This window comes from Litoreibacter sp. (assembly GCF_058136045.1).
This window is the reverse complement of record NZ_JBYVDD010000002.1, coordinates 53,252-107,168: the sequence shown is the minus strand read 5'-3', so window position 1 is coordinate 107,168 and position 53,917 is coordinate 53,252. Positions and strand designations below refer to the sequence as shown.

Sequence of the window (53,917 nt, the reverse complement as noted above, 5' to 3'; positions counted from 1 at the left end):
ATGCACAAAGGCCGTATCCACGGTCAAGCAAAGGGCGGGACTGATCTGAACTTTGGCACTTATGGCCTGAAAGCGGTTGAGCCGGAGCGTATCACTGCGCGCCAGATCGAAGCTGCACGTCGTGCCATGACGCGTCACATGAAACGTCAAGGCCGTGTCTGGATCCGTATTTTCCCAGACTTGCCAGTGACCTCCAAACCTATCGAAGTTCGTATGGGTAAGGGTAAAGGGTCCGTGGACTTTTGGGCATGTAAGGTCAAACCTGGCCGTATGATGTTCGAAATTGACGGTGTGACAGAAGTCGTTGCCCGTGAGGCCCTGCGCCTTGCTGCAATGAAACTGCCGATCAAAACCCGGGTTGTCGTCCGCGAGGACTGGTAACCGGCGGCTTTGCCGCCGAGCGGAGGCAGCGTGTTTTCTAGAAAACACGCGTTCCGCCCCGGTTGAAATAGAAAAGCCCCCGCTGAGAAATCGGCGGGGGCTTTTTGTTTACTCACTTCCTAATTGAGGTAGGTTGATTCTGGCGCGAAGAGCTAACTAACCTTCAGAGGATTAATGTCATGGTGTTTACAGCACTTGGTAGGATTGTCGCAATATTGGCGTCGCTATTTGGATGCCTGAGAATCGGAATGGGGTTTGGTGGGGCAATTTCTGAAAATTCAGTTGCATTTGCCGCCAGATATCTTGGAACGGCAAATACTGGCGAAGCAATTACACAAGGTTTTTACTTACTTGTTTTTGGAATTTTAGTTGGAGTTCTGACGGATATAAGTCGATTGCTCTCGACGCCTGAATGAACAACGACGGTAGGGTGGGTTTCTAACCCACCGAGTCCCAACTCACCGAGTGCCGGCCCGCAGGTTTTCTGCGAAAACCCGCTACACCGCACCCAACTGGTCCTTTTAGGACCAGTTGTAATTAAAGCTCACCGAGATTCGATCATCCTCAGACATATTCATCGGCACCTCATGCCTTAGCCAGCTTTCCCACAGCAGCACGTCGCCGACCTCGGGGGCTACATAGATGAACTGGCGCATTTCCTCGCGGGCGTCTTTGGCTCGCGCAGGGGCGGCCATCATCATTTGCGACCGTGGGTCTTCCAGCTTCAATGCCGATGCGCCTTCGGGCATGGCGACATAGGTGGTGCCAGAGATCACGGAATGCGGGTGGATGTGGGAGGTGTGGATGCCGCCCTCGGGCAGGATGTTGATCCAGATATCCTCGAGTTTCAGCTTCCGGCCGTCTAGGTCGAACTGCAAATCTTTAGCGAACTCGGCCACGTGCTTATCCAGCACCTTGACCAAATCCTTGAAGATCGGCGAGCGCCACGGCAGGTCAGTCAGCGAGGCGTAGCTGGTGTAGCCCGCATAGCCGTTCTCCTCGCACCAATCTTGGCCGGCCTCGTCATCTTCGGCGATGCCAAGGCAATTGTCCTCTAACTCGTCGGTATTAATAGGCTTGCCCTGCTCAGAGAGGCGGGCGCGATAGAGGCGGGTCACGAAGAGGGAACTGATGTTGGTCATGGCGCGGTGATAGCGCACTGATCGCCGCAAGTAAGCCCCTATTTTTAAGGATAATCCATAGAGGGCTTGCATCGGCGGGGACTCAGGTCTAAAGCCACCTTTCATCATGAACTCCATTGGAATCAGGGTGACCTCTATATGGGGCCCTCCGATGTATGAAAAAGGAAATGGCAATGAACGCCAGCGAACTTCGCGAGAAGACTGCTGACCAGCTCAACGAAGAGCTTGTCGCACTGAAAAAGGAAGCGTTTAACTTCCGCTTTCAACAGGCCACCGGCCAACTAGAAAACACTGCACGCATGCGCGACGTTAAGCGTGGTGCTGCCCGTGTAAAAACAATTCTGAACGAAAAAGCGAAAGCTGCAGCTGGGGAGGCTAACTAATGCCTAAGCGTATCCTGAACGGTGTCGTCACCAGCAACCAAAACGAGCAAACTGTAACGGTTTCCGTTGAACGCCGCTTCCAACATCCTGTGATGAAGAAAATTATCCGTAAGTCCAAGAAATACCGGGCTCACGATGAGAAGAACACGTTTAACGTGGGTGACTTGGTTCGCATTCAAGAATGTGCGCCAAAATCTAAGACTAAGCGTTGGGAAGTTATCGTCTCTGAGGCGTAAACTTTTCTAATTAATTCGAAACCCTGGGGCCTAAGGTTAGGTCCCCAAAGGTCGGGAGACATCAAATGATCCAGATGCAGACCAACCTAGATGTGGCTGACAACAGCGGCGCTCGCCGTGTTCAGTGCATCAAGGTTTTGGGTGGTTCCAAGCGTAGATACGCATCCGTCGGCGACATTATTGTCGTGTCGGTTAAGGAAGCCATCCCACGCGGCCGTGTGAAAAAAGGCGACGTCCGTAAGGCTGTCGTTGTTCGCACCGCCAAAGAAGTTCGTCGCGCGGATGGTACTGCCATCCGCTTTGACAGCAACGCTGCTGTTATCTTGAACAACAATAACGAGCCAGTTGGCACCCGTATCTTTGGGCCAGTTGTTCGTGAGTTGCGTGGCAAGAACTTCATGAAAATCATTTCACTCGCCCCGGAGGTGCTGTGATATGGCCGCTAAACTGAAAAAAGGCGATAAAATCGTCGTGCTGACCGGCAAAGATAAGGGCAAAGAGGGCACTATTGCCTCCGTGAACCCGAAGACCGGTAAAGCGATTGTGGAAGGCGTCAATATTGCCATCCGCCACGTTAAGCAAAGCCAGACAACGCAAGGTGGCCGCGTGCCACAAGCGATGCCTATCCAATTGAGCAACCTGTCCTTGATCGACTCCAACGGCAAGCCTACCCGCGTAGGCTTTAAGATGGATGGCGAAAACAAGGTTCGGTTTGCTAAAACAACAGGGGACGTAATCTGATGCTTGACGATGCAACATACACCCCGCGGCTGAAGGCCCTTTATGTCAGCACGATCCGTGCTGCGATGAAAGAAGAGTTCGGCTATAAAAATGACATGCAGATCCCGCGTTTGGACAAAATTGTTCTGAATATTGGCGCTGGTTCGCAGGCCGTTAAAGACAGCAAGAAGCCTGCAAGTGCAGCAGCTGATCTGACTGCCATTGCAGGTCAAAAAGCTTTGGTTACACGCGCTAAAAAATCTATCGCTGGCTTTCGCGTTCGCGAAGACATGCCGATTGGCGCAAAAGTAACCTTGCGTGGCGAAAAGATGTACGAATTTCTTGACCGCCTGACCACGATCGCAATGCCTCGTATCCGTGACTTTCGCGGCATCTCTGGCAAGTCGTTTGATGGCCGTGGCAACTATGCCATGGGCATGAAGGAGCACATCGTGTTTCCTGAAATCGACTTTGACAAGATTGACGAGGCCTGGGGCCTGGATATCGTAATCTGCACCACCGCCGACAACGACGCTGAAGCAAAGAGCCTGTTGAAAGCTTTCAACATGCCTTTCAACAGTTGATCCGCGGGAAGGAATAGAACATGGCTAAAAAAGCAATGATCGAACGCGAGAAGAAGCGTGCAAAGCTGGTGAAGAAATTCGCCGCTAAACGCGCTGCTCTGCTCGTAATCGCCAATAACCGTGAACTGCCAATGGAAGAGCGTTTTAAAGCGCGTCTGACACTGGCCGCATTGCCGCGCAACAGCTCGGCAACCCGTTTACACAACCGCTGCCAACTGACCGGACGTCCGCACGCTTACTACCGTAAGTTTAAGATTTCCCGGATCATGTTGCGGGACCTAGGCTCTGCAGGCCTGATCCCCGGCATGGTAAAGTCGAGCTGGTAAGGAGGGCATAGATTATGAACGATCCAATCGCAGATATGCTCACACGTATCCGTAACTCGCAACTACGCGGCAAAGCCACTGTAGAGACACCAGCTTCCAAGCTTCGCGCTTGGGTTTTGGACGTCCTTGCAGATGAAGGCTACATCCGTGGTTATGAAGCGACAACGGGCAAAGACGGTCATCCGGCTTTGAACATTGAGCTGAAATATTACGAAGGTACCCCTGTTATTCGTGAGTTGAAGCGGGTTTCCAAACCCGGTCGCCGCGTTTACGTCGGTTCCAAAGACATCCCCGTTATCCGTCAGGGTCTCGGCGTGTCGATTGTCAGCACACCTCGTGGTGTGATGTCGGACGCAAATGCTCGCAGCCAAAACATCGGCGGCGAAGTGCTTTGCACAGTCTTCTAAGGAGCGCTTACTATGTCTCGTATTGGTAAAAAACCAGTCGATCTGCCCTCCGGCGTGACCGCGTCCGTTTCTGGCCAGACTATCGAAGTTAAGGGGCCGAAAGGCGTCCGCACTTTCAAAGCAACCGACGATGTGACCATGGCTGTTGAAGACAATGTTGTCTCCATCACGCCACGCGGCATGTCCAAGCGCGCGCGCCAGCAGTGGGGCATGAGCCGTACTCGGGTCGCAAACTTGGTTGTTGGCGTGACTGAGGGTTTCAAGAAAGAACTTGAAATCCAAGGCGTTGGTTATCGTGCTGCAATGGAAGGCAATCGCCTGAAGTTGAACCTTGGCCTGTCGCATGACGTTTATTGCGACATTCCTGATGGTATAACGGTTACGGCTCCTAAGCAGACCATAATCATTGTTGAAGGCATCGATGAGCAAGTCGTAGGTCAAGTGGCCGCAGACATTCGCGCATGGCGGAAACCAGAGCCCTATAAAGGCAAAGGCATCCGTTATAAAGGCGAGTTCGTCTTCCGCAAAGAAGGGAAGAAGAAATAATGGCTAATAGCAAACGCGATCTGTTCATCAAACGCCGCCTGCGCGTTCGGAACAAACTTCGCAAGGTAAACGCGGGGCGCATGCGCCTTTCCGTTCACCGCTCCAACAAAAACATCAGCGTGCAGCTGATTGACGATGTGAATGGCGTAACGGTAGCTTCTGCTTCTTCTCTTGAGAAGGATCTGGGCATCGTTGGCAAAAACAACGTTGAAGCTGCTACAAAAATTGGTGCTGCAATCGCAGAACGCGCCAAAAAAGCTGGCGTCTCTGAGGCCTATTTTGACCGTGGCGGTTTTCTGTTCCACGGCAAGGTAAAAGCCTTGGCCGAAGCTGCCCGTGAAGGCGGTTTGAAAATCTAAAATTTTGGGCGCGCCGATTTCGGAGCGCCCACTTTGCAGGCCTTAGGCCTCGATGATCGGGGGGCAATTGCCCACTACGATTGAATGAAAAAGCGCTGAAGCGCTGAATTTAAAGGATTTGCCCAATGGCAAGAGAACCAGGAAACCGCGGTCGCCGCGATCGGGACGAGAACCCCGAATTTTCAGATCGTTTGGTTGCGATCAACCGCGTCTCCAAGACGGTTAAAGGTGGTAAGCGCTTTGGCTTCGCCGCACTTGTCGTTGTTGGCGACCAAAAAGGCCGCGTAGGCTTCGGCAAAGGTAAAGCGAAAGAGGTCCCAGAGGCCATCCGCAAAGCCACCGAGCAAGCCAAGCGCCAAATGATCCGCGTGCCACTGCGCGAAGGTCGCACGTTGCACCATGATGTTGCCGGTCGCCACGGCGCCGGTAAAGTTGTGATGCGGACTGCACCACAAGGTACTGGTATCATTGCTGGTGGTCCTATGCGTGCTGTGTTCGAGATGCTGGGCGTGCAAGACGTTGTAGCAAAATCAATCGGTTCGCAGAATCCTTACAACATGATCCGTGCCACTTTGAACGGTCTTGTGAACGAGGCTTCGCCACGTATGGTTGCACAGCGTCGCGGCAAAAAAGTTGCTGACATTCTGCGCAGCAATGATTCAGCACCAGTTGAGGCCGCACCAGCAGCCGAAGCTGAAGCATAAGGAACTTAAATCATGGCTAAAACTATTGTTGTGAAACAAATCGGTTCACCGATCCGCCGCCCAGCCAAACAGCGTGCTACGCTGGTAGGCCTCGGCTTGAACAAGATGCACAAAACCCGCGAACTGGAAGATACTCCTTCCGTGCGCGGCATGGTCAACGCGATCTCACATATGGTCGAGATCATCGAAGAGCGCGGCTAAGATTTTGTACACCCTGTACAGGGTGTACGCTTAGTTGGACAAAACGTAAAAAACGCCTCGCTGAAAAGCGGGGCGTTTTTTATTGAACCTCACGTGGCTCAAAAAGGGATGGCTCTTTGTTGACCAGTTCAAATTTAGAGTAATCACCGATTATAGCTCGAACAGCGGCATCATCGAACGGTTTGGCAAGTACTTCACCATTGAATTCCAATACTCTTAGTACCCTACGGTTTTTTGGACGCCCGTCGAGGGACTGAAACGCCCACTGGACCTTAAGGCTGTCTAGTCCATTTACACGAAGGTCTCGATCTTTCGCATGCTGCCAGAATTCTTCATCCTCAATGATGAAGTAGCAGTCTTTTCTGATTGAGTCTTTTCCCTTCCATTTTCGCGTCTCTTGATCATCCTTGTCCCAATTCGGGGAACTAACATAGATACTTTCAACTGATACCTGCCAAGGTAACTGCATCTCGTCAGTGTCTTCGTCACGCCGAATTCTCCATGCACGTTCTGCAAATGTATTTCGAGGGATTGGGAAATGCTCATCGCGGTCAAACCCGACTCCATTTACATCTGGATCCGCCAAGCAGGCTTCATAGAAACTTCCTCGAGCATCAAGAGCTTCAATCAGTTGGCCGAACGGGAGCACTCGATTTACTGTATCTCTATCAGCTTCGAGGAGTTCTTTTGTCATATCAATAATAATGGTTGATCCGATTTGCTGCTTTTCTTCCTCAGTCAGCGCACCTTCACCCAACTTGGTTTTTTTCTGAATTCGTTCATAGAGGGATTTGTGCGCTTTTCCCAAGTCTTCAGCAAATGTAGCCGGTTCACTTCCAGTGAACCCTTTAATGTAAGCTTTCCCAATGTCGCTTTCTACAAATGCGAACACAGATGCCGCGCCAGCAAAAAGTATCACTCCAATTTTAGAAAGTAATGACCCTGATGCCGGGGCCAAAACTATCAGTTGGTATTCAAGATTTCCGTCAAAAAATTCTTGGTTGTAAGCTTCGATAATTGCTTTTGTACTTCTTGCAGTTTCAAGAAATGTTTCAAGTTTCACGAAATGGTGCTGTACGTCAAAGTGAATAAATAACTGGTTCGCGTCTTCAATAGTGGTCAACTTAAAGCCGTCGGTCATTTAGTATCCTTTGAAAACACCTATATTTAAGTATAGTTACTCGGTTCCGGGCTTGACGTGGCGTGAAATGGGATGCCGGTGCCGCAAAGATTTTTTTTGAGGCGGCCTCATCGCCCTGCTGGACTGACTACATGCACCAAACGGTGGCGAAGGGTTGAGGGCATCAATCGGTGGGGTGGAACCCCACCCTACGGATGCTTGTGACAGGATTTGTTCTGAAAATCGGAGAGGGTTTGTTTGGGCTATTCAAGCGCCAATGAGGTCGCCACTCGCGCCCATGCGTTCTGCGCATTCCGGCTATTCCATGATGTGCGTAGTGCGGTGCAATGTTGGGGCGTAGTCAGCGCGTCTACGTAATCCACATTGGACATTTCCCATGACTGCACTTTCCCTGCTCAAAGCCTTTGGGCCTCGTATCAAATCCATTTTGAAAACTGATCCGGTGCCATGCTGGACCGACTACATGCGCCAAACAGCGGTGAAGGGCTGAATGCATCCGTAGGGCGGGGTTTTACCCCGCCGGTTGGCCGCATCATTCAACTGGCTTGCAACGGCGTTCACGAGAGCATATACGCCCCCAGTGGCCTACTACAGGTCCGACTCATAAACACGAAACGCCGCGTTTGGTCTACTTCGCTTCGAGGACCCTTCCGGCAATAGGAGAAGCGATATGAAACTGAACGAACTTCACGACAACCCCGGCGCGACTAAGTCTAAAAAGCGCGTGGGTCGTGGCCCTGGCTCTGGCAAAGGTAAAATGGCTGGCCGTGGTATTAAGGGTCAAAAGTCCCGCTCGGGCGTTGCAATCAACGGCTTTGAAGGCGGCCAAATGCCCCTTTACATGCGTTTGCCAAAACGTGGGTTTAACCCGCGCAATCGGAAATCATTCGCGGTTATCAACCTCGGCATGATTCAAAAATTCATCGACGCCAAGAAATTGGATGCCAAAGCAGAGATCACCGAAGAAGCCTTGCTGGCCTCTGGTCTGATCCGTCGCGTCCTCGACGGTGTACGTGTTCTTGCCAAGGGTGAAATCACCTCCAAGGTCACACTGAGCGTCACTGGTGCCTCCAAATCGGCTGTTGAAGCCGTGGAGAAAGCTGGCGGCAAGCTCACCACCTCCGCCGCGGCTGCTGAATAAGCCTACAACTTAGACTTGTGAGCGGCCCATGTGCCGCTTACATACTTCTCAAGTTTCCAGCGCCGCGACGGGAAGCCCCGTGCGCGGCGTTGTACATTCTAGACAGGGATACCCAAGCATATGGCTTCAGCTGCCGAGCAAATGGCTCAAAACATGAGCTGGTCCGCCTTCGGGAAGGCCACCGAGTTGCGCCAGCGCATACTCTTCACCATCGGTCTGCTGATCGTCTACCGTCTGGGTACCTACATCCCGATTCCCGGGATTGATGCTATCGCGCTGCGCACCTTTGTGGAGCAAGCCTCTGGCGGTATTGGCGGCATTTTGAACATGTTCACCGGCGGCGCGATTGGCCGCATGGGATTGTTCGCGCTTGGGATTATGCCTTATATTTCGGCCTCGATCATCGTGCAGTTGATGACTGCCATGGTTCCGCAGTTGGAAGCATTGAAGAAAGAGGGCGAGCAGGGCCGCAAGAAGATCAACCAATACACCCGCTACGGCACAGTGTTTTTGGCGACCTTGCAGGCTTACGGTTTGTCGGCTGGCCTGGAAGGCTCCGGGTTGGCGACTGACCCCGGTTTGTATTTCCGCGTCGGCGCGGTGATCACCCTTGTGGGCGGCACCATGTTCTTGATGTGGTTGGGCGAGCAGATCACCCAACGCGGCATCGGCAATGGCATCTCTTTGATTATTTTCGTCGGCATCATCGCCGAAATTCCCGCCGCATTGGCGCAGTTCTTTGCGCAGGGGCAGGCGGGCAACATCTCGCCAGTCGTGGTGATTGGCGTTTTGATCATGGTGGTTGCCACGATTATGTTCGTGGTGTTCATGGAGCGCGCGCTGCGCAAAATCCACATCCAGTACCCGCGCCGCCAAGTGGGGATGAAGGTCTATGACGGCGGCTCGTCGCACCTGCCGGTTAAAGTGAACCCCGCAGGCGTTATTCCGGCCATCTTCGCGTCGTCGCTGTTGTTGCTGCCGACCACGGTTTCGACCTTCTCTGGCAACCAGTCGAGCGATCTTATGGCGACCGTTTTGGCCTACTTTGGCCCCGGCCAGCCGCTGAACCTGCTGTTCTTCACGGCAATGATCGTGTTCTTTGCGTATTTCTACACCTTCAATGTGGCGTTTAAGCCGGATGAGGTGGCCGAGAACTTGAAGTCGCAAAACGGTTTCATCCCCGGCATTCGTCCCGGTGAGCGGACTGCCGAATATCTTGAGTATGTGGTGAACCGCATTTTGGTTGTGGGTGCTGCTTATTTGGCTGCTGTTTGTTTGCTGCCGGAAATTTTGCGCAGCCAGTTTTCCATCCCGTTTTACTTCGGGGGGACTTCGGTGCTGATTGTTGTGTCGGTGACCATGGATACCATTCAACAAGTGCAATCGCATATGCTGGCGCATCAGTATGAAGGTCTGATTGAGAAGTCTCAACTGCGCGGTAAAAAGCGCGGCGGGAAGAACAAATCCAAGGGACCATCGCGCCGATGAATATTATTCTGCTTGGGCCGCCTGGCGCGGGGAAGGGCACACAAGCCCGTAAGCTGGTCGCGGAGCGTGGCATGGTGCAACTGTCCACGGGGGACATGTTGCGCGAGGCGAAAAGCTCTGGCACCGAGATGGGCAACAAGGTTGCGGCGATCATGGACGCGGGCCAACTGGTCACCGACGAGATCGTGATCGGGTTGATTGAGGAGAAGCTTGAGGGCGATCACGCTGGCGGGTTTATCTTTGACGGCTTCCCGCGGACCCTGCCTCAGGCGGATGCTTTGGGCGTGTTGCTGACCAAGCATAGTGCCTCTTTGGATGCGGTGATCGAGATGCGGGTGGATGATGATGCGCTGGTGGCGCGGATCACGGCGCGCTCTACCTGCGGAAGTTGCGGCGAGGTTTACAATGACCAGATGAAGCCGATCCCCAGCGACGGCAAATGCTCCAACTGCGGCGGCACCGAGTTCAAGCGCCGTGCCGACGACAATGAGGAAAGCCTGCGCACGCGGTTGATGGAATACTATAAGAAGACATCGCCGCTGATTGGGTATTACTATGCCAAGGGCGATCTAAGCTCGATTGACGGGCTGGGCGAGATTGACGCGGTAGCCAGCGCGATTTCGGAAGTTCTCGGTGGTTGAAGCTGAGTGTTTGGCCACAGTTTGATCAGGGGCTATTGACCACCTGTTAAAAACCTCCTAAGCCGCACCATCCCTAATGGGAATCGCACCATTGGCTTAGCTAGCCGACGTGGAGCAAACGATATTGAAGCCAAGCCCGCAGGTTGTAAAAACCTTCGGGCTTACGTTGTGAAAAAAGGTTCCGGAGCTACGGAACCGCGACAAAAGAAGGAATTGCCACTTGGCACGTATTTCCGGCGTTAACCTGCCAGACGCGAAGCGCGTCCCCATCGCTCTCACCTACATCACCGGCATTGGCCACACCTCCGCGAAAGCGATCTGTGAAGCCACCGGTATCGACGCTGCGCGTCGTATGAACGACCTCTCGGATGCCGAGATTTTGAAGGTTCGTGAATACATCGACGCCAACTATGACGTTGAAGGCGACCTGCGCCGCGAGACCACCATGAACATCAAACGCTTGATGGATCTGGGTTGCTACCGTGGCTTGCGCCACCGTCGCGGCCTCCCTGTTCGCGGTCAACGGACCCACACGAACGCACGCACTCGCAAAGGCCCTGCACGGGCTATTGCTGGTAAGAAGAAGTAGAGGGAGATCTGATCCATGGCACGTGAAAAAGTACGTACAAAGAAGAAGATCCGCAAGAACATCGCCGCTGGCGTTGCGCATGTGAACTCTTCGTTCAATAACACTAAAATCCTGATCTCCGACGTTCAGGGCAATGCGATCGCATGGTCCTCTGCTGGCACTATGGGCTTTAAGGGGTCGCGTAAGTCGACACCTTATGCAGCTCAGATGGCGGCTGAAGATGTGGCACGCAAAGCCCAAGAGCACGGCGTGAAGACGCTGGAAGTTGAAGTTCAGGGTCCGGGTTCCGGTCGCGAGAGCGCGCTTCGTGCGTTGGCTGCTGCTGGCCTTCAAATCTCGTCTATCCGCGACGTGACCCCGATGGCACACAACGGGTGCCGTCCGCCGAAGCGCCGCCGCGTTTAAGCAATTTATTCTATCGCGCGGTCCCCGTTATATCGGCGGGGTCCGTGTTTGTCATTTCAACCTCGAGTGGCCCCGATATTGGACATGATCCGGGCCGAGCATGGAGGCGACACCTATGATCCATAAAAATTGGCAAGAGCTGATCAAACCAACGCAGCTGGAAATCAAACCTGGCAACGACCCGGCCCGCAAGGCGACTGTAATCGCTGAGCCGCTGGAGCGTGGCTTTGGCCTGACTATGGGCAACGCCCTACGTCGCGTTTTGATGAGCTCGCTGCAAGGCGCGGCCATCACGTCGGTTCAGATCGACAACGTTTTGCACGAGTTTTCCTCGATTGCAGGTGTGCGTGAAGACGTCACCGACGTGATTTTGAACCTCAAAGGCGTGGCCATCCGCATGGAAGTTGAAGGGCCTAAACGCCTGTCAGTTTCCGCCAAAGGCCCGGCCGTTGTGACCGCTGGTGATATTTCCGATAGCGCAGGCATCGAGATTTTGAACCGCGACCACGTGATCTGCCACCTCGATGACGGCGCTGAGCTGTTCATGGAATTGGCTGTGGCCACCGGCAATGGCTACGTTTCTGCTGAGAAAAACAAACCGGAAGATGCGCCGATTGGCCTGATCCCGATGGACGCCATTTTCTCGCCGGTTAAGAAAGTGTCCTATGACGTGCAACCGACCCGCGAAGGCCAGGTGCTGGATTATGACAAGCTGACGATGAAGGTAGAGACCGACGGCTCTCTGACGCCTGACGATGCTGTGGCTTATGCTGCGCGCATTTTGCAGGATCAGTTGAGCATCTTCGTGAACTTCGACGAGCCAGAATCTGCTCGTGCGCAAGACGACGAAGACGAGTTGGAGTTCAACCCGCTTCTGCTGAAGAAAGTGGACGAGCTGGAGCTGTCTGTACGTTCCGCCAACTGCCTGAAGAACGACAATATCGTCTATATTGGCGATCTGATCCAAAAGACCGAAGCCGAGATGCTCCGCACTCCAAACTTTGGTCGCAAGTCATTGAACGAGATCAAGGAAGTGCTGTCTGGCATGGGCTTGCATCTTGGGATGGACATCGTGGATTGGCCGCCTGAGAACATCGAAGATCTTGCTAAGAAATTCGAAGACGCGTTCTAAGAAATTTCGGGGAACCTTCGGGTTCCCCGGCAATGCCTGCAATAGCAGGGAATACATGGGCAATTCTGCCCCAACAGAGGCATCGACACGCATCGGTGACCCGTACAAAGTATAGATAGAAGGAACGACCAAATGCGTCACGCACGAGGCTACCGCCGCCTAAATCGCACACATGAGCACCGCAAAGCGCTGTTCATCAACATGTGTGGCTCGCTCATCGAGCACGAGCAAATCAAAACAACTCTGCCGAAAGCCAAAGAGCTTCGCCCGATCATCGAGAAGATGATTACGTTGGCAAAACGCGGCGATCTGCACGCCCGCCGTCAAGCTGCCAGCCGTTTGGTTCAAGACAAAGATGTCGCCAAGCTGTTTGAAGTTTTGGGCCCGCGCTACAAAGACCGCCAAGGTGGTTACGTGCGCGTTATGAAAGCCGGTTTCCGTTATGGTGACATGGCACCGATGGCGATCATCGAATTCGTTGACCGTGACGTTTCTGCCAAAGGCGCGGCTGACAAAGCCCGCGTTGAAGCAGAAGACGCCGCCGAATAAATTCACCACAATTGTGGTCGTTGAAGCCCCGCCTGTTTTGGCGGGGTTTTTGCGTTTTAGGTGCTTTCTATTTTCGGGTTGTGGTCATAGGATTTGGGCGAATTTTCGAAGCAGCGGGACTGATGAGTAACTTTACGAGACGCCTTTTCATTTTATCAGTTTTGGCTTTGCTTTTGAGCGGGTGCGTTCCTGCAAGCAGCGAAGGGCCAGCTCTTGCAAGCCGCTCTGACATTGACGGGTTGGCTGCGAGGATTGCGGCGCTTGGGGGCAACGTTGATCCTGTTGAGGCCGCACGCGCGGCACAGGTTGCTTATGAATACACCCGCGAGTTAGCCATTGCCTATGAGATCATCGACCCGCCGCTTGTGCACAATCGTAAGGTGAACCGTGGCGAGCGGCCGCGCGGGCTATGCTGGCACTGGGCCGAAGATATGGAGGCGCGCTTGAAGCGGGAAAACTTTCGAAGTCTAGATTTGCACCGCGCCATTGCCAACGGGAACAGCGCTATTTTGCTGGCGCATAGTACGGCGATAATCTCACTCAAAGGGGCGGATATGCGCAGCGGGATCGTGTTGGACCCGTGGCGCTTTGGGGGCAGGCTACATTGGCGTGCGGTTACCAAGGACAGCCGGTATGTCTGGCGGCCGCGCGAGGACGTGTTGGCGGAAAAGCGGGGGCGGCTTTTGGTCGGCCAGCCGTCAAATGATTTGTGATTTTGCGCGCGGGTCCCCATATCTTAGAGGTACATTAAACAGGGGATTCCCATGCGATTGATTTTGTCCACTTTGTTGAGCTTTGCACTGATGTTACCCGTGAGCGCGGAAGTGAAGGTGCCACAAAGCCAAATAGAGATCAGCTTGAGCTTTGCCCCTTTGGTCAAGCAGACGGCCCCGGCTGTGGTCAATATTTTTGCCAACCGCGTGGTGGAGCAATCGGAAAGCCCGTTCGCGGGCAACCCGATGTTCGAGGGCATGTTTCGCGGCATGTTCCAGTCGCGCCCGCGGGTGCAAAACTCGCTGGGGTCCGGGGTGATTTTGTCCGAGGATGGGATCGTGGTGTCGAATTATCATGTGGTGGGCATGGCGACGGAAATCCGTGTGGTTCTGGCGGATCGTCGCGAATTTGAGGCCGAGATTCTACTGGCGGATCAAGACAGTGATCTGGCGATTCTGAAGATCAATGCAGATGCGCCGTTGCCATATCTGAGCATCCGCGACAGCGACGAGGTTGAGGTGGGCGAGCTGGCGCTGGCCATCGGCAATCCGTTTGGCATCGGGCAGACTGTGACCTCGGGAATTATATCGGGGTTGGCGCGGTCCGGCACAGCGACGGGTAGCGCACGAGGATATTTCTTGCAAACGGATGCGGCGATTAATCCGGGCAACTCTGGCGGCGCGTTGATTGACGTGGCAGGGCGGTTGATCGGGGTTAATACGTCTATTTTGACCAGATCGGGCGGCTCCAACGGGGTCGGGTTTGCGATTCCGTCCAATCTGGTTGCGCGCTATGTGGAGCAGGCGCGCGCGGGCAACGGCGCATTCGTTCGGGCATGGGCTGGCATTTACGGGCAGGCAGTTGATTTCTCGTTGGCCGAAGGGTTCGGGTTGAGTGTGCCGGAGGGTGTGGTGATTTCTTCGATGCACGCCGTTAGCCCGTTTGCGGTCGCAGGCTTGGTGCTTGGCGATATCGTTTTGACGGTCGATGGGCAGCCAGTGAATACGCCCGCGGAGATGTTGTTTCGCATGTCGGTGCGCCCAGTCGGGGAAAGCATCATCGTGGAGTATTTGTCGGACGGGGAGATCAGGAAAACGGAAGTGGCCTTGATCGAGGCACCGGATACGCCAGCGCGCGATGCGCGGGTGATTGATGATGGGACATTGAGCGGTTTGGCCGTGTCCAACATCAACCCAGCGGTGCAGTCCGAGTTGAAACTGCCGACCTCGATCTCGGAGGGGGTGGTGATCACGGAGTTGACCGCAGGGTTGCGTCGCCTCGGGTTGCGGGTGGGCGATGTGTTGAGCGAGATCAACGGCCAAAAGATTAACACCACGGCAGATGTCGAGGACGCGGCGGCGGAGACCACGCGGCGCTGGCGCATTGACGGGGCGCGCGGCGGGCAGCGGTTCTCGTACCGGTTCCGCATCTGATGGCGGATTTATTTGACACTGGCGCAAAGGTTGCCTCCAAGACCCAGCCGCTTGCGGATCGCTTGCGGCCCAAGAGTTTGGACGAGGTGATCGGGCAAGAACAGGTACTTGGCGCGGACAGCCCTTTGGGGGTGATGCTGGCGTCGGGTGCGTTGTCGTCTTTGGTGTTTTGGGGGCCACCCGGCGTTGGAAAAACCACGATTGCGCGGCTGCTGGCGGATGAGACGGACCTGTATTTTGTGCAGATCAGCGCGATTTTCACCGGTGTGGCTGACCTGAAGAAAGTGTTCGAGGGCGCGCGGATACGGCGCCAAAACGGGCAGGGGACGTTGCTGTTCGTGGACGAAATCCACCGCTTTAATAAGGCGCAACAAGATGGGTTTTTGCCGTTCATGGAGGACGGCACGATCTTGCTGGTCGGAGCGACCACGGAGAACCCGTCGTTTGAGTTGAATGCGGCGTTGTTATCGCGCGCGCAGGTCTTGATTTTGTCGCGACTGTCGCTGAGCGATCTGGAGCGGTTGGCGCAACGCGCCGAGAAGGACTTTAACCGCGAGTTGCCTTTGGACCCAGAGGCGCGGGCGGCTTTGCTGGAAATGGCCGACGGGGACGGGCGGTCGTTGTTGAACCTGACCGAGCAGGTGATGGCGTGGAACGTTGACGGCAAGCTGGACCCGGCGGCGCTTGGCAAGCGATTGATGCGGCGCGCGGCGCAATACGACAAGTCGGGCGATAGCCATTACAATTTGATTTCGGCGTTGCATAAATCCGTGCGAGGCTCGGATCCGGATGCGGCGCTGTACTGGATGGCACGGATGCTGACGGGGGGGGAAGACCCGCGGTTTTTGGCGCGCCGGATCACCCGCATGGCAGTCGAGGATATTGGGCTGGCAGACACCCATGCGCACCGCGTTTGCCTAGATGCATGGGAAACCTACGAACGCCTGGGATCACCCGAAGGGGAGTTGGCGCTGGCGCAGGCGGTGACGTATTTGGCCTTGGCTCCGAAGTCGAATGCGGTTTATGCGGCGTTCAAGAATGCGATGGCAGCGGCAAAGAAAACCGGATCGGAACCGCCGCCAAATCATATTCTGAATGCGCCGACGACATTGATGAAAAAGCAGGGCTTCGGCGAGGGGTACGCCTATGACCACGACGCTGAGGATGCTTTTTCGGGGCAAAACTATTTCCCCGACACGATGAAGCGCGGGGTGTATTATACGCCGGTGCAGCGCGGGTTTGAGCGTGAGTTGAAAAAGCGTCTCGATTACTTCACCAAGCTGCGCGCGCAACGGCAAACTTGACTCTGCGCGCGGCAGGGTCGAGAGAACGGCAATGATGACAACTTTGATCTCTGTGGCCCTTGGCGGGGCGATTGGTGCTGTGATGCGCTACCTTGTCGGGCTGGCCGTGGCCTTTCCGTTTGGCACGCTCGCTGTCAATGCGGCGGGGTCGTTGGCGATTGGCGTGCTGTTTGTGGCGCTGTCGGCGGCACGGGCGGATTGGTCGGCCTTTTTGATGATCGGGGTGTTGGGGGGATTTACGACGTTCTCAAGCTTTTCGCTTGATACGATAAAGCTGGTGCTGGACGGGCGGATCGGATTTGCGGGGGGCTATGTTATGGCCTCTGTCGGCCTGTCCTTGATCGCCTGCTGGCTCGGCATAATTGCAGCAACAAAGGCAGGTCTATGAGCCGCGTTCAAACACTTCAAGTTGGCCCCGATGAGGCCGAGCAACGGCTGGACCGATGGTTCCGCCGCCAGTTTCCACATGTGCCACAAGGGCGGGTGGAAAAGTTGTGCCGCAAGGGCGAAATTCGCGTGGATGGCGGGCGGGTGAAAACCTCGACCCGTGTCGCGCCGGGGCAACTGATCCGGGTGCCGCCATTGCCGAGCGTGGAAGAGATGGAAGCACAGGTGCGGATGCCGCATGTGTCCAAGGCGGACGCGGAGATGATCCGCAATTGCGTACTATATAAGGACGATCATATCATTGTGCTGAACAAGCCCGCAGGCTTGGCAGTGCAGGGCGGGTCTAAGACGACGCGGCATGTGGATGGTATGGCACCCGCGCTGAGCTTTGATCGCCATGATACGCCGAAATTGGTGCACCGATTGGACAAGGACACGTCCGGTGTGTTGGTGCTGGCGCGCACGCCTGCGATGGCGACGGCGTTGACAGCGACATTCCGGCATCACGGCACGCGCAAGATTTATTGGGCGATGGTGGCGGGCGTTCCCTATCCAAAAATCGGCACGATTAAGTACGGGCTGGTGAAGGCGTCAGGGCACGGCAAGGGCGGCGAGGGCGAGAAGATGCACTGCATGCACCCAAGCGAAGTTGCCACGACCTATGGCGCGAAGCGGGCGCAAACTGATTACGCGACGCTGTGTTTCCTTGGGCAGCGGGCCGCTTGGATGGCACTGGTGCCTGTGACCGGGCGCACGCATCAGTTGCGCGCGCATATGGCTGAGATGGGTCACCCGATTGTGGGCGACGGAAAATATGGTGGCTCTGGCCAAGAAAACATGGGCGACGGTTGGGGTTCCCAATTGGGCGACGAGATCAGCAAGAAGATGCATCTTCATGCGCGCTCGTTAGAGTTTGAGCATCCGGTGACCGGGGCGATGATGTCGTTCACCGCGCCTTTGTCGCCACATATGAAAAAGACTTGGGATTTTCTGGGCTGGCACGAGCGTGATGTGCCGCGTGACCCGTTTGACGGGGACGAGAAATGGCAGAGCTGAGGCTCGTTGTCTTTGACGTAGACGGCACGCTGATTGATAGCCAAGACGATATCGTCGGTGCGATGAAGGCCACGTTCGAGGCGATTGGCGAACCGGTGCCAGCGCGCGCGGAGGTTTTGAGCATCGTGGGTTTGTCGCTGCATGCGGCGTTCGAGAAATTGTCGCCGGATTTATACGCTCGTCACGGTGAGGCGTTGGTCGAGGGCTATAAGACCTCGTTCATGACCTCGCGCAAGTTGAAAAACAGCACGCAAAGCAGCCCGCTATATGACGGGGCGCGCGCGGCGCTTGAGCGGCTTCATGCGCAAGACCACATTTTGCTAGGCATCGCGACGGGAAAGTCACGGCGGGGCTTGGACCATTTGCTGGATGCGCATGACCTGCGCCGCTTTTTCATCACCACGCAGGTGGCGGATGACCACCCGTCCAAGCCACATCCGTCAATGCTGGAGCGCTGCATGTTTGATGCGGGCGTGGAAGCGGCGCAGGCGGTGATGATCGGGGACACAAGCTACGATATGGACATGGCGACGAATGCTGGCATGGCCTCGGTTGGTGTGACCTGGGGCTATCATTCAGAGGCGGTTTTGCAGACGCGGGCCAGCGTGGTGATTGAAGAATACGCGGCGCTGGATGCGGCTTTGAGTGAACTATGGGGAGACGAGGCATGAGCCAATGGGCAGCAAAGCGGTTTTGGAAAAAGACGACTGCTGACGCCGTTGAAGGCGGGTTTTCGGTGCATTTAGATGGTCGTTCCGTGCGCACTCCGCTGAAGACATTGGTTGTGGTTCCAACATTGGCCATGGCCGAGGCGATGCGGCAGGAATGGGATGCGCAGGAAGGTAAGATTGACCCGCTGTCGATGCCCGTGACCCGCGCGGCAAATGCGGCCTTGGACAAGGTATCGACGCAGCACGCCGAGGTGGTCGATATGTTGGCGGCTTACGGCGACAGTGATTTGATTTGTTACCGTGCTGAGGGCCCTGAGGGATTGGTGGCAAAGCAGGCAGAAGAATGGGGCCCATTGGTTGACTGGGCTGCGACTGAATTGAGCGCGGCTTTGCAGGTTAGAGTTGGGATAATGCACATCCCGCAACAGCCCAAAGCACTGGCGGTTTTGCATGGGCATGTGGCGACTTTTGATGCGTTCCAACTAACGGCATTTCATGACCTAGTGGCGATCACCGGATCGTTGATCCTTGGGTTGGCAATTGCGCGCGGGCGGCTTGGGGCAGAGCAAGCTTGGGAGGTAAGCCGAATCGATGAAAACTGGCAAATTGCTCAATGGGGTGCCGATGAGGACGCTGAAATTCAGGCGGGACTCAAAAGGCGGGACCTGATCCGCGCCGAGGCATTTTTCCGGCTTTGTGCGTAAGATAGGTCCAATTCGGCCTTTTTACGGGGGCATTGTCGCGAATCTGGAAGAAGTGGGCTGTTTTATTAAGAAAATGAGGAGCATTCCCTAGGGTTAGGCACGCATATTACCTTGACGTTCTGGTGTCGATTTGGCCTTATTCAGGCTCACCGAGGGGAAGAACCTTTTCCCTCGTATCGCCCCCGGCCTTCACTCGGTCGGAAAACCATCCCAAAAGGGGTGGAAAATCAGGAAGAGGTAAATATGAAAAAATCCGTTTTTCTTGGCGCACTGACTGTAGCCAGCTTGATCGCTGGCGCATCGGCAGCAGCCACGCTTGACGAAGTCAAAGCACGCGGCAAACTAAACTGTGGTGTGACCACAGGCGTTCCAGGCTTCGCTGAGCCAGACGCAAATGGCGTATGGCAAGGCTTCGACGTGGCTGTATGCCGCGCGGTTGCTGCTGCGACGCTTGGCGACGGCAATGCCGTTGAGTTCATTCCAACAACCGGCAAAACACGCTTCACCGCGTTGGCTTCCGGCGAGATTGATCTGCTGGCACGTAACACCACATGGACATTCTCTCGTGACGTCGATCTGAAGTTCGAATTCACTGGCGTTAACTACTATGATGGCCAAGGCTTCATGGTTCCAAAAGACCTGGGCGTTGCATCGGCTAAAGATCTGGACGGCGCGACCGTTTGTATCCAAACTGGTACAACTACAGAGCTGAACTTGGCCGACTTCTTCCGTGCCAACAAAATCTCTTACGAGCCAGTTCCAATTGAAACCGGTGCAGAAGCTGTTCAGCAATACATCGCTGGCGCATGTGACGTGTACACAACTGACGCATCCGCATTGGCTGCTCAGCGTGCAAACTTCGCTGATCCAGCAGCACACGTTCTGCTGCCAGAAATCGTATCCAAAGAGCCACTCGGCCCGCTGGTACGTCACGGCGACAACGAATGGGCTGACATCGCTCGTTGGACATTGAACGCACTGATCACAGCTGAAGAGCTGGGTGTGACTTCTGTGAACCTCGAAGAGCTGTCTGCTGGTTCCGACAACCCAGAAATCAACCGTTTGCTGGGCACTGAAGGTGAGCTGGGCGCGATGCTGGGTCTAGACGCTGGTTGGGCAAAAGCTGCTCTGGGTGTCGCTGGTAACTACGGCGAAATCTTCGAGCAAAACATTGGCTCCGCGACCCCAATTGGTCTGGCCCGTGGCTTGAACGCACAATGGACCGACGGCGGCTTGATCTACTCGCCACCGTTCCGGTAGAAACTAATAGGTTAGGGGCGCGGTTCACACCGCGCCCTTTTCCGTTCTGACGATCACCGTCAAACTAAAAGAGCCGGCAGCCTGCACGCATTAATGACGTGCACCATAGAGCGCCAGCCATAACAGGGAACGTCCAAGATGACGACATTAGCCGACCCCCACACGGAGTCGTTCCGGCTGTCTATGCTGTTGAACGACACGCGCTACCGATCTCTTACATTTCAATTTATCGCATTGGTGGCCATCATCGCCACCATGGCCTTTATCGGTGGCAATTTGGTGCGCAATCTGGCGGCAGCCGGGTTGAACATCTCGTATGATTTCCTCGGCTCGCAAGCCGGGTATGACATCAACCAAAGACCGATATCGTATGACAGCCAAGACACTCACGGCCGCGCGGCCATGGTTGGGTTGTTGAACACGCTGATTGTCGCGGTTCTGGGCTGTATCACGGCGACCATCATCGGAGTTTTCGCGGGCGTGTTGCGCCTGTCGCCGAACTGGTTGGTGCGCAAGATCATGTCGTTCTACGTGGAGATTTTCCGCAACGTGCCAGTGCTGATCTGGATCCTGATCATCTTCTCGATCATGATTAACGCAGCCCCTGCGCCGCGGGCATTCAAAGGGGATGACCCAACCGCATCTATGTGGTTCTGGGACAGTCTGGCGGTTACCAACCGTGGTGTGTATTTGCCAAAACCGGAGTGGGGCGCTGGCTCCATGCTGGTTGCGGCGGTGTTCATTGCCTCGATCATTGGCATTTTCTTGTTCCGCCGTTATGCGCGCAAGCAATTGTATGACCACGGTAAAATGATAGGCACCCTGTGGCCAACTCTTGCCTTGTTCTTCATCCCAGCCATTTTGGCGCAACTGGTTTTGGGCTCGCCCATCACGCTTGAGTACCCAGAGTTGAAAGGCTTTAACTTTAAGGGCGGCCTGCAAATTCGTGGCTCGCTGATCGCCTTGTGGTTCGCGTTGTCGATCTACACAGGCGCCTTTATCGCCGAGAACGTGCGTGCGGGTATCTTGGCTATTTCCAAGGGCCAGTCCGAGGCTGCTGGGGCACTGGGGCTTCGCCCGGGGCGCATCATGAACCTTGTGGTTCTGCCGCAAGCGTTGCGGGTCATCATCCCGCCGTTGATCTCGAACTTCCTCAATATCACCAAGAACTCGTCACTGGCGATTGCGGTGGGTTACATGGATTTGACCGGCACGCTGGGCGGCATCACTTTGCTGCAAACCGGACGCGCCATTGAGGCCGTGCTGCTGTTGATGTTGTTCTACCTCATCATCTCGCTGTCGATCTCGTTCATCATGAACATTTACAATAACTCTATGAAGCTGAAGGAGCGCTGAGCATGTCAGACAAGTCCAACGTCGCCTTCGTGCGTACAGAGACAATTCCACCATCAGCCCCACCTGCGTCGCAGGCTGGTGCCATCAAATGGGTGCGGGAGAACTTGTTCTCTGGCATCTTCAATACAATCCTGACCTTGGTGGCGATTTACGTCGTCGCGCGGTTCGCGATCTTTGTGTTCCCGTGGTTTTCCAACGGGATCTGGGAAGCGAGCAGCCGTAAGGAATGCCTTGATATTCTTCAGGGCCAAACTGGCGCGTGCTTTGCGGTGCTGGTGGATCGCTGGGACCACTTGGTCTTTGGCTTTAAGTATCCACCTGACGGCTACTGGCGCATTGTTTTAGCATTCTTGTTGCTGATCGTCGCGGCACTTCCGGCGCTGTTCGCCTCCCTGCCACGCAAGATGTTGCTGTTCACAGCCTTCTATCCGTTCTTAGCCTTTTGGCTGGTGTGGGGTGGATCTTTGTGGATGCCGTTGACCATTCTTGGTCTGATCATCGCAACCATGTTGGTGTTCCGTCTGATTTCGTCACAGATAACGGTGGATGTTCGCAAAATTGTTGCCGCCGTTATCGGCGTGGTTTGCGGGATTGGCCTTGCTTACTTGCTGTTTATCGGCGCGAAAGAGTTGGTGTTTATCGCAGGCTCGATTGGGACCGAGAGCTTCTTCACAAGCGTTGCTTTTGGGCTGTTCTGGTTGCTGGCGATCTTTACCTTCATATTCTTCATACCAATGGGCATTTTCGTCGGCTACGCGATTTACAGCAGCTATGAGGACGGCGGGCTGGTCTCGATCGTGGCATCGCTGTTGTTCATCTATCTGGCGATGTCGTTCCTGTTGGGGCCGATCTGGATGGCGCTAAATTCGATCATCCCGATTGAATTGCAAGCAGTGGCGTCACGCGACATGGGGGGCTTCATGCTCAACATGCTGTTGGGGACAATCTGTGTGTCACTGTCGATCCCGCTGGGCATTGCATTGGCGCTTGGGCGTCAGTCACCAATGCCGCTGATCAAAGGCGTTTGTGTGGTGTTCATCGAGTTCATCCGTGGCGTGCCACTGATTACCTTGCTGTTCGTGGCGAATGTGATGCTGGCGTATTTCTTGCCGCCGGAATCCAACTTCGACTTGATCCTGCGCGTGATCATCATGATCACCATGTTCTCCTCGGCCTATATCGCCGAGGTGATCCGTGGTGGTTTGGCTGCTTTGCCAACTGGCCAGTATGAGGCGGCGGACAGTCTTGGGCTTAACTATTCCCAAGCGACCCGTTTGATCATCTTGCCACAGGCTTTGAAAATCTCCATCCCCGGCATCGTTAACGTCGCGGTGGGGCTGTTCAAGGATACCACGTTGGTGTCGATCATCTCGATGTTCGACCTTGTGGGCATGATCCGTGGCCCGATCCAGAACTCGACCGAGTGGACTAGCGTTTATTGGGAAGTTTATGGCTTTGGTGCCGCGCTTTTCTTTGTCGTTTGCTACTCGATCTCGCAATATTCTCAGTGGCTTGAGCGTCAGCTCAACACCAGCCACCATTAAGGAGACCTGAACAATGAATCAACAATCTCAAATGCAGGTCTCAGACGAGATCGCGATCGAAATCACCAATATGAACAAGTGGTACGGCACTTTCCATGTGCTGCGCGACATTGATCTGACGGTGCAACGTGGCGAGCGGATCGTAGTTTGCGGGCCTTCGGGCTCTGGCAAATCCACGCTCATTCGCTGCATCAACGCCTTGGAAGAGCACCAAAAAGGCCGCATCACGGTGGACGGCACGTTGCTGTCCTCTGACCTGAAGAACATCGACAAAATCCGGTCCGAAGTGGGAATGTGCTTTCAGCATTTCAACCTATTTCCGCATCTGACCATTTTGGAGAACTGTACTTTGGCCCCGATCTGGGTGCGTAAAACACCTAAGAAAGAAGCCGAAGAGATCGCGATGCACTTCCTTGAGAAGGTGAAGATCCCTGACCAAGCGTTGAAGTATCCGGGGCAACTTTCGGGTGGTCAGCAACAGCGTGTGGCAATTGCCCGCTCGCTATGCATGAAGCCGCGTATCATGCTGTTTGACGAGCCGACATCAGCGCTTGACCCAGAGATGATTAAAGAGGTGCTCGATACCATGATCGAGTTGGCCGAAGAGGGTATGACTATGATTTGCGTGACCCACGAGATGGGCTTTGCCCGCCAAGTGGCGAACCGGGTTATCTTTATGGATGCGGGTCAAATCGTGGAACAAAACGAGCCGGAAGAGTTCTTTAACAACCCGAAATCTGAACGGACACAGTTGTTCTTGAGCCAGATCTTAGGTCACTAAGGCGCGACCATATATTTAAAGACAAAGGCCCCGGCGCGTTACGCTCGGGGCCTTTGTCGTTTATGCGGTGCTGAGTTCTTTTAATTCCCGCGGGACGATGAACTGGATCACCCGGGCACCGCCGAATTTCAACTCGGACCAATCATCAACAGGCACCTCCGCGATCAGGGTTGCGGTGGTTGGATAGACGCCAAAGCGGTCATGGGCCGGAGGGGCATCAACAATCATTCGCGCGAAATCGCCCATGCCGGGGTTATGACCAACGACCATCAGGTCACCTTTCGGGGCGCCGTTGATGCGGGCCAGTAGGGCGTCGGCAGAGGCATGGTAGAGGCCGTCGTCTAGGGTCAGTTCTGGTGCACCGCCCATGGCGTCGATCATCAAACTGGCGGTCTCGGCCGCGCGGGCGGCGTCAGATGCGATGACCTGTGCTGGCAGGTGCCTGCGCCCTGCGATCCATTCTCCCATGCGCTGTGCTGCTGACTGGCCCCTCTCGTTGAGCGGTCTGTCATGATCGTCCAGCGTTAGGTCGTTCCAGCTGGATTTGGCGTGGCGGGTTAGGATGAGTTTCAAGCAGAGGCCCCCTTATGTGTGGAAGATCGACATGTGATACGCCGACTGTTCCTCTACCCTGCCATAGCTTTGTGACGTCGGGCAAGCGCGCCGGACATTGCAGCCGCGTGTTAGATGCGCGTCGCCGTCGGGTGTATCGAGATATTCGTGGCATTTTGGCAGGTCGTAACCTGCGCCCGTTAATGCGCCAGATGGGCAGGCGGTGCGGCACGGCTGAGCAGTACAGGTGGCGCAAGGCGCGGCCGCTGGTGGGGTGGGAAGGTCTAGGTGTTGCGAGAAGGCCAGCGCGCCGCGGTAGGAAACCATCAGCCCGGCTTGTGCGTGAACCAGCAAGGAAACCGGGCTTTGCCATGCGTGACCCGATGCCAGCGCCCAGCGGAAGAATGGCTGGAATGGCGCGCCGCCGAAGGGGAATAACGGCTGGGCGTTGGTGTCTTGTGCCAGTGCGCTAATTACGCGGGTTGACCAGCGGTCCATCGGGTCTGCCGCGCCGTCTTGCCACTCGGGGCTGCGGGTGAAGGTGGCCCAAAAATCCGGTTCGCGAGGGCCAAGGAGCACCAGAGTTTTGCATCCCCTTGGGGGAAGATCATCAGGTGACGGGTGGAACGCACCTAAAATGTCCAACTGCGCCGCGTGGGCCGCGGTTTGGATCGCGCTTAGGTTCACTTGTTGCGAAACGGCAGGAGCAGGTTCCACCCCAGTTTCGAGGGGCGGTCATCTTGCCAGCGCGTGCCTATTTTCATGTTGTCATGGCCCTCGGCAGGCTGGGCGATATAGGTGCGGAACATGTGGTCCCAAATGGACAGAGAGAAGCCGTAGTTGCTGTCATGCTCGGAGCGATGCACCGAGTGGTGGACCCGGTGCATGTCAGGAGTGACGAGAACCGTGCGCATGATGGCATCTAACTTGAGCGGCAATTTGATGTTGGCGTGGTTGAACATGGCAGTGCCGTTAAGGATGATTTCGAACAAGATCACGGCAAGGCCCGCTGGCCCCAACAGGTAGACCAGCGTGATTTTCAGTACCATGGAGAGCGCGATTTCAATGGGATGGAAGCGGATGGCCGTGGTCACGTCGATGTCTACATCTGCGTGGTGAACTTGATGTATGCGCCATAAAATGGGGATTTTATGGGTGATTAAATGCTGCGCCCAGATGGCAAAATCAAGGATCAAGATAGCGAGGGTGATCTCTAGCCATGCTGGCAGGTTGATCGCGTTAAACAGGCCCCAACCGTTGGCGTTGGCGTCGTAAGCGGCGCCGACAGCGAGTAGAGGCAGGAAAATTGCCAGCGCGCGGAGGGTCAAAGAGTCGATGATGATGATGGCCCAATTGGTGGTCCAGCGAGCCTTGCGAGTTTGACTTCGCACGCGGCGCGGGGCCAGCGCCTCTATCGTGGCAAAGAGGGTAAACAGGCCGATAAAGACCACGAGGCGGACAAGAGCTTCATTTTCCATAGGTGCTAAATTACGGAGCTAGCAGGTGCTGGCAAGGGGCGCGGTGCCGCAGGTGGGGCACAAGTTCGTGAAGTCAGCCGTCTTGGCGGATTAGGGAGCCTGCGCCATGTGGCGTGAACAGCTCTAGCAGGCAGGCATTGGGCGCGCGGCCATCGAGAATGACCACGGCGCGCACGCCGCCTTCAAGTGCTGTGAGGGCGGTCTCGGTCTTGGGAATCATGCCGCCCGCGATGATGCCATCGGTGGTTAACTGGCGGATGCGCGAGGCAGTAAGCTCAGTGACGACTTCGCCCGAGGCATCCTTGACGCCTGCCACATCGGTCAAAAGAAGCAAGCGATCCGCCTTGAGGGCCGCCGCGATTGCACCAGCAGCAGTGTCGCCGTTGATGTTGAATGTCTCGCCCGCGTCGCCGAAGCCCAAGGGGGCGATCACGGGAATTATTTGTGCGTCAAACAGCTGTGTCAGCACGTCTGGGGTGACCTCGACCGGATTGCCGACGAAACCCAGCTTCGGGTCGGCAACTTCGCAGCGGATCATGGCGGCATCCTTGCCAGAGAGGCCTACGCCGCGCCCGCCTTGGCGATTGATTGCTTGCACGATGCGCTTGTTCACCGAGCCGGACAGCACCATTTCGACGATCTCAACGGTGGCCGCATCGGTCACGCGTTTGCCGTCTACAAACTCAGTTTCCACCCCGAGGCGCGCCAGCATACCGTTGATCATCGGGCCACCGCCGTGGACGATAACAGGGTTAATGCCCACTTGCCGCATTAACACAACGTCGCGGGCAAACAGGTCCATGGCCTCGTCGCTGCCCATGGCATGACCGCCCAGCTTGATCACCACAACCGCACCGTCGTAGCGCTGCAAATAGGGCAGGGCTGCGGATAAGGTTTGAGCGGTTTCGATCCAGTTGCTGTTCATGGCGGTCTGCTTTTTCATATTCGGGCCAGATGAGTTGAAAGGGTTTCCGGGTTAGACCAAGGTGCCGATGATATGGCGCAGGGTCGGGATGCCGAGGCCTTTCTCGGACGAGGTTAAGACGATTTCGGGGAAGGCGGCAGGGTGCTTTTGCAACGCGGCGCTGACCTGCTCTATGACTTTTTCCAGCTCGCCCTTTTTCAGCTTATCAACCTTGGTGAGGACGACCTGAAATGTGACGGCAGACTTGTTGAGGAGTGACAGGATTTCCTCATCCACCGATTTGACGCCATGGCGCGAGTCGATGAGCACAAAAGTGCGGCGCAGGGTTTGCCTGCCAGACAAATAGGCCTTGAGCAGGCGTTGCCACTTTTGGACGATGGCCTTGGGGGCCTCGGCAAAGCCGTAGCCCGGCAAGTCAACGAGGTAACGGCTATCAGCGAGAGTGAAGAAGTTAATCTCTTGGGTCCGACCCGGTGTGTTCGAGGTTCGAGCCAAAGACTTGCGGCCAGTTATGGCGTTGATCAGGCTAGATTTCCCGACATTAGAGCGGCCTGCAAAGCAAACTTCGATACGGTCCGCATCGGGCATGCCGTCCATGGCAACCACGCCCTTGAGGAAGTCAGTCTCGCCTGCGAAAAGCACGCGGCCTTTCTCGGCCTCCTCGGGAGTGGGGTCTTCTGCGATGGTAAACGTAAAGCTGGTCATAGGATTTCCGCTGTGTCGCCGGCACGTATTGTACCGGGGGTTTTGACGACGCCGTAGACGCCGAAGTCCTTATGGCCCCAATGATTGAGCGCGCCGAGCGTGTCGGCATCACGCTCCCCTGTTTGTGGGTTTGCGGTAGTCGCTAGGCAACGTGTGATGCGTTCTTCAATGGAAAATTCGACCTCGCCAATGCGCAAAGTTTTCCCGATCCAAGTGAATTCGTCCCAAGCGTCTAGGCCATCGAGCCAGAGGTTGGCGCGCCACCGGTCCGGCGACAGTGGCTGACCGAGCTGGTCTTCGACAGCCTTCAAGCTCGCCAGATTGGCGATGGAAATAGAGGCAAAAGGCGTATCGGTAAAGCCACGATCTGTAATGCGGACAATGCGCGCAGATTGGGCGCGATCCTCGGGCATGAGGGGGCGAACCCAGTCTAGAAATTTCTGGGCGTCACGTTCGGGGTGCAGGGTTATGGTCTCGCAGGCGGGGTGAGACAGGGTTAATGCCTCACTTGCCTCGTCAAGTTTACTGGTGATCGCCATGAGCAGCGGAGCTTTTGCACCACGTGAAAAGTTGGCGCATGGGGCCCATTCGTCACCTGTCAGGCGCGCGCCCTCATGTGCGACGGCCCATGTGCGATCCCAAGGCATAGTCCTGCCTACCTGCAAGGTAACTTGCGTCAGCGGCTCCCGCCCATGAGCTTTGACGGGGTGCCGCCAGATATGGGCGAGAGTTACGGTCACTTTTTGTCACTTTCAGCTTTGGCGCCTTTTTTGAAGCCAGATTTAATGTTGCCGAAGATGTCGGGTTTATATCCTTGGCTGCGCATGATGGCGTATTGCTGAGTGAAGGTGATGATGTTGTTGGCGATCCAGTAGAGCACCAAGCCCGAGGCAAAGCTGCCGAGCATAAACATAAAGACCCATGGCATCCACGCGAAGATCATTTGTTGCGTGGGATCGCTGGGTGCTGGGTTTAGTTTTTGTTGCAGCCACATGGACAGGCCAAGGATAATTGGCAACACGCCGAGCGACAAAATGTAGAAGATGGAGCCGGGTTCGGGCGTTGCATAGGGAAGTGCGCCGAACAGGTTCAGGATTGACGACGGATCGGGTGCGGACAGATCGCGGATCCAACCTAGCCAAGGGGCATGACGGAGCTCAATGGTGTTAAAGATAACCTTGTAGAGCGAGAAAAAGATCGGGATTTGCAACAAGATCGGCAGGCAGCCCGCGGCGGGGTTAACCTTTTCTTTCTTGTAAAGCTCCATCATTTCTTTCTGAAGGCCTTGGCGATCGTCGCCTGCTTTTTCCTTGATGATTTCCATGCGGGGCTGAAGCTCTTTCATCTTCGCCATGGAGACGTAGGACTTGTACGCCAGCGGGAAGAGCAGGGCCTTGATGCACAGGGTCAGCACAAGGATCGACCAACCCATGTTGCCGATAATAGTATTCAGCCAGTGCAGCATGGTGAAGATTGGCTTGGTCAGGAAAAAGAACCAACCCCAATCGATGCTGTCGAGAAGCCGGTCCACGCCGTTTTCTTGGTAGTCGCGGATGGTGTCCCATTCCTTGGCACCAGCATAGAGGTGGGTCGTGACCTCTTCCGTGGCACCGATGGCCAGATCAACAGGGGCGAGGCGAGATTCGATTTGATAGATGTCCGCACTGGCCACGTATTTCACCACGGAGGTGAATGGCGTGGCGGTTTGTGGGATCAAAGTGGTCATCCAGTATTTGTCTGCGAAGCCGATCCAGCCGCCTTCGGTCACCTCGGTGACCTCGGCGTTGGCGTTTTCGCGCGCTATGACGGGGAAGTCGGGCATGTCGTCATAGTCGATCGGGGTCCGCTCGCCGTTGGCCATGCGAACGACACCCTCGTGGGCAATGAAAAATGGCTTGATGTCAGGCTCGCCGTGACGCGCAACGATGCCGTAAGGTTGCATGCGTTGTGCGGCCCCAGATGTGTTTTCGACCTTCTGGGTGACGGTGAACATGAAGTTTTGGTCCACCGCGAAAATGCGGCTGAACAACAGGCCCGCGCCGTTATCCCAAGTCAGCGTGACAGGGGCGGTTGGGGTGAGGGTGTTGCCTTCACTGAGGGACCAAACGGTGTTGGCACCGGGGACTTGATCATAGGTGAGCGTGCCAGCCGGGGCCCAGCCGTACAAGGCGTAATAGGCGTTGTCTGATCCATAGGGGGACAGCAATGTGACGGTTTTAGAATCCGCGTCCAATGTGTCGCGGTAGCTGGACAAGGACAGGTCATCTAGGCGGCCACCGGTGAGGGAGATGGAGCCGCTTAGATTGGGGGTTTCGATTTTTAGGCGTGTGTTGCCTGCAAGCGCAGTTGCGCGCGCCTCAACTGCGGAGACTGGGGCGGCCACGGGGGCTGCTGCTCCGGCAGAAGGCGGCAAAACTGCCGATCCGTCTGTTTGGGCCACTGCGTTTGGAGCGGCATTCGGGTCCACCACCGCCTGTGGCTGCGGAAAGAAGTACATCCAGCCAAGGATCACCAAAACGCTGAGCGCAGTTGCGAGGATTAGGTTCTTATTCTGATCGTCCATTGCCGGGTCGCCACCTGTCATTTTAAGTCAGGCTGGTTCAACAGGCTGGGGGCCAAAAGGTCAAGCGTTATTGGGGCTTTTGCTTAGCATGATGTAGGATGTGAATATGGCATTGCGGGGGTGGCCCTACCCGGCGCGGCGTGGGAACTGACGGGTCTTTGCCACATGTGTCGCGTGCTCTTTGAGCCATGGCAGGGTTTGGTCGAAGGGCATGGGGCGGCCGATTGCGTAGCCTTGCATATGTGTGCACCCCAATTGCGACAAAATGCTCTTCTCTCCGATGGTCTCGATGCCTTCTGCAACGGTGTCGATGCCGAGCTGCTCGGCCATGCTGATGATTGCGTTGACCATGCGTTGTTGCTCTGGATCTTCGTCGGCGCGCATGATGAAGGAGCGGTCAATTTTGATCCGGTCCACAGCGAAGCGTCGAATATTGGCTAGCGATGCGTGGCCCGTGCCAAAATCGTCGAGGTCGATACGGAAGCCTTGGGTTCCCAACGCGCGAATATTGCGGGTTATGATGTCGTCATCGGATTCGGACACCACGGTTTCAAGGATTTCGACGGTCAGGCGCGAAGGCTCCATCTCGAAGCGGTCAACGTCCCACTTGATGCGTTCTACCAAGCTGGGATTTCGCAAGTCTTGAGTGGCGAAGTTCACGGCAACTGAGGGAACCTTATGGCCCGCTACGTCCCAAGCTCGCATGGCGCGTAGCGCGTGCTGGAGCATGGTTTCGCTCAGCAATTCCATGCCATTGGCGGCTTCTAGTGCGGGTAGAAATTCGTAGGGCGTGATGATGCCACGCTCTGGATGGTCCCAGCGCGCCAAGGCCTCAAAGCCGGTGACCAAACCCGTATCGGTTGAAATCTGTGGCTGAAACCAAGCGATGATCTGCCCGTCTTGCAATGCGCTTAAGACCTCTTGGGCCTGTGTGTCTGGCTCTTCTGGATGCGCAGGCGTATTGCGTGAATAGCCGCGCAGGCTCTCAACCCCTTGGGATTTGGCGTCGATCAGGGCCAGCAACGCAGCCCCGCGCATGGATTGCCCGTTTTGCATTGGCGCACGGCTTTCCAAGCAAAAACCTGCGCTAATCGTGACATGGGCGGAGGTGTTATCAATCGAGATTGGGTCATGGGTGGCCTTCTGGAGGCGCTCGATCAGGGAAATAACGGCCCCAAGTTCCGGGATGCGGATGCATGGCAAGGCGATGGCGAAGCGGTTGCTGCCCAATTGCACGACGATATCGCCACTGCGCAGGGTGGAGCAAAGGCGGTCGGTCAAGGCGGACATAATGACCTCGACGCCTTCCGGCCCCCAAGCTTCCAGCAGTTTATCGTATTCGTCGAGCTCTAGCATAACTGCGGCGCAGCGCTGTTGTGCGTTGGACTGGCTGAGTGCCTGTTCCAATGCGTCATCAATGTCGGCCTTGCCGCCGGAGCGCAGTTGGAGCCGGTAGGGGCGTGCTTGAACCGGGCGAATGCCCAAAAGGACCACGGGGATTAGGAAGCTGGTGAAAACCAACAGTTTCCAACTGTCCAACGCGTAGGCAACCCCTGACAGAAGTGGCAGGCTCGCAAGCCCAAAGCGGGTCAAAGTTCCCGAATTAAAAATCTGTGTCGCCCACACCTTCAGCCGTCCCATGTCTTGCCCTTTCGCAATCGAACAGCTTGAAACTAGGAAAGCATACTTTTCAGCCTATTAATTGCTGTCGGTTAAATCTGGTGGATTTTGTTCTAATTTTATCGGGTCACGGGTCAGCCCGGCGAAATCGAACAGGTTTGGGTCCAGCAAGTGGGAGGGGCTAGTATTGGTTAATGCGCGAAACATAGTTTGGCGGCGGCCAGGGGATTTTTTCTCCCAAATATCTAGCATTTGTTTAATGTTTTGGCGCTGCAAGCCGTCTTGGCTGCCGCAGAGGTCACAGGGAATGATCGGGTAGTTCATATCCCGGGCGAATTTCTCGCAATCCGCCTCGGAAATATAGGCCAGCGGGCGGTAAACAAAGACATCACCATCCTCGTTCAGCAGCTTTGGCGGCATGGCAGACAGGCGGCCACCGTGGAACAGGTTAAGAAAGAAAGTTTCCAAAATATCGTCGCGATGGTGCCCAAGGACCACGGCGGTACAGCCTTCCTCGCGGGCGATTCGGTATAGGTTTCCGCGACGCAGGCGCGAGCAGAGGGCGCAATAAGTACGCCCGGCAGGCACCTTATCTTTGACGATGGAATAGGTGTCTTTATACTCGATGCGGTGGGGGACGCCCATTTTTTCAAGGAATTCGGGCAAGACCGTCGCGGGAAAGTTGGGCTGGCCTTGATCTAGGTTGCAGGCGAGGATCTCAACCGGCAACAGGCCGCGCCATTGCAACTCGATCAGGGCCGCAAGCAAGGTGTAGCTGTCTTTGCCGCCGGATAGGCAGACAAGCCATTTTGCACCGCGCTCTATCATGCCAAAATCGTCGATGGCTTGGCGGGTGTCGCGGATGATGCGTTTGCGCAGTTTTTTGAACCCCGTCGTAGACGGAGCGCCTTCGAATAACGGGTGAATATCTGTGGATTTTGCTAACATATGGCCCCGTATAGGGCCGCGCGCTGGGTGTGGGAAGCGGGATTTAGGCCCTAATCAGGCACGTCATCCACGCCCATGCCACCCCAAGGATTGCATCGCGCGACACGTTTGGCGGCAAGCCATGAGCCTTTGATGCCGCCGTGTTTTTGCAAAGCCTGAAGGGCGTAGGCGGAGCAAGTGGGGTCATAGCGGCAACTATGGCCGACCCAAGAGCTGAAGGTTTTGCGGTAGGCATGCACAGGCAGGGACAAGACCCAAGCGAGCGGGGTCATGCGTGCACCTTTTTGAGGGCGCGTTGCAGGTCGCGGGTGAGCTGGTCGAAGGGGCGCGATACGGTCTCGGCGGGGCGACCCACAAGGACGTAATCCCATCCAGAGCGGGCATCGGGGCCTAAGACAAGGCGTGCTACTTCGCGCAGGCGGCGCTTGGCGCGATTGCGAGTCACAGCGTTGCCGATTTTCTTGGAACAGGTGAAGCCGACGCGCGCCGGGGCATTGTCGCCGCGCGGGCGGGCTTGCAAAAGAAACCCCGGCTGGCCCGAGCGTTTGGCACGGGCGGCACGCAGGAAATCGGCGCGCTTGGAGATGACTTCTAGGCGAACGAAAACCGCCGGTGGCGCACCTGTAACGGGAACAACTTGTCCTGTCACATGGGCCTCCGGCGGCATCAAGATCAACGGGTGAAGACGGGCGCTTACGCGCTCAGCTTCGTCCGGCCTTTTGCGCGACGCGCGTTCAGAATTTTGCGGCCAGCTTTAGTGGCCATGCGCGAACGGAAACCGTGGCGGTGTTTGCGAACTAGGTTCGACGGTTGGAATGTGCGTTTAGTCATGAGCGAGGCTCCTGCGGATCGGGGGCAAATCCTGCACGGATTCGAACCCTTATGTGTTCAGAACCCGCTGCATAGACAGGCAGGGCGGCTGCGTCAACGGTCAATTGGCTGGAAACGGGGCTGTTTTTTGCAACAATTCACCTCCGCTTTGTTACGAACGCGGGGGGATTGCGTCAACCGAGGGGTGATTCCATCACCTGTGATCAAGCGCCCGTGAGCGGCGGTATCAAATGGTAATGTTTTCGGCTCATAACGGGGCACCTTAGCATTCAGGACACCCGAACCTTATGGCGGACACTATACCTAACGCTTCAAAGTCAGCGTTTCGACAAAAATTGCCTATCATCCTTATTGTGGTGGTGGCCTTGATCGGTGCGTTTACCCTGCGCGACTATCTTGGCTTTGACGCCCTGCGTGACAACCGTGAGGCATTGATTGCGTTTCGCGACGCCAATTATCTGGTCGCAGTGTTGGGGTTTATCGCCATCTATATCGTGATCGTTGGGTTTTCACTGCCGGGGGCGGCGATTGCGACGCTAACTGGCGGCTTCCTTTTCGCGACCTTTCCGGGCTTTCTATATAACATCATTGGCGCGACTATCGGGGCCACGGCGATTTTTTCGGCGGCGCGCATGGGGTTTGGCGACAAGCTGGCGGCTAGAATGGAGAACAGCGACGGCATGGTCAAAATGATCAAGGACGGTATCGACGAGAACCAGTGGTCGGTTTTGTTTTTGATCCGGCTGGTCCCCGCGGTGCCGTTCTTCGTGGCCAATTTGGTGCCTGCTATGGTGGATGTGCCGCTACGCCGGTTTGTGATCTCGACCTTCTTTGGGATCATCCCCGGCTCGGTCGTGTACACATCAGTGGGCGCGGGGCTGGGCGAGGTTTTTGCCCGTGGCGAGACGCCTGATCTGGGCATTATCTTTGAGCCACATATTTTGCTGCCGATTCTTGGGTTATGCGCGTTGGCGCTGTTGCCGATTGTGATTAAGGCCCTACGCGGCCGCGAGGGTATTTGAGCATGGAAAAGATCAAAACGGATTTGCTGGTTATCGGGGCTGGTTCTGGCGGGCTGTCGGTGGCGGCGGGGGCTACGCAGATGGGGGCCAAGGTCGTGCTGTTGGAAGACCACAAAATGGGCGGTGATTGTCTGAATTATGGCTGCATACCGTCCAAGGCGCTGATTGCGGCAGGCAAGCAGGCCCATGCGCTGCGTCATGGGGCGATGTTTGGGGTGGCCGATGTGGTGCCCAAGATCGACTATGCTGCGGCGAAGGATCATGTGAATAAGGTGATCGCCACGATTGAGCCTGTTGATAGTCAGGAACGCTTTGAAGGTCTCGGGGTGCATGTGATACGCCAGCGTGGGCGCTTCACGGGGGCGAATACCGTGCAAGCTGGCGAGGCCGAGATTACCGCGCGTCGGATTGTCATTGCGACCGGATCGTCACCGTTTGTGCCGCCTATTCCGGGGCTGGAAAAGGTGCCTTACCTGACCAATGAGAGCCTGTGGGATTTGCGCAAGTTGCCTAAACATCTGCTGGTGATTGGCGGCGGTCCGATTGGCATCGAGATGGCGCAGGCGCATTTGCGGCTTGGCTCCAAGGTGACGGTGATTGAGGGCATGAAGGCCATGGGCAAAGATGACCCTGAGATGGCCGCCGTGGTGCTGGAGCGGATGCGCGACGAGGGTATGGTGATTGAAGAAGACGCGTTGGCCGAGGAGATTTCGGGCAAGGCAGGTGACATTACGGTAAAGGCTAAAGATGGCCGTGTGTTCAAGGGCACACATTTGCTGATGGCGGTGGGGCGCGCGGCGAATGTGGCTGATCTGGACCTAGAGGCGGCGGGGATTGAGTATTCGCGCCGCGGTATCGCGGTGGATGCCTCGCTGCGGAGCACAAATAAGAAGGTCTATGCGATTGGGGATGTGGCGGGTCAGCTGCAATTCACCCATGTGGCGGGATATCATGCGGGTGTTGTGATCCGCTCGATCTTGTTCGGGCTGCCGTCAAAAGCCAAGCAGGGCCATATTCCATGGGCGACATATACCGACCCGGAGCTGGCGCAGGTGGGGCTGACAGAGGCACAAGCGCGCGAGCAACATGGTGCGCGCGCGGAAGTGTACCGCTTCCCGTTCAGCGAGAATGACCGCGCGATTGCCGAGGGCAAGACCACCGGGTTGATCAAGGTGATGGTGGTCAAGGGACGCCCTGTGGGCGCGTCGATTGTGGGTGCAAGCGCGGGCGATTTAATCGGCGTCTGGGCGCTGGCCATCGCGAATAACATGAAGATGAGCCAGATCGCGGCCATGGTCGCGCCCTATCCGACGCTGGGTGAGGTGAATAAGCGCGCGGCCGGTGCCTATTTCTCGCCAAGGTTGTTTGAAAGCGATAAGGTTAAAATGATTGTCGGGTTCGTGCAGAAATACCTGCCGTAACGTCTATACTCAGGAGATGATCGGTTGATTAGTTCGCTCTCAGGTCGATTTTTGTTGCTAACGATCATCTTCGTGATGCTCGCGGAGGTGCTGATATTTGTGCCGTCGGTCGCGCGGTTTCGCGAAGATTACCTTCTGGCGCGCCTTGAGAAGTCGCAAATTGCGTCCCTGTCGGTTCTGGCCAGTCAGGACCAGAGCATTCCGGCAGGTCTGGCGCAGGAATTGCTGGATAATGCAGGCGTTTATAACGTGGTGCTTCGTCGCGATGCGACGAGCCAGCTGGTGTTGTCTTCCCCGGTGCCGGGGCCGGTAACCACGATGGTTGATCTTCGTGACCCGACGCCAATGTACCTTATCATCGGGGCGATGAAGCAGCTGTTCAATGCGCCTGATGGGGTTGTTCGCGTCATTGGGGAACCCACTCAAGCGGCTGGTACATTGATTGAGGTTGTCATGCCGCAAGCGCCTTTGCGTGAAGCGATGATTGATTACGGGTTACGGGTGCTGGCGCTGTCGGCGGTCATTTCCATTTTTTCTGCTGCGTTGCTGTTTTTCGCTGTGCGTTATTTCATGGTGCGCCCGATTACGCGGGTGGTAAACTCGATGCAGGCCTATGCTCTGGCGCCAGAAGATGCGCGTAGGGTTATTACCCCAACCTCGAATATCACGGAGTTGCGCGGGGCAGAGGATACATTGGCGGAGTTGCAAACACGTTTGACGGGATCGTTGAAACAAAAAGAGCGCCTTGCGCAACTCGGCGGGGCGGTCGCCAAAATTAGCCATGATCTGCGCAATATATTGACCACAGCGACGCTACTGGCCGACCGAATGGAGATGTCCGAGGATGCGGCGGTGCAACGTACCGCGCCGAAACTGGTGAACTCGCTTAGTCGGGCGGTTAACTTGTGTGAGGCGACGCTGGCCTTTGGGCGTGTTGATGAAGCCCCGCCAAAGCTTGCTATGACTGCGGTAGAGGAAATCGTGGATGACGTGCTGCAAAACGAGCAGCTTTCAGTCGTGGGTGAGGTTACGTTTAGCCAAGATGTGCCTGCGCAGATGATGGTGCGTTGTGACGGCGAACAACTATACCGGATTTTAGGTAATTTAGTGCGCAATGCGCGTCAGGCATTGGAGGCAACGGGCAAACCCGGTGAGATTAAAATTAGCGGTGCGGAGGCTGCTGACAGTTGGGTGATTAACGTGTCAGATACCGGGCCGGGCCTGCCACTTAGGGCGCGCGAAAACCTATTCACGGCTTTTGAAGGGGGCGTGCGTAAAGGGGGCAGCGGGCTTGGCCTGGCTATCGCTGCTGAGTTGGCGCGTGGGCATGGCGGGAGCCTAACACTGGTGCGATCGGATGAGACGGGAACCGAATTCCAGCTTCACCTGCCCAAAGAAAATGCCCTGTTTGATCTGGCGCTGAAGTAGGTGTGACCGAAGGTCTAAGGGGTATTTGTTTGGGCACCTTTTAGGTGATTTATTTGCCGCGAGGCGCGATGCATTTAGGGCTGAGATGAGCTGAAAGTAGGCCAGCGTGACACCTGAACTTGACGAAGTTCGGCTGTGCAGCGGTGTTCTTTTCGAAAGTTCCTAAAATGCGCTTGCATTGCCCGTGGGGCGGGGTTACATCGCCAACAGCCCGTGCGCTGGTAGCTCAGTTGGATAGAGTACTTGACTACGAATCAAGGGGTCGGGGGTTCGAATCCTCCCCAGCGCACCAATCTACTCCTCTTATATAATACGCCGCTAACGCCTTGAATGGTAAGGGTATTTTGGCGGTTCTAGCGCCATACCACGTAGGGTGACTTGGCCGCTTTCCCATAGTTTTGAAGTGTAAAAGAACTTTGCCTCGTGGCATCGCCATCAATTCCGCAGCAGACATCTGGCGTTGCCTGATCGGGCTGAGGTTGGTTTGCAGTTTTGGATTGCCATTGCTGCCACCAATCGCCGTCGCCACGGCATGTTACTCGCCCATCGCTTTAGAGACACGTTCGGCCTCTTCAAAATTAGAGAGGCCAAAGCACTGCTTGGGGATGCTGTTGCCCTCAATAGTGCGGGTTTCATTGCGGCCCAGCTTGGGCTGGATCACGGATCGCCTTTGCTCCAGTACTGATACTTCGACTTGGTAGGCGCGTAGCGTTGTTAGTGCCTCCACCAGCTTTTGACCGGGGCGTTGTAAATTCGTCTGTCTCAACCCAAAGCGGCCCGGCTCGAAAAAGTTCATGAGAACCAAGCCATAATGCGCGCCCATTGAGCCAGTATTGCCTGACTACCACCAAGAAACATAACCGTTTTTGTCGCAACCAGATCGGCAGGACTGGCTGTGGCTTTGTGGCCTGTAAGGTGCAAACGGGTGCCAACACCATAGGGTCTGGCCCATGTGAGTTTGTGGGCTGCCGACGGGGCGCGACGTACCATACTACCGAGGCCGAAATGACGGTTCCGGCGACTTCCCGTCCAAGGGCGAAGGGGCGTGGTGGTTTGATTTGGTGTGCGACACGGACCATCAAGATGTCGGAAAATTGATTGCCGCAGCCGCAACACAGATCACCACGTCACCATGCGGCGTGGGCTGGTCGCTCAGCACCAGGTCGTCGATATTTGCGCTTTTTCTACATCACGGTGCTTTCATCTCGTTTGTCCTTCCCGTCTTTCTATTCCGCTGCTGCGAAATCTATTTGTATGAGTTTCCCATGTCCGCGCAGAGTCGTTTCCGGTATATCCGGGGTCAGGACAACACAGTCCCACGCGCAAAGTGCCACTGTTTCCCCATTTTGTGTCAGCTCGACCCCGCGCTCTAGGAAAAACAGCGCCACTGTCCCTTTTTCAGCGCGGAACTGGGCGAGACCATCAAACGTAACCGTATGCGCCTGATGCGTAACCTTGCCGCGTCGGGTCATGATGTTCAGATCAGTAATCGGTCCGTCTGTCAGGCGGGCCTCGACTGGCGTATCGGCGGCAAAATACGGTAACACGTCGCCGAGGCCAAGATGCACCTGCCTGTCGTCGTCAAACCCAAGGGTCATCCCAGCACCGTCTAGAACGAACAAGGTGCGCTCGACCCCTTCGAAGCAAGAGAACGGGCCATCTTGCTCTACGGTTGCCATGCTGATGCGCCAGTCGAAATCCTGCATTCCCGCGCTGGGGGGCGAGACGAGGATTTCCCGCGTCTGGCCGCCGCCGTTCTTCCACGGCATGACAGGATAATCTGCGGCCCGCAGCAGCATCTACTGCCTCACGTTTTCAGTATACCGGGCAGATCCAACCCGTTTTCATGCGCACAATCCAGTGCGATATCATAGCCCGCATCCGCGTGGCGCATGACACCTGTTGCCGGATCATTCCATAGCACATTAGCGATGCGACGGTCGGCGTCCTCGGTGCCGTCACAGCAGATCACCATGCCCGAATGCTGGGAAAAACCCATGCCAACGCCGCCGCCATGATGCACAGACACCCATGTTGCACCGCTTGCAGTGTTCAGCAACGCATTCAGCAGTGGCCAGTCCGAGACGGCATCCGAACCATCCTTCATTGCTTCGGTTTCGCGGTTCGGCGAGGCGACAGAGCCGCTGTCCAAATGGTCACGGCCGATGACCACAGGCGCGCTCAATTCGCCGGTTCGGACCATTTCGTTAAAGGCGAGGCCCAGCTTGTGGCGCACACCCAGACCGACCCAACAGATCCGTGCGGGCAGGCCCTGAAACGCGATGCGCTCGCGCGCCATATCGAGCCAATTATGTAGATGTGGATCGTTGATCAGTTCTTTGACCTTTTGGTCGGTCTTGTAGATGTCTTCGGGATCACCCGACAAAGCCACCCAACGGAACGGGCCGATACCTCGACAGAACAGCGGGCGGATATATGCAGGGACAAAGCCCGGGAAGGCAAAGGCGTTTTCCAGCCCCTCCTCAAGTGCCACTTGGCGGATGTTGTTGCCATAATCCAGTGTCGGCACGCCAGCCTTGTGGAAGTCGACCATGGCGCTAACGTGAACTTTCATGCTGGCGCGTGCGGCCTTTTCGACGCCCTTGGGGTCGGTTTCCTGTTTCGCCTGCCATTCGGCGACGCTCCAGCCTTGGGGCAGGTAGCCGTGGATTGGGTCATGTGCACTGGTTTGGTCGGTGACGATATCGGGGCGCACGCCGCGATGGACAAGTTCGGGGAAGACATCGGCAGCATTGCCGATCAGTGCGACAGATTTGGCCTCGCCCGCCTTGGTCCATCGGTTGATTATCGCCAGCGCCTCGTCAAGATCGTGGGTCTTTTCGTCAACATAACGGGTGCGCAAGCGGAAATCGGCGTGGCTCTCATCGCATTCGACCGCTAGGCAGCAGGCCCCGGCCATCACAGCCGCCAATGGTTGTGCACCACCCATTCCGCCAAGGCCAGCGGTCAGAATCCACTTGCCGGTTAGATCTCCGCCATAGTGTTGGCGACCAGCTTCTACAAAGGTTTCATAGGTGCCCTGTACGATGCCTTGCGAGCCGATATAGATCCACGATCCGGCGGTCATCTGGCCGTACATGGCCAGACCTTTCTTATCCAGCTCATTGAAATGGTCCCAATTGGCCCAATGTGGCACCAAGTTGGAATTGGCGATCAACACGCGTGGCGCGTCTTTGTGGGTGCGGAACACGCCCACAGGTTTACCAGACTGCACGAGTAGGGTCTGATCGTTCTCCAGTTCTTTTAGGCTGGCAACGATCTGGTCGAAATCTTTCCATGTCCGTGCCGCACGACCAATGCCACCATAGACAACAAGTTCATGCGGCTTCTCAGCGACATCAGGGTGTAGGTTGTTCATCAACATCCGCATAGGGGCTTCGGTTAGCCAGCTTTTGGCGGTAATTTCGGACCCGGTTGGAGGGAAAACGTCACGGCTATTGTTACGATCAGGCATTGTTAGTCCTTTCTAGTCTGTCAGCGCGCCTGACAGCGCGAGCTGAGAAATGCGTTCAAGAATGTTTCTAAGATGGGGACGCAACCTGTCGGCTCGGTCGGGGCGATAGGCCCATGACGCAGCCTCGTCCATATAGGTGCGTTGCGCCAGTTCCACCTGGATGGCGTGGAAGTTCTTGTCGGGTTGGCCGTAGTGGCGTGTTGTCCAGCCACCTTTGAAGCGTCCGTTCAGGACGTGATCGTACTCGTTGGCAGTGCGAACGACGGCCATGGTTTCGTATTCCACAGCCGCGGCGCAGGTTGCGCTTTCGTTTGTGCCGATGCTGATGGCAGGAAGTGTGCCGTCGAACAGGAATGGTATGTCAGAACGGATAGAATGGCAGTCATAAAGGATCGCCACCCCATGTCTCGCACGGACTCTTTCCAGCTGTTCAATCAGCGCTGTATGATAGGGGGCGTGCCACGCCAGCCGCCGTGTCTCTACCTCGTCCGCGTCAGGGGCTTGCCCGTATGCCCAGATCGGTGCGCTGTCAAAATCGGTCTTGGGACACAATGTCGTGGTGTTCTGACCGGGATAGAGCGAGACGCCCGTCGGGTCACGGTTAGCGTCAATCACATAGCGGTGGAAATTGGCCTGCACCACTGTCGCGCCGGGCAATAGCCCATCATATAGGCGGTTAATGTGCCAGTCGGTATCGCCTAGGCTACGGCCGTGAGCGCTCAGCCGCCCCATGATGTCGCTGGGCACAAAGGTTCCACCGTGGGGCTGGCCCAGAATGACGGGGCTGTCCCCTTCTGAAACCGTAAAAGGCGTCATTGCGCAAGCTCCGGCAGGGCAACCTTGGCAGTTTCCGTGATCACGCCTGCGCGCACAAGATCAGTGGCGCGTTCTAGGTCCGGCGCGATAAACCGATCATCGCCTAGGGTTTCAACATCCTGTCGCAGACGGGACAGCACGCGGGCCAACGGCGCCGAGGTGGTCATGGGGGCGCGGAACTCGACGCCTTGCGCTGAGCAGACCAGCTCGATCCCGAGGATCTTGTTCAGGTTTTCAACCATCTGTCCAAGACGCCGCGCGCCATGGGCAGCCATGGAAACGTGGTCCTCCTGATTGGCCGAGGTAGGAGTGCTGTCGGTCACACAGGGGTTGGCAAGATGTTTATTTTCGCTCATCAGCGCCGCTGAAGTCACCTCTGCGATCATGAGGCCAGAATTCAAACCGGGCTTCGGCGTCAGGAAGGCGGGCAAGTTGAACGACAGAACCGGATCGACGATCAATGCGACACGGCGCTGCGCTATAGCACCGATCTCGGCCACCGCTAGGGCGATCATGTCAGCAGCAAAGCCAACAGGTTCGGCGTGGAAATTGCCGCCTGATACGATGACATCCGCCTCGAGCAGCACCAGCGGGTTATCAGTCGCGGCATTTGCTTCGATCTCAAGCGTCGCTGCGGCTTGCCGCAAAACACCAAGGGCCGCGCCAGTCACTTGGGGCTGGCACCGGATGCAATATGGGTCCTGAACGCGGGCATCATCAGTAACATGGCTTTCGCGAATTTCTGATCCGTCCAAAAGGGCACGCAGAGTTGCGGCGGCTTCGATCTGGCCGTGATGACCGCGTAAGCTATGGATTTCCGGCTGCAAGGGGGCAGTCGACCCCATGATTGCATCCGTGGTTATCGCAGAAATTACCAGCGCCGACTGCGCGGCGCGCCAGGCATCAAAAAGACCCGCCAGCGCGAATGCAGTGGAAAACTGCGTGCCATTGATGAAGGCGATGCCTTCCTTGGGGCCAAGTATGATTGGCTCCAGCCTGGCGGCGCGCAGGGCCTCGCCGCCTTGCATTACCTCACCGTCATATTCGGCTTCTCCTTCGCCCATGATCACGGCTGTCATATGCGCCAACGGTGCCAGATCGCCCGATGCGCCAACAGACCCCTGCTGTGGAATCACGGGCGTGACGCCTCGCTCCAGCATTGCTTCGATCAATTCGACCAATTCCCAACGCACACCTGATGCACCGCGCCCGAACGACAGAAGTTTCAGCGCCATCATCAGCCGCGCGTGTTGGCGGGCGATTGGTGCGCCCATGCCGGCCGAATGTGATAGAATTAGGTTGCGCTGTAAGGTGGCGGTGTCACCCGGCGCGATCTTGACGCTGGCCAATTTTCCAAAGCCGGTATTTACGCCATAGACGGCGGTGTTGCCGGTTGCAGCGCGCTCTATCCTGTCTGCGGCACGCTGAACATTGGTACGGCAGGCCCGGTCTAGCTTCACGCTGGCCTGTTCGCGGTAAATACGTTCAAGGTCGGCCAGCGTGACCTGACCGGGGATGAGAGTAATGGTGCTCAAAGTGTGCCTCCAAAGATGCGGGTGTGAAGTGGGTTGAAGCCGATGCGGTAGGCAAGCTCCGCGGGGTGCGCGACATCCCAGATCGCCAGGTCTGCGCGAAACCCGGCACGGACCTGGCCGCAATTTGTTAGGCCAAGCGCCTTTGCGGCATTTCGGGTGACACCGGTCAGCGCTTCGACGGGGGTCATGGAAAACAGGGTGCAGCCCATGTTCATGGCCAGCAATAGTGACGTAAGCGGTGAGGAGCCGGGATTGCAATCGGTTGCCAGCGCCATTGGTACGCCGTGTTGGCGGAAGGACGCGATGGGCGGTGCTTGCGTCTCGCGTATGGTATAGAAGGCACCGGGCAGTATCACCGCGACTGACCCGCCGTCTGCCATGGCGCGTGCGTCGTCATCGTTGGCGTATTCAACGTGATCGACCGACAAGGCACGATAGCGGGCCGCCAACTGCGTGCCGCCCAGATTGCTAAGCTGTTCAGCATGGAGCTTCACGGGCAGGCCCAGTTCGCCGGCCACTTTAAACACTCGCTCGATCTGCTCGGGGGAAAAGGCGATGCTTTCACAAAACCCATCGACCGCATCCACCAAAGCCTCGGCATGGGCAGCACGCAGCGCGGGAATACACACGTCGTCGATGTATGCGTCATCCCGACCTTTGTATTCGGGGGGCGTTGCATGGGCACCAAGAAAAGTTGTTTTGATCCGAACAGGGCGCAGGCCCTCAAGAGCGCGCGCGGCGCGCAACATTGTCAGCTCAGCCTCCAGAGTTAGCCCATAGCCCGATTTGACTTCGACCGTGCTGGTGCCTTCGGCCAGAAGTGCATCAAGGCGGGGCAAGGTTAGTTGGACCAGTGCCTCGACCGAAGCATCGCGGGTGGCTTTGACTGTCGAGATGATACCACCGCCCGACTGGGCAACTTCTTTGTAGCTGGCACCTTCAAGGCGCATTTCAAACTCGCGGGCGCGGTCGCCGCCAAAGACGATATGAGTATGGCAGTCAATCAGCGCAGGGGTCACGAGGCGACCACTTAAGTCATGTGTTTCAAGGTTGGCGAATTCGGTTGGCAGGCTCGCTCGTGCGCCGCACCAGGCGATTCTGTCACCCTCTATAACGATCGCCGCGTCCTCAATGATGCCGTACGATTCAGACGCATCTGACATGGTTGCAAGGTGCATGGAAACAAGGGTGTAGCTGTGGTCTTGCATATCTTCTCCCCGGACAGCTCATGCTTGATGTAGAGATTAATGTATGGAATACATGTATTTATGTCCATACAAAAAGAAAGCGCTATGATTTTCGCAAAACAAGCATTGTTGCCAGATGGGTGGGGCGAAAATGTGCGCGTTACTCTAAGGGGGAGTGAGATTGAGACTTTGGTGTGCGATGCTGCGCCACAGTCTGGGGATACTTGCGTAGATACTATTCTGCCCGCGCTAGGAAATCTCCATAGCCATGCCTTTCAACGAGCAATGGCTGGGCTGACCGAGTATCGCAACGCGGGGCGCGATAGCTTCTGGTCATGGCGCAGCCTGATGTATCGCTTTCTGGATTATCTGACGCCAGACGATATGAAAGCCATCGCCGCGCAGGTCTATTTGGAGATGCAAGAGGCGGGATACGCTTCGGTGGGAGAATTTCACTACGTGCATCATCAACCGGGTGGCAACACATATAATAACCTGGCGGAAACCTCTTTGGGAATATTCGAGGCGGCGCGGGAAACCGGCATCGGCTTGACGCATTTGCCTGTGCTTTACACCTACGGCGGCGCCGAGCGGGCTGCGCTTAACGGTGGCCAGTTGCGGTTCGGGAATGATCCGGACAGGTTTGCAACGCTGCTTGATGCGGCGGCAAGAGGGATGAGTGGCCTGCCAAATGACGCACGGCTTGGGGTTGCGCCCCATTCACTTCGCGCGGTCGATCTTGTTGGTTTGACGCAGGCGCAGACGATGCGGCCTGACGATCCTATCCATATTCACATTGCCGAACAGCCGGCAGAGGTGCAGCAGATACAGGATTGGTTGGGCGCGCGCCCAGTCGAATGGCTGATGAACAATGCGTCACTGGACAGTCGCTGGTGTTTGATCCACGCCACCCATATGACGGAGGCGGAAACCGTTGCCATGGCGACATCGGGTGCGGTTGCGGGCCTATGCCCGATTACTGAGGCCAATTTGGGCGATGGACCGTTTAACGGACCTGTCTACTTGGCTGCAAATGGGGCGTTTGGCATCGGCTCGGATTCGAACGTGCGCATTTCGCTTACCGAGGAATTGCGGATGCTGGAGTACTCGCAAAGGCTGCGGAATCTGTCGCGAAATGTGCTTACAGAGGATGGCTCTTCTGTCGGCAACACGTTGTATCGGGGGGCCGCAATAGGCGGTGCGCGGGCCTTGGGCCGCAAGGCAGGGCGATTACAACCTGGTGCACTGGCTGACATCGTGGCGATTAACAGTGCCGCCGCTAGCTTGTGTGCCGTGCCACAAGAGCGGTTGTTAGACGGGCTGATATTTGTAGCTGGCGACGATGTTGTGACCGACCTTTGGTCCGCAGGCAGACATTGCGTCAGAGAGGGCCACCATGTTGATGGTGCCAGAATCACCACCCGTTTCCAAAGAACCATGAAAAAGCTGGCGGACCGTCTCTAGGTGAGAAGCAATCCTCTTTGATAATGATAAGTCTATGCTTTAAGTGGTTTTTGAAGACATATGCAGGAGGGCCTTATGGCAGGCGCGAATAGGACAGGATTTCGAGAGGTTAAAGAGGAAATTTTGGAACGCCTGCGGGATCGCACCTGGGGCCCGGGTGACCTGCTGCCAAGAGAGATTGCTTTGGCTGAGGAATTCGGCTGCGCACGTACCACTGTCAATCGTGCGATGCAGGAGTTGTCCGACGAAGGATTGCTGGAACGCAAACGCAAAGTAGGGACGCGGGTTCGCATGTCGCCATTGCGCAGTGCCCGATTTGAGATTCCACTGATACGAAATGAGGTTGAATCATCTGGTTCTGTATACCGGTATCGCCTTGTTTCCCAGCATCAGATAAAGGCCCCCGATTGGCTTTGTGCGCGTCTGGATTTGGCGCACAATGCACAAGTTGTCTATGTGCGCTGTATGCATTATTCTGGAAGCGCGCCCTATCAGTTTGAGAATCGCTGGATCAACTGCGCGGCGGTCCCGGAAATCGACAGTACGACGTTTGAACAGGAAAGCCCGAATGAATGGCTTGTTCGGCAGGTTCCTTTTAGTAACGCAGAAATCAGCTTTTTTGCGACCTCTGCTGATACTGGAATGTCAGAGTTTTTACAGATTCAAGCCGGGGATGCAGTTTTCGCCAGTGAACGAGCCACTTGGAGAGAGGGCAAGCCTGTAACCTTGGCAAGAATGTATTTCCAGCGCGGATACAGGATGACGACATACTACTGAGGCCGGACTACGGAGCATCGCATTGTGGAGAAGGATCTAAAAATAGCTTAGATAAACTTTACCCTCGTTGAAGCGGAACAAGATAACAGACATAAGTGTCTTTCCGGTCTGTCAAAGACGCAGCATTACTTATCAGATATGTCCCTGTTTGTATGAAATGTGAAGTTAAATTTCCTTAGCACAGCGGCATCTTATTTTGCATTGAAGGTGAACAATGCCTCACCGTTGATCGTGTAGCCATTGATCAGCGATTTGGCGTGGTCGCTGGTTAGCCAATCTTCCACAATCAGAGCCCAATCATTTTTCACATGGGGGTGTTTGGCGGGATTTACCGGCAGGTAAGCGTATTGATTGAGCAGCACCGGATCACCAGAGAACAGGATCGAAAACTCTGCTTTATTGTCGAAGTTTAGCCAACTTGCGCGGTCCGATATGATGTGCGCGCCCATACCTACGGCGGTGTTTAATGCGCCCCCCATGCCTGCGCCGACAGCGTTATACCACGGACCGAATTTTTCGGTGTCTAAGCCTGCTTTGGCCCATAGGGACAGCTCTTTGTTATGCGTGCCGCTGTCATCGCCGCGGCTTACAAATGCGATTTTGGCTTTGGCGATTTTATGCAGTGCATCCGTGGCATCATGCGCAGCCATGAGCCCGGCGGGGTCTGTTTTTGGGCCTATGATAACGAAATCATTATACATGATCTCGCGGCGGTGCGTGGCATAACCATGCGCTATAAATGCGTCCTCGGCTTTGCGTGAATGAACCAAGATGGCGTCCACATCACCGGCCTCGCCCAAGCGCAACGCCTGACCCGTGCCAACGACCAAGAGGTGCACGTCGAGGCCGGTATCTTCCTTGATAGCGGGGTGTAAAATATCGGACAGGCCTGAGTGGTAAAACGAGGTTGTTACAGCCATCCTTATGGTGTCGGCCGTGGCGCCAAAGGGCAGGAACATGGCGGCAAAGAGCGCGAGGGTGAAGAGGCGGGTCATACGATATCCCCTTTAAGGAATGCGGCGGCCTCGGCTGTCTTTGGGGCGTTGAAAAACGCTTTTGCCAGAGTATCTTCGTGGACCAAACCGTTCAACATAAAGACTACGCGTGTGGCGAGCCTGCGGGCTTGGCCAAGGTCATGGCTGGACATCACGAGGGTGGTGCCTGCGTCGCGCTCGGCTTGAAGGATGCCCTCGATTTCACGGGTGGAATGGCCGTCGAGATTGGCGCAAGGCTCGTCTAGGAACACCAGCTCCGGTGCGCGGATCAGGGCGCGGGCAAGGGCAACTTTCTGGCGCTCGCCACCTGACAACATGGGGGCAGGGCGCTCTAGGGCGTGGCTTAGCTCGATCCGTTTGGCCCAGTTTTCAGCCTTAGCATTGGCCGCGTGTTTTGGGGTGCCAAGCAGGCGCAGCGGGTAGGTGAGATTGTCGCGCAGAGAGCGGCGCATCATAATCGGTTGTTGTGATACAAACGCCTGCGCCTCGCGGGCGGTTTTGGCGTCGGTGGCATATTCAACGGAGCCTTCGCTGAGGCGTTGCAGCCCGTGCATCGCGCGCATCAAGGTGGTTTTGCCAGAGCCGTTAGGGCCGAGCACAATCGTCATGCCGCCGGCGGGAATGCTCAGGTCAACAGGGCCGATCAGGACCTTGCCGCGCCGCGAAACCTTGGCGTTTATCAATTTCAGAGGCAGGATATTGCTCACCATCGCCCCTCGCGTTCTGTGCGGCTTAGGGTGTGGGTCGTGAGGCTGACGAACAGGGATAGGGTGATCAGCACGAAGCCCAACCCAAGGGCCAGCGCGAAGTCACCTTTGCCGGTTTCCAGCGCAATTGCGGTGGTGAGAACGCGGGTGGAGTGGTCGATATTACCGCCCACAATCATGATCGCGCCGACCTCGCCTATTGCGCGCCCGAACCCCGCGAGCGAGGCGGTGATCAGCGCGCGCCGCCCGTCCCAGACCAGCGTGCGGATGCGTTGCGAACTCGTGGTGTTGAGCGAGATCAGGAGGTCGTGGTATTCGGCCCATAATTCGCGGATCGCCTGATGCGCAATGGAGGCAATAAGCGGTGTGATGATGATCACCTGCGCGATGATCATGGCCGTGGGGGTGAACAATAAACCGAGCACGCCGAACGGGCCGGAGCGCGACAAAAGCAGGTAGACGACAAGGCCGACAACGACGGGTGGCAGGCCCATCAGCGCATTGAGGGCGGCGATGGCGGCGCGGCGGTGGCGAAAGCGGCGAATAGCCAGCCACGCCCCGAACGGCAGCGCGATAAGTGACGAGACGAGCACGGCAGTGAGCGTCACTTGCAACGAGCGTAGAGTGATCTCAAGTAGATCCCGGTCCAGTGAGGCAACCAGATAGATCGCCGCTTTTATGCCGTCCCAGATGTCGTGCATTCCACCTCCGAAGCTCTGCTTAGACCTTTGCCCCATCGCGTGCACGGGCAAGGGGTCTTTCGCGACATTTGAGGGTCAGTTTACGCGTTTTGCGCGCGTGCTGGCTTAGGTGTTTCGAAAGTCCTTGGCACGCAGCCCATGCTTGGTCAGCTTGTCGTAGAGGGTTTTGCGCGGCAACCCCAAGGCCTCTGCCGCGGCAGCTGATTTGCCACCCAGACGGCGCAACGTATCAGTCAGCACGAGCTTCTCGAAAGCGTTCATTTGCGCGCTCAGGTCAAGTTCGGCGCTGGTGGCGGCATTGGCCTGCACGTTGAGGCCAAGGGCAAAGCTGCGGGCGAAGTTGCGCAGCTCTGGTAGGTTATCTGGCCAGTCGCGCGCAATAATCTGGGCGTTTAGGCTCTCGGGAATTTCAGGCATGTCGCCGTTCATGCCGCGCACGATTTGGCGCACCAATCCCTCAAAAACGACGGCCAGATCCTTGCGACGGCGCGCCAGTGACGGCACCTCGATTTGCATGACTTCCAAAGCATAAAACAGGTCATCGCGAAGCCCGGTTTCACGCAGCTTATTCAGCGACAGTGAGGAGGAGGCAAGAATGCGCAGCTTGGGAAATTGCTCCATCATCTCGAAGAGCGCGACCTGTTGCGCGGAATTGGCGCATTCGAAGGATTTGACTGACAGATCAGTTGGCTGGTTGGTCATATCCACGGCCTGAAGCGCCTCGACAGAGGTATCACGCAGTGACACCGCCAAAAACCGCGGCTTATCGGTGGCTAGGGAATGAATTGTGTGGGCGGCGAGCCGTTTGCCAGAGCCAGCGAGCCCGTGCAGCAGAACATGCACGGGAAGGGGCGCGGCTTGGCGCAAGGACTTGCGCAGCCGCTCGACAGGCAGCGAGGTGCCGGGAAAGTTGGTTGCGGCGGCGTCGCCAGCTTGCAACTGGCGCTCCATCTGGCGCGAACGCAAGACCAGTTGGCGGTGCTCGATGGCGCGGGTGACCGCCTCCAGAAGTTGCTCCGGCGGGCAGGGTTTTTGGCGGAAGTCATAGGCCCCTTCGGCCATGGCGCGCACCGCCATTGGCACATCCGCTTGGCCGGTTAGCAGCACGACGGGAAGGTCCGGGTCCACCTCTTGGGCGCGCGCGAGCACATCGAAGCCGTCTTTGCCCGGCATTCGGATGTCGGATAAAATTACCCCGGTGAAGTCGCGGGTGATATGGGGTTTGGCCATCACATAGCTGGAGGCGGCGATGACCGTGATATCTTCCAACTCGAAGCTTTGAGTAAGAGAGGTGCGAAGCGCTGCATCATCTTCGATCAGTAGCAAGCTGGGGGTCATTGCGTGGTCTCCTGAGGGGCGCAAGCAGGCAAGCTGATGGTGAAGGCCGCGCCGCCATGTTCAAGGTTTTCGACACTGAGCAGGCCGTTGAAACTGCCGATGATGCCGTAAGAGATAGACAGGCCCAAACCCAGCCCTTTGGATGCGCCGATGTCTTTGGTGGTGTAGAATGGCTCGAAGGCGCGCTCGATATCCGACAAGCCGGGGCCGGTGTCTGTTATAACCAGTTGCACCTGTCCGCGGCGCAGGGAGAGGGTCACGCTGATCTCTTTGCGGGGGCTGTCAGACATGGCGTCCATGGCGTTTGATAGCAGGTTCACGATCACTTGCTGGAGGCGGACCTGCCCCGCGTCGACCCAAATATCGGGCAGCGTGCTGACTTGAAGGACGACGCCCTCGGATTTGGCCCGCTGCGTGGCAAAATCTAGGGATGCATCCAGAACTGTCCCCACGTTTACCCGCTCCAGCGGTTCGGTTTCCTTGCGGGCAAAACCGCGCAGGTTATGAATGATGCGCCCCATACGCTGGGTCTGCTCGGAGATGCGCGTGAGGTTTTCCTGCGCCTCAGGATTGCGACCACGTTCAATGAATTTCTTGGTGTTCTCGGCATAGTTTTGGATGGCAGAAATAGGCTGGTTTAACTCATGGCTGATCCCGGCGGACATTTGGCCCAATGCGGTCAGTTTGCTTGCCTGAATAAGGTTGTCTTGCGCCTGTTGAAGCTGGGCGTTGCGCGTGGCCACGCGCGCTTCGAGCTGGGTATTCGCGGCCTCTTCCAAGCGGAGTTGGTCAGATAATCTAGCGCGACCTTGCACAAATATAGCAAAGCCCAATCCGAAGAGTGAGAGCAAAGCGGCGGTGAGGGCAGCGGTCAAGCGGGCTTCGTTTGCGGCGGGTTGAATATCAACGAAGGCGCGGGCGGTCATGTCGATCAAAGGCACATCGCGCGACACGATCAAGGCGCGTGAGGGCATGTTTGGCGCCTCGGAAAAATGCCAAAGCGTACGTCCGCCACCTTGGGTGATGTTATAGGTCGGAAAGGGCGTGATCGGGGCGTGGGCATAGTTGGTGGTGATGGCAGTCGTTTGGGACAAGGCTGCGTCGCGGGTCAGGGCCAACCCCAGCCGGTTTGACACAAAGGCCACGCCAGCATCATCAAAGAAAGTGACGATAGTATCGTCGATGCGCCACTCGGATTCCAGCTCGTCCATATTGACTTTGACCACGACGAAGCCTTGTGGTCTTGCATCATCACCCAAGACGCCACGGGCGAAGTAGTAGCTGCGTTTGCCATCAGGATCGGCACTATGAAACACCCCCATCCGGCCCGTATTGGCGGCAACAATATCGGCGCGCCCAGAAAGGTCTCTGCCAAGGAACTCTGGCGCGTCTTCATAGGTTGAGGAGGCCAAAACATGCCCTGCCGAATTCAGGGCATGGATTTCTCGTGCACCTGCCGTCAGGGCCATGCGCAATAAAAATTCAGAGGTGCGCGCGGCGGTAGAGCGGCCTTGGATCATCGCGGGAATATCTGGGTGGCGGGCCAAAAAATCGGCCTGTTCGCGGTAGCTTTCTAACTGGGCAATAAGGCGATCTGCGGCTTGTTCCACGACGATGGCGCCTGAATCCTCAAGCCGGTCCAGCCCAGCGCGGAAGCTCAATTGGTAGGCGGCGCTCACTAAGGCGATAGCGAGAGCCAGATAGAGGCCGACAAAAGCAGGGAGGCCGATGGAGCTTGGTCTGCGGGGCATAAGGCTCGATTCGTCAGTGGGTTTGTGCGGAATATCGCAATTTTTGACGTGCGCGTCTGGAAAAAGTCGGAAATTTCGCACTTTTTAAAGTGTGTGTGGACTTAGCTTCTGTATAACTACATGTTTTTAAATCAAAATAATACAATTTGGCAAGCGCGCTTGCGCGACAGTAAAGGCCTTGTAATGCTTTACGTGTCCGGCGGGAGGCCCCGTCCGATAAAATTCCTATGGGAGGATACACATGAAAACTCTGTTGAAAGCGGCCTGCGTTGCCGCTGTTGCCCTTGTTCCGTCGGTCGCTGCTGCGGCTTGTGACGAAGGCGAAATCGTAATCAAGTTCAGCCACGTCACCAACACGGACAAGCACCCTAAAGGCGTTGCCGCCACCCTGCTTGAGCAGCGCGTGAACGATGAGATGAACGGCAAAGCCTGCATGGAAGTGTTCGGCAACTCCACGCTGTATAATGATGACAAAGTCCTCGAGGCGATGCTGCAAGGCGACGTTCAATTGGCCGCGCCATCCTTGTCCAAGTTCGAGAGCTTCACCAAGAAGTTCCGTCTGTTTGATCTGCCATTCATGTTCAAAGACATTGAAGCTGTTGACGGGTTCCAAAACTCCGATACCGGTCAGGCGATGAAGGACTCCATGCAAAAGCGTGGCCTTCAGGGGTTGGCATTTTGGCACAATGGCATGAAGCAAATGTCTGCCAGCAAACCGCTGGTTTTGCCAACAGATGCGAACGGTCTGAAATTCCGCGTGCAGCCATCAGACGTGCTGGTCGCGCAAATGGAAGCTATCGGTGGCTCGCCCCAGAAAATGGCGTTCTCGGAAGTTTACGGCGCGTTGCAACAAGGTGTTGTGGACGGTCAGGAAAACACTTGGTCCAATATTTTCGGCAAGAAGTTCTTTGAGGTCCAAGACGGCGTCACTGAAACCAATCATGGCATCATCGACTATTTGGTCGTGACTTCCGTTGACTGGTTGGACGGGTTGGACGCCGATGTGCGCGACCAATTCCTGACGATCTTGTCTGAGGTGACTGAAGCGCGCAACGGCGAAGCTTTTGCAACCAACGAGAAGGCCAAAGGCAACATCGAAGCCGCGGGCGGTGTGATCCGTCAGTTGGACGCCGAGCAGCGTCAAGCATGGGTCGATGCGATGAAGCCGGTTTGGGCACAGTTTGAAGGCGACGTAGGCGCTGACAACATCGCTGCCGCACAAAAATTCAACGAGATGTAAATCACGTTGCGGCACGGCGGGACCTCTCGCCGTGCCCCTATTTTACTGCACTTGGGGAGGGATGCAGATGGCACAGGCCACTCGATCATTCATTGACGCAATTGAGGAAACCATCATCGCGGTTCTGTTGGGCCTGATGACAGTGTTGACCTT

Annotated in this window: 63 protein-coding genes and 1 tRNA gene (2 of these 64 cut by a window edge); 39 read left to right on the top strand and 25 right to left on the bottom strand. The window is 56.2% G+C overall.

The annotated features are described in order from the left end of the window. Both rplP and AC3Y7R_RS01265 read left to right on the top strand, forming a co-directional pair. Positions 1-381, top strand: the 3' portion of a protein-coding gene (gene rplP, locus AC3Y7R_RS01270) for a 50S ribosomal protein L16 (RefSeq protein ID WP_490040192.1). 33 nt of this gene lie to the left of the window's left edge; the window shows 381 of its 414 coding nt (coding positions 34-414); the start codon falls outside the window, past its left edge; the stop codon is at positions 379-381. Between the two features lie 179 nt (positions 382-560). After that, positions 561-797, top strand: a complete 237-nt coding sequence (locus tag AC3Y7R_RS01265; RefSeq protein ID WP_490040191.1) for a hypothetical protein — start codon at positions 561-563, stop codon at positions 795-797. 105 nt (positions 798-902) lie between these two features. Here AC3Y7R_RS01265 and AC3Y7R_RS01260 read toward each other — a convergent pair whose 3' ends face one another. After that, on the bottom strand, positions 903-1,523 hold the full coding sequence (locus tag AC3Y7R_RS01260) for a 2OG-Fe(II) oxygenase family protein (RefSeq protein ID WP_490040190.1): 621 nt from the start codon (positions 1,521-1,523) through the stop codon (positions 903-905). A 173-nt stretch (positions 1,524-1,696) separates the two neighbouring features. On the opposite strand from AC3Y7R_RS01260, the gene rpmC reads away from it, so the two are divergent. From rpmC to rpmD, 11 genes are all read left to right on the top strand, one after another. After that, positions 1,697-1,906: a 50S ribosomal protein L29 gene (gene rpmC / locus AC3Y7R_RS01255; RefSeq protein WP_490040205.1), complete on the top strand. Its 210-nt coding sequence runs from the start codon at positions 1,697-1,699 to the stop codon at positions 1,904-1,906. After that, positions 1,906-2,142 carry a 30S ribosomal protein S17 gene (rpsQ, locus tag AC3Y7R_RS01250; protein ID WP_490040189.1) on the top strand — a complete coding sequence of 79 codons (237 nt, stop codon included), beginning with the start codon at positions 1,906-1,908 and terminating at the stop codon, positions 2,140-2,142. Before rpmC ends, rpsQ begins: the two co-directional genes overlap by 1 nt. 65 nt (positions 2,143-2,207) lie before the next feature. Beyond that, a complete protein-coding gene (rplN, locus tag AC3Y7R_RS01245) occupies positions 2,208-2,576 on the top strand; it encodes a 50S ribosomal protein L14 (protein WP_490040188.1) in 369 nt (122 codons plus the stop codon). 1 nt (position 2,577) lies between these two features. Further along, positions 2,578-2,883 (top strand): 50S ribosomal protein L24, encoded by a 306-nt coding sequence (rplX, locus tag AC3Y7R_RS01240; RefSeq protein ID WP_490040187.1) that lies wholly within the window; start codon positions 2,578-2,580, stop codon positions 2,881-2,883. After that, complete coding sequence (gene rplE, locus AC3Y7R_RS01235) at positions 2,883-3,446, top strand: 50S ribosomal protein L5 (protein WP_490040186.1); 564 nt, start codon at positions 2,883-2,885, stop codon at positions 3,444-3,446. Before rplX ends, rplE begins: the two co-directional genes overlap by 1 nt. 20 nt (positions 3,447-3,466) lie before the next feature. Continuing rightward, positions 3,467-3,772: a 30S ribosomal protein S14 gene (gene rpsN / locus AC3Y7R_RS01230; RefSeq protein WP_490040185.1), complete on the top strand. Its 306-nt coding sequence runs from the start codon at positions 3,467-3,469 to the stop codon at positions 3,770-3,772. A gap of 14 nt (positions 3,773-3,786) precedes the next feature. After that, positions 3,787-4,179 (top strand): 30S ribosomal protein S8, encoded by a 393-nt coding sequence (rpsH, locus tag AC3Y7R_RS01225; protein ID WP_490040184.1) that lies wholly within the window; start codon positions 3,787-3,789, stop codon positions 4,177-4,179. Positions 4,180-4,191: 12 nt separating this feature from the next. After that, positions 4,192-4,725 (top strand): 50S ribosomal protein L6, encoded by a 534-nt coding sequence (gene rplF / locus AC3Y7R_RS01220; protein WP_490040183.1) that lies wholly within the window; start codon positions 4,192-4,194, stop codon positions 4,723-4,725. Then, on the top strand, positions 4,725-5,084 hold the full coding sequence (rplR, locus tag AC3Y7R_RS01215; protein WP_490040182.1) for a 50S ribosomal protein L18: 360 nt from the start codon (positions 4,725-4,727) through the stop codon (positions 5,082-5,084). The genes rplF and rplR overlap by 1 nt, the downstream gene beginning before the upstream one ends. Positions 5,085-5,209: 125 nt before the next feature. Beyond that, positions 5,210-5,788 (top strand): 30S ribosomal protein S5, encoded by a 579-nt coding sequence (gene rpsE / locus AC3Y7R_RS01210; protein WP_490040181.1) that lies wholly within the window; start codon positions 5,210-5,212, stop codon positions 5,786-5,788. A gap of 12 nt (positions 5,789-5,800) precedes the next feature. Continuing rightward, complete coding sequence (rpmD, locus tag AC3Y7R_RS01205; RefSeq protein WP_490040180.1) at positions 5,801-5,989, top strand: 50S ribosomal protein L30; 189 nt, start codon at positions 5,801-5,803, stop codon at positions 5,987-5,989. Between the two features lie 79 nt (positions 5,990-6,068). Here the strand turns inward: rpmD and AC3Y7R_RS01200 are convergent, their stop codons facing one another. Then, the gene (locus tag AC3Y7R_RS01200) at positions 6,069-7,130 is read right to left on the bottom strand and encodes a hypothetical protein (protein WP_490040179.1); all 1,062 of its coding nucleotides are present in this window, start codon (positions 7,128-7,130) and stop codon (positions 6,069-6,071) included. A gap of 670 nt (positions 7,131-7,800) precedes the next feature. On the opposite strand from AC3Y7R_RS01200, the gene rplO reads away from it, so the two are divergent. From rplO to AC3Y7R_RS01110, 18 genes are all read left to right on the top strand, one after another. Further along, the gene (gene rplO, locus AC3Y7R_RS01195) at positions 7,801-8,271 is read left to right on the top strand and encodes a 50S ribosomal protein L15 (protein WP_490040178.1); all 471 of its coding nucleotides are present in this window, start codon (positions 7,801-7,803) and stop codon (positions 8,269-8,271) included. Between the two features lie 120 nt (positions 8,272-8,391). Then, positions 8,392-9,759: a preprotein translocase subunit SecY gene (secY, locus tag AC3Y7R_RS01190; protein ID WP_490040177.1), complete on the top strand. Its 1,368-nt coding sequence runs from the start codon at positions 8,392-8,394 to the stop codon at positions 9,757-9,759. Next, positions 9,756-10,400, top strand: coding sequence for an adenylate kinase (locus AC3Y7R_RS01185; protein ID WP_490040176.1), 645 nt, complete (start codon positions 9,756-9,758; stop codon positions 10,398-10,400). Before secY ends, AC3Y7R_RS01185 begins: the two co-directional genes overlap by 4 nt. Positions 10,401-10,620: 220 nt before the next feature. Beyond that, complete coding sequence (rpsM, locus tag AC3Y7R_RS01180) at positions 10,621-10,989, top strand: 30S ribosomal protein S13 (RefSeq protein ID WP_490040175.1); 369 nt, start codon at positions 10,621-10,623, stop codon at positions 10,987-10,989. Positions 10,990-11,004: 15 nt separating this feature from the next. Then, positions 11,005-11,394 (top strand): 30S ribosomal protein S11, encoded by a 390-nt coding sequence (rpsK, locus tag AC3Y7R_RS01175; RefSeq protein ID WP_490040174.1) that lies wholly within the window; start codon positions 11,005-11,007, stop codon positions 11,392-11,394. A gap of 115 nt (positions 11,395-11,509) precedes the next feature. Next, positions 11,510-12,526, top strand: a complete 1,017-nt coding sequence (locus tag AC3Y7R_RS01170; protein ID WP_490040173.1) for a DNA-directed RNA polymerase subunit alpha — start codon at positions 11,510-11,512, stop codon at positions 12,524-12,526. Between the two features lie 132 nt (positions 12,527-12,658). Then, entirely contained in the window at positions 12,659-13,075 is a 417-nt protein-coding gene (gene rplQ, locus AC3Y7R_RS01165; RefSeq protein WP_490040172.1) for a 50S ribosomal protein L17, read from the top strand. 122 nt (positions 13,076-13,197) lie between these two features. Next, positions 13,198-13,788, top strand: a complete 591-nt coding sequence (locus tag AC3Y7R_RS01160) for a hypothetical protein (RefSeq protein WP_490040171.1) — start codon at positions 13,198-13,200, stop codon at positions 13,786-13,788. Between the two features lie 51 nt (positions 13,789-13,839). Beyond that, the gene (locus AC3Y7R_RS01155; protein WP_490040170.1) at positions 13,840-15,222 is read left to right on the top strand and encodes a trypsin-like peptidase domain-containing protein; all 1,383 of its coding nucleotides are present in this window, start codon (positions 13,840-13,842) and stop codon (positions 15,220-15,222) included. Further along, the gene (locus AC3Y7R_RS01150) at positions 15,222-16,526 is read left to right on the top strand and encodes a replication-associated recombination protein A (RefSeq protein WP_490040169.1); all 1,305 of its coding nucleotides are present in this window, start codon (positions 15,222-15,224) and stop codon (positions 16,524-16,526) included. The genes AC3Y7R_RS01155 and AC3Y7R_RS01150 overlap by 1 nt, the downstream gene beginning before the upstream one ends. Before the next feature lie 31 nt (positions 16,527-16,557). Beyond that, positions 16,558-16,914 carry a fluoride efflux transporter CrcB gene (gene crcB, locus AC3Y7R_RS01145; protein ID WP_490040168.1) on the top strand — a complete coding sequence of 119 codons (357 nt, stop codon included), beginning with the start codon at positions 16,558-16,560 and terminating at the stop codon, positions 16,912-16,914. Beyond that, complete coding sequence (locus AC3Y7R_RS01140) at positions 16,911-17,969, top strand: RluA family pseudouridine synthase (RefSeq protein WP_490040167.1); 1,059 nt, start codon at positions 16,911-16,913, stop codon at positions 17,967-17,969. Before crcB ends, AC3Y7R_RS01140 begins: the two co-directional genes overlap by 4 nt. Continuing rightward, a complete protein-coding gene (locus AC3Y7R_RS01135) occupies positions 17,957-18,640 on the top strand; it encodes an HAD-IA family hydrolase (protein WP_490040166.1) in 684 nt (227 codons plus the stop codon). The genes AC3Y7R_RS01140 and AC3Y7R_RS01135 overlap by 13 nt, the downstream gene beginning before the upstream one ends. Next, a complete protein-coding gene (locus AC3Y7R_RS01130) occupies positions 18,637-19,344 on the top strand; it encodes an ATP12 family chaperone protein (protein WP_490040165.1) in 708 nt (235 codons plus the stop codon). The genes AC3Y7R_RS01135 and AC3Y7R_RS01130 overlap by 4 nt, the downstream gene beginning before the upstream one ends. Positions 19,345-19,587: 243 nt before the next feature. Then, a complete protein-coding gene (locus AC3Y7R_RS01125) occupies positions 19,588-20,604 on the top strand; it encodes an amino acid ABC transporter substrate-binding protein (RefSeq protein WP_490040164.1) in 1,017 nt (338 codons plus the stop codon). 138 nt (positions 20,605-20,742) lie between these two features. Beyond that, the gene (locus tag AC3Y7R_RS01120; RefSeq protein WP_490040163.1) at positions 20,743-21,960 is read left to right on the top strand and encodes an amino acid ABC transporter permease; all 1,218 of its coding nucleotides are present in this window, start codon (positions 20,743-20,745) and stop codon (positions 21,958-21,960) included. A gap of 2 nt (positions 21,961-21,962) precedes the next feature. Continuing rightward, positions 21,963-23,504, top strand: coding sequence for an amino acid ABC transporter permease (locus AC3Y7R_RS01115; protein WP_490040162.1), 1,542 nt, complete (start codon positions 21,963-21,965; stop codon positions 23,502-23,504). Positions 23,505-23,517: 13 nt separating this feature from the next. Next, positions 23,518-24,285 (top strand): amino acid ABC transporter ATP-binding protein, encoded by a 768-nt coding sequence (locus tag AC3Y7R_RS01110; RefSeq protein ID WP_490040161.1) that lies wholly within the window; start codon positions 23,518-23,520, stop codon positions 24,283-24,285. A gap of 60 nt (positions 24,286-24,345) precedes the next feature. On the opposite strand, the gene AC3Y7R_RS01105 is transcribed toward AC3Y7R_RS01110, so the two are convergent. The 12 genes from AC3Y7R_RS01105 to rpmH form a co-directional block, all read right to left on the bottom strand. Continuing rightward, complete coding sequence (locus tag AC3Y7R_RS01105) at positions 24,346-24,858, bottom strand: SixA phosphatase family protein (protein ID WP_490040160.1); 513 nt, start codon at positions 24,856-24,858, stop codon at positions 24,346-24,348. 12 nt (positions 24,859-24,870) lie between these two features. Beyond that, positions 24,871-25,554, bottom strand: coding sequence for a ferredoxin (locus tag AC3Y7R_RS01100; protein ID WP_490040159.1), 684 nt, complete (start codon positions 25,552-25,554; stop codon positions 24,871-24,873). Continuing rightward, positions 25,521-26,315, bottom strand: coding sequence for a sterol desaturase family protein (locus tag AC3Y7R_RS01095; protein ID WP_490040158.1), 795 nt, complete (start codon positions 26,313-26,315; stop codon positions 25,521-25,523). Before AC3Y7R_RS01095 ends, AC3Y7R_RS01100 begins: the two co-directional genes overlap by 34 nt. 73 nt (positions 26,316-26,388) lie before the next feature. Then, positions 26,389-27,258 carry an acetylglutamate kinase gene (gene argB, locus AC3Y7R_RS01090; RefSeq protein ID WP_490040157.1) on the bottom strand — a complete coding sequence of 290 codons (870 nt, stop codon included), beginning with the start codon at positions 27,256-27,258 and terminating at the stop codon, positions 26,389-26,391. A 33-nt stretch (positions 27,259-27,291) separates the two neighbouring features. Then, positions 27,292-27,945 (bottom strand): ribosome biogenesis GTP-binding protein YihA/YsxC, encoded by a 654-nt coding sequence (gene yihA, locus AC3Y7R_RS01085; protein WP_490040156.1) that lies wholly within the window; start codon positions 27,943-27,945, stop codon positions 27,292-27,294. Continuing rightward, positions 27,942-28,685, bottom strand: coding sequence for an MOSC domain-containing protein (locus tag AC3Y7R_RS01080; RefSeq protein WP_490040155.1), 744 nt, complete (start codon positions 28,683-28,685; stop codon positions 27,942-27,944). Before AC3Y7R_RS01080 ends, yihA begins: the two co-directional genes overlap by 4 nt. Next, positions 28,682-30,508, bottom strand: coding sequence for a membrane protein insertase YidC (gene yidC, locus AC3Y7R_RS01075; protein ID WP_490040154.1), 1,827 nt, complete (start codon positions 30,506-30,508; stop codon positions 28,682-28,684). Before yidC ends, AC3Y7R_RS01080 begins: the two co-directional genes overlap by 4 nt. A 126-nt stretch (positions 30,509-30,634) precedes the next feature. Next, complete coding sequence (locus AC3Y7R_RS01070; RefSeq protein WP_490040153.1) at positions 30,635-32,149, bottom strand: putative bifunctional diguanylate cyclase/phosphodiesterase; 1,515 nt, start codon at positions 32,147-32,149, stop codon at positions 30,635-30,637. Between the two features lie 57 nt (positions 32,150-32,206). Further along, positions 32,207-33,076: a tRNA 2-thiocytidine(32) synthetase TtcA gene (gene ttcA / locus AC3Y7R_RS01065; protein WP_490040152.1), complete on the bottom strand. Its 870-nt coding sequence runs from the start codon at positions 33,074-33,076 to the stop codon at positions 32,207-32,209. 50 nt (positions 33,077-33,126) lie between these two features. After that, complete coding sequence (yidD, locus tag AC3Y7R_RS01060; protein WP_490040151.1) at positions 33,127-33,348, bottom strand: membrane protein insertion efficiency factor YidD; 222 nt, start codon at positions 33,346-33,348, stop codon at positions 33,127-33,129. Further along, positions 33,345-33,746, bottom strand: coding sequence for a ribonuclease P protein component (gene rnpA, locus AC3Y7R_RS01055; RefSeq protein WP_490040150.1), 402 nt, complete (start codon positions 33,744-33,746; stop codon positions 33,345-33,347). Before rnpA ends, yidD begins: the two co-directional genes overlap by 4 nt. Positions 33,747-33,769: 23 nt before the next feature. After that, positions 33,770-33,907 carry a 50S ribosomal protein L34 gene (gene rpmH / locus AC3Y7R_RS01050; protein WP_490040149.1) on the bottom strand — a complete coding sequence of 46 codons (138 nt, stop codon included), beginning with the start codon at positions 33,905-33,907 and terminating at the stop codon, positions 33,770-33,772. A gap of 287 nt (positions 33,908-34,194) precedes the next feature. On the opposite strand from rpmH, the gene AC3Y7R_RS01045 reads away from it, so the two are divergent. From AC3Y7R_RS01045 to AC3Y7R_RS01030, 4 genes are all read left to right on the top strand, one after another. Continuing rightward, entirely contained in the window at positions 34,195-34,929 is a 735-nt protein-coding gene (locus AC3Y7R_RS01045; RefSeq protein ID WP_490040148.1) for a TVP38/TMEM64 family protein, read from the top strand. 2 nt (positions 34,930-34,931) lie between these two features. Next, the gene (locus AC3Y7R_RS01040; protein WP_490040147.1) at positions 34,932-36,350 is read left to right on the top strand and encodes a dihydrolipoyl dehydrogenase family protein; all 1,419 of its coding nucleotides are present in this window, start codon (positions 34,932-34,934) and stop codon (positions 36,348-36,350) included. 24 nt (positions 36,351-36,374) lie between these two features. Further along, positions 36,375-37,778, top strand: a complete 1,404-nt coding sequence (locus AC3Y7R_RS01035) for a sensor histidine kinase (protein ID WP_490040146.1) — start codon at positions 36,375-36,377, stop codon at positions 37,776-37,778. A 215-nt stretch (positions 37,779-37,993) separates the two neighbouring features. After that, positions 37,994-38,070 (top strand) — tRNA-Arg (locus AC3Y7R_RS01030). Between the two features lie 243 nt (positions 38,071-38,313). Here AC3Y7R_RS01030 and AC3Y7R_RS01025 read toward each other — a convergent pair. The 6 genes from AC3Y7R_RS01025 to hutI all read right to left on the bottom strand — a co-directional run bounded on the left by AC3Y7R_RS01025 (position 38,314) and on the right by hutI (position 44,782). After that, the gene (locus AC3Y7R_RS01025) at positions 38,314-38,574 is read right to left on the bottom strand and encodes a TraM recognition domain-containing protein (protein WP_490040145.1); all 261 of its coding nucleotides are present in this window, start codon (positions 38,572-38,574) and stop codon (positions 38,314-38,316) included. A 430-nt stretch (positions 38,575-39,004) separates the two neighbouring features. After that, positions 39,005-39,577: a HutD/Ves family protein gene (locus AC3Y7R_RS01020; RefSeq protein ID WP_490040144.1), complete on the bottom strand. Its 573-nt coding sequence runs from the start codon at positions 39,575-39,577 to the stop codon at positions 39,005-39,007. 8 nt (positions 39,578-39,585) lie between these two features. Next, positions 39,586-41,253: a urocanate hydratase gene (hutU, locus tag AC3Y7R_RS01015; protein WP_490040143.1), complete on the bottom strand. Its 1,668-nt coding sequence runs from the start codon at positions 41,251-41,253 to the stop codon at positions 39,586-39,588. Positions 41,254-41,265: 12 nt separating this feature from the next. Beyond that, a complete protein-coding gene (gene hutG, locus AC3Y7R_RS01010) occupies positions 41,266-42,069 on the bottom strand; it encodes an N-formylglutamate deformylase (protein ID WP_490040142.1) in 804 nt (267 codons plus the stop codon). Then, complete coding sequence (gene hutH / locus AC3Y7R_RS01005; RefSeq protein WP_490040141.1) at positions 42,066-43,604, bottom strand: histidine ammonia-lyase; 1,539 nt, start codon at positions 43,602-43,604, stop codon at positions 42,066-42,068. The genes hutG and hutH overlap by 4 nt, the downstream gene beginning before the upstream one ends. Further along, positions 43,601-44,782, bottom strand: coding sequence for an imidazolonepropionase (gene hutI, locus AC3Y7R_RS01000; RefSeq protein WP_490040204.1), 1,182 nt, complete (start codon positions 44,780-44,782; stop codon positions 43,601-43,603). Before hutI ends, hutH begins: the two co-directional genes overlap by 4 nt. Positions 44,783-44,896: 114 nt before the next feature. Here hutI and AC3Y7R_RS00995 point away from each other — a divergent pair, with 114 nt between their 5' ends. Together AC3Y7R_RS00995 and hutC are read left to right on the top strand one after the other, a co-directional pair. Beyond that, positions 44,897-46,255 (top strand): formimidoylglutamate deiminase, encoded by a 1,359-nt coding sequence (locus tag AC3Y7R_RS00995; protein ID WP_490040140.1) that lies wholly within the window; start codon positions 44,897-44,899, stop codon positions 46,253-46,255. 75 nt (positions 46,256-46,330) lie between these two features. Continuing rightward, positions 46,331-47,032, top strand: a complete 702-nt coding sequence (gene hutC, locus AC3Y7R_RS00990) for a histidine utilization transcriptional repressor HutC (protein ID WP_490040139.1) — start codon at positions 46,331-46,333, stop codon at positions 47,030-47,032. A 191-nt stretch (positions 47,033-47,223) separates the two neighbouring features. On the opposite strand, the gene AC3Y7R_RS00985 is transcribed toward hutC, so the two are convergent. The 5 genes from AC3Y7R_RS00985 to AC3Y7R_RS00965 all read right to left on the bottom strand — a co-directional run bounded on the left by AC3Y7R_RS00985 (position 47,224) and on the right by AC3Y7R_RS00965 (position 52,524). Continuing rightward, positions 47,224-48,027: an ABC transporter substrate-binding protein gene (locus AC3Y7R_RS00985; protein ID WP_490040138.1), complete on the bottom strand. Its 804-nt coding sequence runs from the start codon at positions 48,025-48,027 to the stop codon at positions 47,224-47,226. Further along, complete coding sequence (locus AC3Y7R_RS00980) at positions 48,024-48,737, bottom strand: ATP-binding cassette domain-containing protein (protein ID WP_490040137.1); 714 nt, start codon at positions 48,735-48,737, stop codon at positions 48,024-48,026. The genes AC3Y7R_RS00985 and AC3Y7R_RS00980 overlap by 4 nt, the downstream gene beginning before the upstream one ends. Beyond that, entirely contained in the window at positions 48,731-49,435 is a 705-nt protein-coding gene (locus AC3Y7R_RS00975) for an ABC transporter permease (RefSeq protein ID WP_490040136.1), read from the bottom strand. The genes AC3Y7R_RS00980 and AC3Y7R_RS00975 overlap by 7 nt, the downstream gene beginning before the upstream one ends. 105 nt (positions 49,436-49,540) lie before the next feature. Next, complete coding sequence (locus AC3Y7R_RS00970; protein WP_490040135.1) at positions 49,541-50,773, bottom strand: sigma-54-dependent transcriptional regulator; 1,233 nt, start codon at positions 50,771-50,773, stop codon at positions 49,541-49,543. After that, positions 50,770-52,524, bottom strand: a complete 1,755-nt coding sequence (locus AC3Y7R_RS00965; RefSeq protein WP_490040134.1) for a sensor histidine kinase — start codon at positions 52,522-52,524, stop codon at positions 50,770-50,772. Before AC3Y7R_RS00965 ends, AC3Y7R_RS00970 begins: the two co-directional genes overlap by 4 nt. Before the next feature lie 241 nt (positions 52,525-52,765). On the opposite strand from AC3Y7R_RS00965, the gene AC3Y7R_RS00960 reads away from it, so the two are divergent. Both AC3Y7R_RS00960 and AC3Y7R_RS00955 read left to right on the top strand, forming a co-directional pair. Beyond that, positions 52,766-53,764 (top strand): DctP family TRAP transporter solute-binding subunit, encoded by a 999-nt coding sequence (locus AC3Y7R_RS00960; protein WP_490040133.1) that lies wholly within the window; start codon positions 52,766-52,768, stop codon positions 53,762-53,764. A gap of 67 nt (positions 53,765-53,831) precedes the next feature. Further along, positions 53,832-53,917: the start of a TRAP transporter small permease gene (locus tag AC3Y7R_RS00955; RefSeq protein ID WP_490040132.1), read on the top strand. Its footprint extends 592 nt past the window's final position; 86 of the gene's 678 nt are visible here — the first part of the coding sequence; the start codon lies at positions 53,832-53,834; its stop codon lies off the right edge, out of view.

Bases quoted from the DNA above. Each gene is read 5' to 3' on its own strand.
- AC3Y7R_RS01265 (WP_490040191.1), top strand. From the start codon at position 561: ATGGTGTTTACAGCACTTGGTAGGATTGTCGCAATATTGGCGTCGCTA.
- AC3Y7R_RS01260 (WP_490040190.1), bottom strand. From the start codon at position 1,523: ATGACCAACATCAGTTCCCTCTTCGTGACCCGCCTCTATCGCGCCCGC.
- rpmC (WP_490040205.1), top strand. From the start codon at position 1,697: ATGAACGCCAGCGAACTTCGCGAGAAGACTGCTGACCAGCTCAACGAA.
- rpsQ (WP_490040189.1), top strand. From the start codon at position 1,906: ATGCCTAAGCGTATCCTGAACGGTGTCGTCACCAGCAACCAAAACGAG.
- rplN (WP_490040188.1), top strand. From the start codon at position 2,208: ATGATCCAGATGCAGACCAACCTAGATGTGGCTGACAACAGCGGCGCT.
- rplX (WP_490040187.1), top strand. From the start codon at position 2,578: ATGGCCGCTAAACTGAAAAAAGGCGATAAAATCGTCGTGCTGACCGGC.
- rplE (WP_490040186.1), top strand. From the start codon at position 2,883: ATGCTTGACGATGCAACATACACCCCGCGGCTGAAGGCCCTTTATGTC.
- rpsN (WP_490040185.1), top strand. From the start codon at position 3,467: ATGGCTAAAAAAGCAATGATCGAACGCGAGAAGAAGCGTGCAAAGCTG.
- rpsH (WP_490040184.1), top strand. From the start codon at position 3,787: ATGAACGATCCAATCGCAGATATGCTCACACGTATCCGTAACTCGCAA.
- rplF (WP_490040183.1), top strand. From the start codon at position 4,192: ATGTCTCGTATTGGTAAAAAACCAGTCGATCTGCCCTCCGGCGTGACC.
- rplR (WP_490040182.1), top strand. From the start codon at position 4,725: ATGGCTAATAGCAAACGCGATCTGTTCATCAAACGCCGCCTGCGCGTT.
- rpsE (WP_490040181.1), top strand. From the start codon at position 5,210: ATGGCAAGAGAACCAGGAAACCGCGGTCGCCGCGATCGGGACGAGAAC.
- rpmD (WP_490040180.1), top strand. From the start codon at position 5,801: ATGGCTAAAACTATTGTTGTGAAACAAATCGGTTCACCGATCCGCCGC.
- AC3Y7R_RS01200 (WP_490040179.1), bottom strand. From the start codon at position 7,130: ATGACCGACGGCTTTAAGTTGACCACTATTGAAGACGCGAACCAGTTA.
- rplO (WP_490040178.1), top strand. From the start codon at position 7,801: ATGAAACTGAACGAACTTCACGACAACCCCGGCGCGACTAAGTCTAAA.
- secY (WP_490040177.1), top strand. From the start codon at position 8,392: ATGGCTTCAGCTGCCGAGCAAATGGCTCAAAACATGAGCTGGTCCGCC.
- AC3Y7R_RS01185 (WP_490040176.1), top strand. From the start codon at position 9,756: ATGAATATTATTCTGCTTGGGCCGCCTGGCGCGGGGAAGGGCACACAA.
- rpsK (WP_490040174.1), top strand. From the start codon at position 11,005: ATGGCACGTGAAAAAGTACGTACAAAGAAGAAGATCCGCAAGAACATC.
- AC3Y7R_RS01170 (WP_490040173.1), top strand. From the start codon at position 11,510: ATGATCCATAAAAATTGGCAAGAGCTGATCAAACCAACGCAGCTGGAA.
- rplQ (WP_490040172.1), top strand. From the start codon at position 12,659: ATGCGTCACGCACGAGGCTACCGCCGCCTAAATCGCACACATGAGCAC.
- AC3Y7R_RS01160 (WP_490040171.1), top strand. From the start codon at position 13,198: ATGAGTAACTTTACGAGACGCCTTTTCATTTTATCAGTTTTGGCTTTG.
- AC3Y7R_RS01155 (WP_490040170.1), top strand. From the start codon at position 13,840: ATGCGATTGATTTTGTCCACTTTGTTGAGCTTTGCACTGATGTTACCC.
- AC3Y7R_RS01150 (WP_490040169.1), top strand. From the start codon at position 15,222: ATGGCGGATTTATTTGACACTGGCGCAAAGGTTGCCTCCAAGACCCAG.
- crcB (WP_490040168.1), top strand. From the start codon at position 16,558: ATGATGACAACTTTGATCTCTGTGGCCCTTGGCGGGGCGATTGGTGCT.
- AC3Y7R_RS01140 (WP_490040167.1), top strand. From the start codon at position 16,911: ATGAGCCGCGTTCAAACACTTCAAGTTGGCCCCGATGAGGCCGAGCAA.
- AC3Y7R_RS01135 (WP_490040166.1), top strand. From the start codon at position 17,957: ATGGCAGAGCTGAGGCTCGTTGTCTTTGACGTAGACGGCACGCTGATT.
- AC3Y7R_RS01130 (WP_490040165.1), top strand. From the start codon at position 18,637: ATGAGCCAATGGGCAGCAAAGCGGTTTTGGAAAAAGACGACTGCTGAC.
- AC3Y7R_RS01125 (WP_490040164.1), top strand. From the start codon at position 19,588: ATGAAAAAATCCGTTTTTCTTGGCGCACTGACTGTAGCCAGCTTGATC.
- AC3Y7R_RS01120 (WP_490040163.1), top strand. From the start codon at position 20,743: ATGACGACATTAGCCGACCCCCACACGGAGTCGTTCCGGCTGTCTATG.
- AC3Y7R_RS01115 (WP_490040162.1), top strand. From the start codon at position 21,963: ATGTCAGACAAGTCCAACGTCGCCTTCGTGCGTACAGAGACAATTCCA.
- AC3Y7R_RS01110 (WP_490040161.1), top strand. From the start codon at position 23,518: ATGAATCAACAATCTCAAATGCAGGTCTCAGACGAGATCGCGATCGAA.
- AC3Y7R_RS01095 (WP_490040158.1), bottom strand. From the start codon at position 26,315: ATGGAAAATGAAGCTCTTGTCCGCCTCGTGGTCTTTATCGGCCTGTTT.
- argB (WP_490040157.1), bottom strand. From the start codon at position 27,258: ATGAAAAAGCAGACCGCCATGAACAGCAACTGGATCGAAACCGCTCAA.
- yihA (WP_490040156.1), bottom strand. From the start codon at position 27,945: ATGACCAGCTTTACGTTTACCATCGCAGAAGACCCCACTCCCGAGGAG.
- yidC (WP_490040154.1), bottom strand. From the start codon at position 30,508: ATGGACGATCAGAATAAGAACCTAATCCTCGCAACTGCGCTCAGCGTT.
- AC3Y7R_RS01070 (WP_490040153.1), bottom strand. From the start codon at position 32,149: ATGGGACGGCTGAAGGTGTGGGCGACACAGATTTTTAATTCGGGAACT.
- ttcA (WP_490040152.1), bottom strand. From the start codon at position 33,076: ATGTTAGCAAAATCCACAGATATTCACCCGTTATTCGAAGGCGCTCCG.
- yidD (WP_490040151.1), bottom strand. From the start codon at position 33,348: ATGACCCCGCTCGCTTGGGTCTTGTCCCTGCCTGTGCATGCCTACCGC.
- rpmH (WP_490040149.1), bottom strand. From the start codon at position 33,907: ATGACTAAACGCACATTCCAACCGTCGAACCTAGTTCGCAAACACCGC.
- AC3Y7R_RS01045 (WP_490040148.1), top strand. From the start codon at position 34,195: ATGGCGGACACTATACCTAACGCTTCAAAGTCAGCGTTTCGACAAAAA.
- AC3Y7R_RS01040 (WP_490040147.1), top strand. From the start codon at position 34,932: ATGGAAAAGATCAAAACGGATTTGCTGGTTATCGGGGCTGGTTCTGGC.
- AC3Y7R_RS01025 (WP_490040145.1), bottom strand. From the start codon at position 38,574: ATGAACTTTTTCGAGCCGGGCCGCTTTGGGTTGAGACAGACGAATTTA.
- AC3Y7R_RS01020 (WP_490040144.1), bottom strand. From the start codon at position 39,577: ATGCTGCTGCGGGCCGCAGATTATCCTGTCATGCCGTGGAAGAACGGC.
- hutU (WP_490040143.1), bottom strand. From the start codon at position 41,253: ATGCCTGATCGTAACAATAGCCGTGACGTTTTCCCTCCAACCGGGTCC.
- hutG (WP_490040142.1), bottom strand. From the start codon at position 42,069: ATGACGCCTTTTACGGTTTCAGAAGGGGACAGCCCCGTCATTCTGGGC.
- hutI (WP_490040204.1), bottom strand. From the start codon at position 44,782: ATGCACCTTGCAACCATGTCAGATGCGTCTGAATCGTACGGCATCATT.
- AC3Y7R_RS00995 (WP_490040140.1), top strand. From the start codon at position 44,897: ATGATTTTCGCAAAACAAGCATTGTTGCCAGATGGGTGGGGCGAAAAT.
- hutC (WP_490040139.1), top strand. From the start codon at position 46,331: ATGGCAGGCGCGAATAGGACAGGATTTCGAGAGGTTAAAGAGGAAATT.
- AC3Y7R_RS00985 (WP_490040138.1), bottom strand. From the start codon at position 48,027: ATGACCCGCCTCTTCACCCTCGCGCTCTTTGCCGCCATGTTCCTGCCC.
- AC3Y7R_RS00980 (WP_490040137.1), bottom strand. From the start codon at position 48,737: ATGGTGAGCAATATCCTGCCTCTGAAATTGATAAACGCCAAGGTTTCG.
- AC3Y7R_RS00975 (WP_490040136.1), bottom strand. From the start codon at position 49,435: ATGCACGACATCTGGGACGGCATAAAAGCGGCGATCTATCTGGTTGCC.
- AC3Y7R_RS00970 (WP_490040135.1), bottom strand. From the start codon at position 50,773: ATGACCCCCAGCTTGCTACTGATCGAAGATGATGCAGCGCTTCGCACC.
- AC3Y7R_RS00965 (WP_490040134.1), bottom strand. From the start codon at position 52,524: ATGCCCCGCAGACCAAGCTCCATCGGCCTCCCTGCTTTTGTCGGCCTC.
- AC3Y7R_RS00960 (WP_490040133.1), top strand. From the start codon at position 52,766: ATGAAAACTCTGTTGAAAGCGGCCTGCGTTGCCGCTGTTGCCCTTGTT.